Raw genomic sequence first — 57,671 nt, 5'->3', positions numbered from 1 at the left:
GGTACAGATATCGTACTCGGCGGTAACTGGAACAGCGAAGTTGAAAAGCTGGATAACCCCACTGACGAGAAAATAGCTGAAATCAAAGCTGCGTGGCAAATTCGTCATGATGCTGTAATTGCAGCGGGTGGCTTGCATATTATTGGTACTGAACGCCATGAGTCGCGACGTATTGATAATCAGTTGCGTGGTCGTTCGGGTCGTCAGGGTGATGCTGGTTCAAGCCGTTTCTACCTTTCGATGGATGATGCGCTAATGCGTATATTTGCTGGTGAACGCATGACTAACATGATGCGTAAACTCGGTATGCAGCGTGGCGAAGCCATTGAACATCCATGGGTAAACCGTGCTATCGAAAACGCCCAGCGTAAAGTAGAAGCGCGTAACTTTGATGTTCGTAAACAATTACTTGAATACGATGATGTAGCAAACGATCAACGTCGTGTTGTATACGCACAGCGTAATGAATTACTTGTTGAAGGCGATATTTCTGAGACAATTACGGTAATTCGTGGCGATGTACTTAACGGTATGATTGACCAGTACATTGCACCGCAAAGCTTGGCTGAAATGTGGGATATCCCGGGCCTTGAAGAACGCTTAAAACAAGACTTCTTATTGGAACTGCCAATTTCGCAATGGTTAGCTGACGACAGCAAGCTATACGAAGAAAAATTACGAGATCGTATTGAAGAAGCGGTTACTAATGCCTATAAGGAAAAAGAGCAGCAAGTTGGTGAGTCTGTTTTACGCCAGTTTGAGAAAGCAATTATGCTACAAAGCTTAGATCAGCATTGGAAAGATCACTTAGCTGCGATGGATCACCTACGCCAAGGTATTCATTTACGTGGTTATGCGCAAAAGAATCCAAAGCAAGAATATAAGCGTGAGTCATTTGAGTTGTTCTCTGAAATGCTTGAAAACCTTAAAGTTGATGTTGTAGGCATTTTAAGTAAGGTTCAAGTGCGTGCAGAAGAAGATGTTGAAAAAGTCGAAGAGCAACATCGCCGGAGTGAAAACGCGCCTCGTCAGTACCAGCATGAAGAAGCTGAGCACGTGGGTGGTGAAACACCAGCAGGTGCTACAGTATCAGCCCGTACGGAGCCAAAAGTAGGCCGCAATGAGCCATGCCCATGTGGTTCTGGCCAAAAGTTTAAACAGTGTTGTGGTAAATTAAAGTAACCTCAGTTTAAACCTTGAAAAAGCGACGCATGCGTCGCTTTTTTGTTTTTTATTGAGTTAAAATTCACTTGTAGGCGAGTGGCTTGCCACCGGGAAAGTGTTTTGTAGCAGCGATTTTATATCGCGTTTTTAAGTGACTTGTTTACAAAGAGGTTAAGAGTCGCTGCGCTTGAGAGGTAAAGACAGAGGCTCCAGGGAAGTGACTAGGCACTAGGTGTGTTTAGCTTTTCCTCATTTTGTTCTCATTCATTTCTATTTGTGCAAGTAGCTTGTTAGGCGGTTTTCGCAACGCCAATGGTGTTTTTATAATTAAAGAAAAAGGGTGTCCAATGACCAAAAAAATTGTCCATGTAGCTGTTGGTGTGATCAAGGCAGGTAATACATTATTTATCTGCAAGCGACCTGACGACAAGCACCAAGGGGGTTTGTGGGAATTTCCAGGTGGTAAGGTAGAAAGCGGTGAGAGTGTGTTTGAGGCCCTTAAACGTGAATTACACGAAGAGGTTGCGCTTACTATAAACAGCTCAAGCGAACTAATGGTCATAGAGCATGACTATGGCGATAAATGTGTAAAGTTAGCTGTGCATTTGGTCACAGATTTTAGTGGTGATGCTCATGGCGCTGAAGGCCAAAAAAGTGCGTGGGTTGAAATAGCCAAACTAGATGAATACAACTTTCCAGCCGCTAATGTTGATATAATCAATAAGCTTAAGTCACTTGGCTAAAGCATAGGTTTACAAGGTTAAAGCGAATAAGCCACAAGTTACTTGTGGCTTTAAATTTATTTATAAATATTCAAACACTTTGATAACGCGCTCTACGCCAGATACGTTTCGAGCGATATTCACAGCAGCATTTGCCTCTGTATCACTTACTAAGCCCATCAAAAAAACTTCGCTGTTTTCAGTTACCACTTTAATGTTATTACTACTGATGTTTTCAGCAGTGAGTAACTGAGTTTTAACTTTTGATGTTAACCACGAATCATGTGTTTTCGTGCTAATACTGATATTAGAGCCAATTCTAATTTGGTTGTGAATTTTACGAATGCCTTGAATGTTTTCAACCGCTTGCATGGCTTCGTTTTTCATTTCTTGCGTGGCTACTTGGCCAATCAGCAATACAATCCCGTTAACACTAATGGCGTTGAGGTTTGCGTGATCTTTTAAGCGCTGTACGTCGTTGATGGCAATACCACTTTTAATTTCAATGTTACTGTCGTCAATCTGTGAGCCGATGGTACGGCGATCATTCGCGGCTGTTACGGCGCCTGCGGTACCAACCACAACAGCAGCGGCACAACCTTGCAGCAATAAAACGGTACTAATAATAATAAGAGACTGCTTGAGCATTAACTTTCATCCTGCGGAAATAGGGTTAAATCAATAAGCTCACTTAAACAATGTAAATTTACTAAGTGAGATTCAATAATACGACTTGGACGTTTTGAGGGAACACGTATTTCTACATCATTAGCGCCTAACAACCCCACGAGTTCACCTCCGTCATCGCCTACCATAACTATGACCTTCATATCTTTGGTAAGTGCAGCTTCAACGGCAGAAATTATATTTTTTTCATTCCCATTGCTGGCTAACACCAACAATAAATCACCTTGGTGTGCAAAAGCTCTAATTTGACGCGCGAATGTCTCGTGGTCTTCACTTTGGTTGTTTTGGCCTAAGTTAATGTGCTCCTGCGAGAGCGCAATGGCTGGCAAGCACGGGCGTTCAGTTTCGTAAAAGTTGATAAGTACGCCAGCCATGTGCTGTGCAAGCATGTGACAACTTGCAGTGCCACAACAAATCAACTTATTACCATTAATAAGGCTCTGTGCAATAGTAAATGCAGCGGATTCCAATGCGCTTGGTAGTACTTCACCTGCCGCAATTTGTACTTGAATGCTTTCTTTAAAAATTTCTTTTATAGTGTCTTGCATATTAAAATACGTTTTTTATCCAATTAAGTTGTTGCGATGTGTCGCCAGTTATTGCGACAAAATCGATTCTTAGCGGCTGGTTTGTTAGCTTTTTTGCCGCTAAATAATGATAAATAGTGCGCTTTAGACGCTGTTGCTTTTGTTTTCCTAACGCATGAATAGCACCGCCTTTTACGTTGCTACTGCGAAATTTAACTTCAACAAACACCAGAGTGTCTCCGTCACGCATTATCACATCTAGTTCACCATAGGGGCAGTTATAATTTCGCTCTATGGGAATTAACCCCTGCTGTTGTAAATATTTTTGAGCTTCTAGCTCGTAATATTGACCTTTTTCTCGGCTATTTTGCCACAGCTGCTTAAACCACGACATGACAACATCCTTGTTGGTTTTAGTAAATTATTCACCACTTGCAACTTGCATAAACAAAGGCACGGGGGCTTGTGTTTTAAGTTTTACAGGCTTTATTTGCTTATCTTTATATTGCGCCCAATTTAATTGACGATTAATTTGGCCGTCACTGGTAATACTCAATTGGCCGGTTAAACCTGCATACTGTTTTCCAGGAAACACTCTCAGCTGGTTTAGATCATCAAGTAAGGAGACTGAATCGTACGCCATCGCGAATAAACGCTGGCTAATATCTACTTGCTCAGGCCACAGTGAGTTATATTGTTGACGCAGTGTCTGATTTGCAATTTGACCACTTAGCATCCAAGGTAATTCAGTAAAATATAGACCATCAAGGTCACCTTTGTCAGTTCTATCTATTTGCTTACTATGACTTTTAGAGCTTGCATAAAGAGGAATACGATCGGCAAAGGTACTCACGTTCACATCTAAATAGGGTTTTATTAAGCGTGTTTCAGTCGCATCACCTAAGATATAAATTACATCGATATCTCTGCGCGAACGCGTTTCGCTTTCTACTTCTGTTTTAAATAATGCTTTCACACCTTTTATACGCTCTTTAGACTCAGCGACTTCAAGCAAACCTTTGATTGTATTTGGCATGTCTTTTTTGTCTTTATAAAGACCTACTTGCGGTTGGGTTTCGCTGTAGCGCTGCCATTGAACATTAAAGTAATCAACCAAGCGTTGACCAGCACTGTTATCTGGCGCAAGAAGCATAGGCTTTTGATAGCCCTGCGCCAAAAAGTGTTCTAACGCTTGTTGTACTTCATGCTCTGGGTTTAATGCAAAAAAGTAATGTTGAGCTGAAGTTCGCTCGCCTTCAATCGCGTTTAAATGCAACGTAGGATAGCTTTTCAACGATTGCTCGTTTGTCAGTTTATCTATATTTACTTTAAGTAGCGGGCCAATTACAAAGTTGGGCTGTATTTCATTTAGTTTGGCGTTAATTTCTGATGTGCTTAGCATTTCATCAATAAAAGTGGTTTCATTTATTTCACTATTATCGAGCGCACCTAGTATACCTGCTTTTAATGCATCACCTAATCGTTCATTTGCACCTGACTGGGGGAGTAATACTACTAAACGTTTTATATTTAGCGGCTCAGCTGCTAGCAGTTCGGCGTCTTTCTCTGGTAAAACCGCCGATGCAGGGTGGCCAGGGTAACGTCTTTGCCAGTTGTTGATTGCTTGGTCGAGCTCAACCGGTGCCCCCGAATATACTTGGTGGTATAACGCTAAATTAACCCAGCCTTGTTGAACAACCGAACCACGATTAAAGCGTTCTAAAGCATAAGAAGATAGCTGCTGTAAGTTTTGCCATAGCGCTTGATTTAAACCTGGAATAGTTAAATTACTTTTGCTCGCTGTTTCAGATGCTTTAAAAAAATAGGGCACGGCTTTTTTCGGTAACTCTTGTGATGTATACACACTGCCCGTTAAATATTGGTGCCACGCATAGTGCTCAGCTTGAGTAAGCTGATTATTTAAAGTAGCTAGCATTTCGAGCGCTAAGCTGTTTTTGCCTTGTTGTTTTTGCGCAAATGCGATGTAAAGTTTGTTTTGAATTTGATCAACGCTGGGGGTTTGTTCAAGGTCAGTGCATATTTGCTCTAATAATGGCCAGCGCTGCTCTGTAATGGCAGCATCGCGTGCGCTATAAAGTAGCTGAATTTTATCTGCACCTTGGCGATTTAAGGCAAGTTGGTACATTGAGCGTGCATCAGTTGCTTGAATTTGTGCAGAACTATTCGCTGAACTAAGGTTTTCACTGGTTTTAGTCGGTTTTTCGGTTGTACTACAGGCCGATAACCCTGACAATATGATTAATAGACTAACAAGTTTAAGTCGCACAATGATTTCCCAATACGTTAACGCGATTTGCTTATATTACTGACTGACGCAGGAGACCTCAATGTTAAATGAGGAGAATTCAGATAAAATCGGCACTCTTTACATCGTTGCTACCCCAATTGGCAATTTTGACGACTTAAGCCAGCGCGCAATTGCGACACTATCTCAAGTTGACTTAATCGCTGCTGAAGATACACGCCACACTGGCAAGTTGCTCAGTCACTTTGGTATTAAAGCTAAAACCTTTGCTTTGCACGACCATAATGAAAAACAAAAAGCGCAGCAAATTATTGACCAGCTAAATCAAGGGTTAAATATTGCATTAGTTTCAGACGCAGGTACTCCGTTAATAAGCGACCCAGGCTATGCAGTTGTAAACTTATGCCGTGAACAAGGCGCGCATGTCACACCTGTGCCAGGTGCATGTGCTGCAATTACGGCAGTGTGCTGCTCAGGACTGCCCACTGATCGTTTTCAGTTCATTGGTTTTACTCCAGCTAAAAGTAAAGCGCGCCAAGATTTTTTCATTGAAGCAGTAAATTCAGGCATTACCAGTATTATGTATGAAAGTACGCACCGTATTATGGCCAGCCTCGATGACTTAGAGAGTGCCCTTGGCAGCGAGCAACAGGTGGTATTTGCCAAAGAGCTAACCAAAACCTTTGAAACCTTTTTTAATGGTACGGTAGCTGAGCTCAAGCAATTTTTAACCGACGACCCAACCAAGCAACGTGGTGAGATAGTATTGATGCTGCCAGGCAAACCAAAGCTAGTTGACGACATTCCACCCGAAGCACGTAAAATGCTGGCGCTACTTGAAAGCGAAATGCCAATGAAAAAAGCCTGCGGCATTGTGGCTGATTACTTTGGTATGAAGAAAAACGCTTTATATAAAACAATTATTGACGAAAAAGGTTAATTCTTTACTGCACGTAGCATTAAGCTCAGGTATACTGCGCGCCGAGTCAGCCAAGATAATCGCTGCCTGCAACGAAAATGCGCAGGGGGAGGAAAGTCCGGGCTCCACAGGGCAGAGTGCCAGCTAACGGCTGGGGGGCGTGAGCCCACGACAAGTGCAGCAGAGAGGAGACCGCCAACTTCGGTTGGTAAGGGTGAAAGGGTGCGGTAAGAGCGCACCGGGCCGCTAGTAATAGTCGGTTGCAAGGTAAACTCCACTCGGAGCAAGACCAAATAGGGTTCCTTATGGCGTGGCCCACGTTGGAACCGGGTAGGTTGCTTGAGCCATAGAGCGATTTATGGCCTAGACGAATGATTATCACTTTCTTCGGAAAGAACAGAACCCGGCTTATAGGCTGACTCACTCATTCAATAAAAAAGCCCGCAGTTAACGCTGCGGGCTTTTTTGTGTTTGAAGTTAAATGATATTACTGCCTTGCTCTGGATCGCGAGATTTTTCTGCTTGTTCTCGTATTTCGCCTGTGTCACTGCTGACATCATCAACACTTGATGCAGTAACTTGTGAAGTGTGCGGTTTTTTTGCCGATAAAGGGGTATTTCCTGTTTGACGAGACTCGCTTTTAGCTGGGTAAATATCTTCACCTTGGCTATTGAGTAATACACGTTCGCGGGCGTCATCTGGCATGCTAATGCCGTGTTCAGTAAACTCATTAACTAACTCACGCATTAATTGCGAGGCGACTTTTAATACACTGTGTTCTTCACTGTTGACCCAAAAGTAAATAGTAAAATTGAGCGTTGCCGAGCCTAGATCATTAATTAGCACTTGCGGGGTAGGATCATTTAATACTGCATTCTGATTACCAATGATTGTTAATGCCAACTGCTGGGCACTCTTTGTATCGTTATCGTAGCCAATACCTAACGTAAAGCTACCGCGCATTTTTGGGTTTGCGGTTAGGTTTTTAATCGTGTTTTTGTATACGGTGGCGTTGGGTATTTGAATGTGGTTGCCGTCAAAATCGACCAGCGTTGTGGCGCGTGCGGTGACCTTTTTAACAACACCTAAATGACCATTCACTTCAATGACATCATCTATTCTAAATGGTCGTTGCACACTCAGTAGTAAGCTAGAGATAAAGTTTTCAGCAATGTCTTTAAATGCAAACCCGAGTATTAAACCAACTAGCCCTGTACCACTCATTACAGCGACTGCAAATTCGGTTAACCCCGCCAAGCGAAGAAAAATATATAAGCCAAATAAAATGATAAGGGTACTTATAAAACGCCTTACTACCAAATGAAGTAAGCGACTTTCACTAACATACCCTAAAGGTTTTAGAAGCAGGTAAGACAAAGGGCGGGCAATAAAATAACTGCATGTGACAGCTAAAATACCTAATAAAATAGCGGGTAGCATTTGCCCTGCGGCGTGTAAAAACTGCACGACTTGACTTTGGATGACAGCGACAGTGGATTGCCAAGAATACGCAGCCGATGCTGCAGAGGTATCTTCAGATACGACTGTAACAATTTGATTTAAAATAACATATAAATTATTCACTGACTGTCCTTGTACTTTCTAACGTTTAATCTTAAGCGATATCTTTGCAATTAAAAGGCCAGTGTTACTTGGCAGGTATATTGCTGCGTTTTTAGTAAGTTCATTTGCAATGTATTTAAATGTACAGCAACCCGCTGCTATTGCGAGTGGCATTATGTAGAGAGTAAATTATGGCAAAAAATAAATATGGTTATCGGGCAGATTCACCTAGTAAAATCCCTTTGCGTGGCTGGTGGAGCATTGTAAAGCGCGTGTATGCAAATTCATCAAGAGATAACTTGTCGTTTGTGGCAGCAGGCGTTGCATTCTATGCATTGTTAGCTATTTTTCCCGCCATTGCAGCGTTAGTCTCTGTGTATGCTTATTTTTCATCTCCGGCTGAAATTACAGCTCATGTAAGTCAATTTATTACCTTGATACCGCCCAGCACGCGTGAAATCATCTTGCAGCAAGTAACCGATGTAAGTCAAAAATCACAAGCGACTTTGAGCTTCAGTGCGATCAGCACATTAATTTTGGCGGTGTGGAGTAGTAGCAAGGGCTCTCAAGCACTAATAACTGCGTGCAATATTACTTATCATGAGAAAAATAAACGTCAGTTTTTAATTGCGTTATTTATTAGGTTTGTATTTTCTGTTGGCGCTATTATGGTTGCTGTGATCGCCTTATTGATCATTGGTATTTTACCCGTTGTTTTAAATTTAGTTGGACTTACACAAGGTGTGGATCTTGTAATACAACTAATATCATGGCCATTTTTAGCAGTGATATTTAATGTTGCATTGGCGTGCCTATACCGTTATGCACCGCATCGCCGTGAGGCAAAGTGGCGATGGGTTACACCGGGTTCATTGTTTGCGACTGTATTGTGGATTTTGGCGTCTGTCGGGTTTTCATTTTATGTCGCTCAATTCTCCTCCTATAACGAAACGTATGGTTCACTAGGCGGTGTTGTTATCATGCTGATGTGGCTATATTTAAGTGCGTACATGATTATTTTTGGCGCAGCTTTTAATGCCAGTATTGAGCAGCAAACATTATGTGATAGCACTAAAGGTGATGACAGTGAGTTGGGTGAAAGGGGCGCTTATGTGGCCGACACCCTTACAAAACGTCAAAAAAAAGCAGCACGCCAATAAAACGGATGCAGATGATTAAGACTTTATAATCTAAGCCGCAGCATTTTTGTTACCAACATGGCGGTAGGAAAGGGGCGTAAGCAAGACGCGCAGCTTCGCTCGTTTTGACTTAGCCCACTAGGGTACAAACCTCACGCCGCGATTAAATCGCTCTTAGTATGAACAAATTTTAATCCGCTAGGGGTCAACTGACCCTCGCTATTAATTATGTTGTTTATTCACTAAGGCAATGAATTCTTTCTCAGGCAATGGTTTTGAAAACAAGTAGCCTTGCCCATAGTCACAGCCTAGTTGCAGCAATAAGTGGTGCTGTTCGCGAGTCTCAATTCCTTCTGCAATTACTTTTAAATTAAACTGATGAGCCATATTGATTAAGGCTTTACACAGAGCAAGTTGCTGATTCCCTTCTTTGATATCATCAACGAAGCATTTGTCTATTTTTAAATAATCGGCATCCATTTGCTGCAAATAAGCGAGGGACGAGTAACCCGTACCAAAATCATCGAGCGCCAGCTCCATACCTGAACGCTCTAAAGATTTAAGGCGCTGTTGTGTTAGAGGCTCTTGTGAAATCATCAGGCCTTCAGTGATTTCTGCTACGATAGCATTGAGAGGTAAATTGGCTTCGTGCAGTAGCTGCGGCCATTTATCTATGCCACTGTCTAAGCAACTGAACTGCACAGGGGATACGTTAACACTCAATTGAAAGCTGTTATCGATGCTGCGAAGAGTTTGCAGTGTTTGCAATGCCTTGGTAAATGCGAACTGACCAAGTGGATTGATGTATCTTGACTCCTCAGCGAGTGGAATAAATTGGGCTGGGCTAATAAGTCCTTGAACTGGGTGTTGCCAGCGCATTAATCCTTCAGCTTTGTGGATTTTCTCGGAGCTAAGATCGACAATTGGCTGATAATAAAGTTCGAATTCATGCTGCTCAATCCCGTAGCGCATGCTTTTTAGTAATTCCATTCTATGCTGTGCTTGTTCACGCAGTTTTAAACTAAAGAACTCGTAGCAATTGCGACCATTTTGCTTGGCTTGGAACATGGCCTGATCCGCGGCCTTGAGTAGTTGCTCACATGAGTCGCCATCCGTGGGGGCAATCGCAATACCGATACTCGCTGCAATAAAGATTTCTTCTTCTTCGAGCAGAAATGGTTGCGACATAGCTTGAAGTAGATCTTTAGCTACTTTTTTAATGTGATCTTCACTGATAATTTTTGTGTGCACGATAACAAATTCGTCACCACCAATTCGGGCCATAAAATCAATATCTTGATTTGTTTCATGTAGCCTGTGCGCAATCATTTTAAGTAATTCATCACCATAAAAATGGCCTAATGTATCGTTAATATCTTTAAAGTGATCAAGATCTAGCAACATGATAACCAGCGGCGAATCTTTACTGTAATTTTTACTCAATCGTTGATTTAATCGGTCCTTTAACTCAACTCTGTTTGGCAAATTGGTTAAATGATCAAAGTGTGTTTGATGCCATATTAATTCATCAGCTGCTTTTTTTTCTGTGATATCTGTAAAAATAGCCACGCGACGGTGAGGGTTGCCGTATTCGTCATAAACAGTATCTATCGTTAGCCATTCAGTAAAAAGCTCACCATCTTTTCGTCTATTTTGTATTTCACCTTGCCAACGACCTGACTGCTCAATCATTTGCCACATTTCTTTGTAGAAAGACTTTTTGTGTCTTCCTGAATTTAAAATGGAAATGGGTTTACCCAGTACTTCGTCTTTACGGTATTGAGTGACCTCGCAAAAAGCAGGGTTAACATCTAATATAATGGCGTTCGGATCGGTGATAACCATACCTTCACTGCTATTTGCATAGACTAAAGAGGCAAGGTTAGAGGCTTTTTCAGCATGTTTTCTAGAGGTGATATCTTGGAGTACCAGAGTGTATTCGTTGCTATTAGGTTTAGCGCTAATTCTTACCTCGTAAACGTGCTTTGGGTTCTCATCTGAGTCTTGTAATTCAAATTGCGCTGTCTCTTTGCCTGTCGGTAAGTTTTGTAGTAATTGTTTGCTTTTCTCTTCGTCGAGTAAATCGCGTAAATGCAGTTTGGAATTAGCATAAACAGGTTTATTTAAGCGTGAAACTTGCCCCCCTAAATTAAGCACATCACCATGGATATTAATACGGATATAAATATCAGGTAATGCACTGAGTAAGCTACTTAGCTCGCTATGCTGGCGCTTTACATGTGCTTCAGCGGCTAAGCGTGTTTGCGCCATTTCTTCGAAGTGTTCGTATAGAGAGTTGAGCTCAGGGCTTTTTAGGCTAAATTGTTTTGGTAGATATCCTTTGGCAAGCTCTTGAATGGCGCAAGTTAGTTGTTTTAATGGGGTAAGTATTGCTTTTTTTAATCGCAAGTGAGCAAACACACACATTATCGAAATAATTATAATGAACGTGATTAGGGCATTAATAAAAAGCTGGTTTGCATTTTCAATCTCTTTATCAAAAGGGATAGCAATATAGGCATTGAGCGTGTTATTAACTTCATCTTTGTACATTTGTTGTTTATGGAGTACGTGATTAACGCCGTTAAAATCAACAATGTTGTTAAAGCCTGATGTTGCATCACTGAAACCGTATTCGCTGATGTTTTTGCCAAACCTTTTTGCATCGTAGGGGGAATTAGCCAAAACCCGGTTGTGGCTGTCGGTAATTATCGCAAGCGTGCCTTGAGGAAGGTGAAAGCTTGCCAGTTTTTTACTCCACCAATCCAAAGTAATAACACTCACTACTACGCCGTAGGGGGTCTGATTTTCATCAAGCAGTGGGTAGGCAAAATTAACTGTGAGGGTATCTAAACTTCGATCTTTTTGAAAAAAACCGATCGCAAAATCTTTCGTAGCAAGGGCGTTTTTAAAATATTGACGATCACTAATATTGATGTTCTTGTTCATACCACTTAATAAACAGCGTGGCTCTCCTGTTAAATCAATGATCCCAATATTGGCTATTTCCAGGTTAAGCGCACTTATTTTTTTTAAATAGGCTGGGCATCCCTTTTTTAGTGGGGCTGAAAAATCATCCAATCTTGCAAGTTGAACAGTAAAATTCTTTACTTCATTTAATAAGCCTGCTTGCTGTGTAGTAAGTTGCTGTGCAATAGCAAGTGCTTGCATACGGCTTTCTTTGAGTACATTTTCTTTTGCATACCAAAGGCTAAATAAAATAGCCACAATGCCAGGTAGGCTTAATAAAATGAATAAGCGATAAAGACGAGTTTGTAATGATAAAGATAAGATAACGATACTCTTTATTATTTTCATTTGGTACAAAATTGTATCTAAAAAACTAAAAAATAACCATATAATATATAAGGTTATTTACCATTCTGTTTAAACGAATGATTGATACTATTTTATGCAATGGTTGTTTTTCGTTTATGTGCATATTATTAATCATAGTTAAGCATATGAGAGCAATCATGCAAATATTAAATATCCTATCAAGTTACGCTACCAGTGATGGTGATGGAGTCAACATTAGCCGTATTCCTGGCTTTGATGGCAAGCACCTAAACCCTTTTTTAATGATTGATGAATTAAAGTCGAACGATCAAAATGATTTTATGGGTGGGTTCCCTGCACACCCGCACCGCGGGATTGAAACTTTTACCTATATCATTAAAGGTGGTTTTGAACATCAGGATCAAATGGGGAATAAAAAAGCTATTCGTGCGGGAGATGTACAGTGGATGAGTACAGGCTTTGGGGTTATTCACAGTGAAATGCCACTGGCAGATGCAAAAGAAGGTATGCACGGCTTTCAAATTTGGCTCAATATGCCAAGCGCAGATAAGTTAAGAGCGCCAAAATACCAAGACACAACAACTTCGCCTGCACCCGTGAAGCAAGATGAGCAAGGCGTTAAGTTAACTGCATTAGCAGGCAGTTGGCAGTTTGCTGATGAGCAGCAAATTTCAAGCCTACAAGATTTAGCGGCTAATGGCATGTTGGCTGATGTGACATTACCTGCAAATACTCAGTTTACACATGCGCCTTTAGCTCAATCAAAAGTTATGATTTATGTTCATACAGGCGAGATTGATACGGAGCAAGCGGGAACGGTTAAAGCTGGGAGCTTGCTTATTTTACAGCCAAACAGTGCTATTGCTTTTAGCTCAAGCAAGGGCGCGGGTGTATTGTTGCTTGCGGGTGAGCCGCTTAACCAACCAATTGCACACATGGGACCGTTTGTTATGACTACCCAAGCTGAGTTGCAACAAGCCGTTCGAGATTATCAATCCGGTAAATTTGGTACTTTATAGGAGATTATTATGGGCTTACTTGTCGATGGTCAGTGGCATGATAAATGGTACGACACTGATAATAACCAAGGTGAATTTAAACGTGAAGCAGCTCAACTACGCAATTGGGTGACACCTGATGGCAGTGCTGGAAAAACAGGGGACGCTGGCTTTAAAGCTGAAAAAGGACGCTATCACTTGTATGTGTCACTTGCGTGTCCATGGGCACACCGTACGCTTATATTTCGTCATTTAAAAGGGCTTGAAGATTACATTAGCGTATCTGTTGTAAGCCCTGATATGCTTGAACATGGATGGACATTTGATAAATCTAATCACAGTTCGGGTGATGATTTATTCGATAAAGCTTATATGCATCAAATTTATACAGCGCATAAAGCTGATTATTCAGGCCGCGTGACTGTTCCTGTGTTGTGGGATAAAAAGACCAATCGTATTGTCAGTAATGAGTCTGCCGAGATTATTCGTATGTTTAACTCAGCATTTGACGGATTAAACGGGAATACCTTGGATTTCTATCCGCATGAATTGCGCTCTCAAATAGACGAGGTAAATGACTTTGTTTATCACAACATCAATAATGGGGTATACAGAGCTGGGTTTGCGACGACACAGCAGGCATACACTGACGCTTTTGATGATTTATTTAGCGCGCTTGATAGCATAGAAGCTCGCCTAGAAAAAAACCGTTATTTAGTGGGGGATACGCTCACTGAAGCTGATTGGCGTTTATTCACGACTCTAATCCGATTTGATAGTGTGTATGTTGGTCACTTTAAATGTAATTTACGCACCATTGAAAGCTACCCTGCAATGAGTAATTACTTGCGTGAGCTATATCAAATTGCTTCAGTAAAGGAAACGGTTGATTTTTATCATATTAAACGTCATTACTATTTTAGCCATACAATGATTAACCCAACGCAAGTAGTACCCAATGGTCCTTATATAGATTATCTAGAGCCACATAACCGAGATTAAATAAAAGAGCTACGAGCATTCATTGTTCGTAGCTTTTCATTACCTTGGTGATGGTCTCAATACCAAACATCACTTTTTGTACAAATGATTCAGCGCTTTTAACTAAATTAAAGTTAGGATGTTGAGACCAAATTGCTTGTAACTTGTTGTCGATTAATATGGCTTGTTTGTCAGATTCGTTTCGTACGGGGTTATTGCTATCAATGCTTTGCCCTGATTTAGCTGCTGTTTCAAAAAAAATGACAGCGTCGTATTGTGTAAGTTCTGTTTGCAAATCCGTGTTAAGGCAATCAAAAAAATCGCTAGTTTCATCAGGCCAATAAGCTAAACCATCTAAACTACCACGGTCACACAGCATTAAGCGGTTTGGATGTTCGGTACGTTGAATATGTTCTAGATTTTTTTGTAGATTGAATATGGCTTGCTGATGGGATTTTATAAGGTGTGGTTCGTTGTTTCGTTTGATCCCTCCGCTAAATAACATAGTCGCGGATTCAGGGACTACAACTATTTGTTTAGAAAACTCTCGGCGTAATAAATCAATTGCTGTGGTTTTCCCGCCGCCAGGACCACCTGTTAATACGATGCGCTTTTTCAATTTATTTAACTCATACACAAATGTAATAGCTGTACGGTAATAAAATAAAGTAAAGATGAGAAGCCTAAATAGGCACTTTACTGATACGGATCATATAAAGTAACTGAATACTGGATAATAAACCTATCTCTAGCAATATTTATAATGCTTTTCGTTGCAATGAATTATTAAATTCAATTCGCTAAAGCTAAAACCTCCAACTGAAAGTGATTAACTATGTTTGTCCTCTAATACCATTTTAGTTGGTGCATACTTTAGCTAGGCTCGGGTTAAATAAACCGTAAAAGCCAAGTAAACTTACTGAGCTTACTCAGTTTACTTTGGTTTGAGTCATTGTTTTTCAATGCTTGGTAACCTGCACCAGCTGTAAATGCACTGGCAATACCAACGTTGGTAACTGCAAAGCGCTTAAGCCGGTAGTTTAAGGCTTGGTGATGCTGACGCTTGAGCTCGTCGCGCAAATCCATTTTTTCAGTGAGTTCTTCCACCCTTCGCTGTGGCTTATTAATGAAGTAATCAATGATCATGAGTCATCCTTATTAATGTTTAATAGCTGACGAAGACTGCGGAGCGATTTATCGAACCCGATTTTACCGCTGATATACCCTATGTTTTTCCAAAGCCAAGTAAGACAAAGAAGCTGTAATGAAATCAAAGATCCCGCTGTTAACCATAAAGATTCGCTGAAGGCGAAAATAGCGATGCCTATTGTTGCAAGTAACCCAGCCCAAAGCAGCACCAACCCGCCGGCAAAACATACCAACAAAATAATGGTAAGCGCTAGTGAGCGTGTTGAAAGGTGCCATTCGGCAGCTGCAATGTTTTTACAGGTCTTAGCTTGTGAGTGATAATCACTATAAAGTTGCTTTGAATAATCTGAAATCTTCTCGAGGTGAACTTGCCACTGGTCAGCCGTATTAGGTTGATCAGTGGCATGTTGCTGTTTCTCACTTGCGTGTTGAGAATGAGACATGATTGAGCTTACTTACGGTTAAATAATGCAGTAACTAACATGCCCGCAGCAAATGCGATTCCTGCTGTTGCAAGCGGATTCTCAGAGGCTAGTTGGCGTGTTTTACCACTGTACTGTGTGATTTTTTCGCGGGCAATTTGCTGCTTCTCTGACAATGTTTCAGCAGAGCTAGTAGCACCTTCACGAATACTTTGTTCTGCGGTTGCGGCTCTTGTTGATAATGCGTCAACTGCGCTGTGTGCAGCAGAGGTTGCTTTTTCTGTAAGCGGAGCTTCGCTTGTTGGTAAAGTAGGATCTACTTTACTGTTAGTTGAAACTGACGCTTTTGAGTTAGTAGCTGCTGTAGCCATAATATTCCTTCCTTAAATAATTAAAAACAAGTGTGTCTAATTACCAGCAGTTTCCATACCAATAAACTAAGTTGTTTACATTCAGTTGCTTATGGTTTTTTGTTGTAAGATTGCTAATATTTTAAAACTCTTAACAGTAATAATTACAGGTCGATTAAGTAATCTTTACAACAGATAAAATCGGTACGTTAATGAGGTTGATTATTTGTAATTATTCATCGTTTATTCAGTAACCAGCCTTGGGGCCTTAGTTAGCTTGATCTACAGAAAAAAATATTTTTTTATTGTATTCCACTTTTTCCCACATAATTCAGTAGCTTTGCGCTAGGCCTTATTTTTTCTGGCTTGCACAGTCAACTATAGAGTTTTGCTGACTTGACAAAATGGCTTGTCAAGCCCTAAACTGGAGCACTGTGGTAAAAAGTGGTTTTTAGTGGATCAAATTGGATCAAAACTAATTTTAGCCAGTTAATAACAAAATTTTCTGTAGGCTTTTATGTTTCGCGGTGCGAGTTCGCTCAGTATGGATGACAAAGGACGCTTTGCGGTACCAACCAAGTATCGAAACGATCTGCTGTCTGAAGATATGGGCACTGTGATTTGTACCATCGCGTTGAATGAGCCTTGCTTATGGTTGTACCCACTTGCTCAGTGGCAAGATATAGAAGAGCGGCTTGCGAAAATTTCTAATATGAATCCACGAGCTAGGCGCATGCAACGCATGTTATTAGGAAATGCAACAGAATACCAACTCGACAAAAATGGCCGAATTTTGCTGGCACCGTCACTACGTGCCCATGCTGATTTAGGCAAAAAGATAATGTTAGTTGGGTTGATGAACAAATTTGAGATCTGGGATGAAGAGCGCTGGAATGAACAGATGCGTAAAGACACTGAAATTGAAATGCTCGGTGATTTTGAATCAAGCCCAGATCTAGACAACTTCTCACTTTGAGTAGCTAATAAAAAAGGCAATTTATAACTAATGACAGCGCAATTTGAACACATTTCCGTGCTTATGGACGAAACCATCGATGCTCTCGCGATTCAGCCAGACGGCATTTACATGGATGGTACATTTGGCCGTGGCGGACATTCAGGGCAAATACTTGCGCGATTAAGTGATGCTGGTCGCCTACAGGCTATTGACCAAGATCCCCAAGCTATAAAAGCAGCTGAAAAATTTGCTGACGATAGCCGTTTTGCAATTGCCCATACCCGTTTTTCAAATATATACGACGTTGCACAGCAAAACGATCTATTGGGTAAGGTTGATGGCATTTTATTAGACATTGGCGTGTCTTCACCACAGCTCGATGATGCGGATCGTGGTTTTAGTTTTATGAAAGATGGTCCATTGGATATGCGAATGGATCCAACCAGCGGTCGTAGCGCTGCGCAATGGCTTGCTGAGGCTGAGCTTGAAGATATTACTCACGTTATAAAAACCTATGGTGAAGAAAAATTTGGTCGTCGTATCGCACACAAAGTACTTGAAGTGCGTGAGCACACACCGATCACAACAACTAAGCAACTTGCTGATTTAGTTGATGAAGCTGTACCAGTGAAGGATAAATTTAAGCACCCTGCAACACGTACTTTCCAAGCAATCAGAATTTATATCAACAGTGAATTAGAAGAGATCCAAACAGCATTACAAGCATCTCTTGATGTTTTGAAGCCAGGTGGTCGATTGGTTGTTATTTCGTTTCATTCACTAGAAGACCGTATTGTTAAACAGTTTATTAAAAAACAGAGTAAGGGAGCAGCATTACCCAGAGGTCTGCCTTTAACCAATGAACAAATAAATAAAAATCTGACGTTAAAAGCAGTGGGTAAAGCTATTAAACCAAGCAAAGATGAAATTGAGCGTAATCCACGCTCGCGTAGTTCAGTGCTTAGGGTTGCACAGAGGTTGGGATGAAACCAAAAGCGAATCATCGCCAACCCAACTTATTTTTAGAGATTTTAAAAGGCCTAGGAGCAAATAAGCTAACCTCGGCCTTGTTGGTTGTGATATTCGCATCTAGTTTGAGTGTGGTGCAAATTACCCACCTCGCTCGCCAAGAGTTGATAGAGCAAGATGAATTGTTGCAAGAGCGAGATGAACTTGATCTTGAGTGGCGCTATTTGCTTGTTGAGGAAGAGTTTTATTCGCAGCATGCGCGTATCGAAGAAATTGCGATTATGCAGCTTAAGATGAAACGCCCAACAAGCCAAGATGAACAGGTGATAACACTGCCATGAGAAGCAGAGCGAAAAAACCAGTAAATAGTTTGATCACATGGCGTTTTATGCTGGTGTGCTCTGTTGTGTTGCTTGTTTTTGTAACTTTGATGTCTCGTGCTGCTTATCTTCAGGTTATTGAGCCTGATAAAGCACGATCTGAAAGCAATAAACGCACGGTAAGAGTTGAAAAGCTGCATGTTCAGCGAGGAATGATTTTTGACCGTCATGGTAAAGAGTTAGCAGTCAGTGTACCTGTGGTTAGTGTGTATGCAGATCCAAAAGCCCTTCATAAATCTTTAGTTGCAAAAGTACTTAGGCAGGCACGCAAAAATGGCGAGGATCAAAAGGCGCTAAGCGAAAACAAAGCCCTTCTTAATCAACGTGTCGCGCTATATTATAAAAATGACTTACGCTGGCGAGAACTGGCCGATGTATTGCGCATTGAACCGAAAAAAATAAACAGCCGTTTACGCGATGATGCAACTCGACGTTTTGTATACCTTAAGCGCCAAGTAACGCCTGCTGTTGCAAATTATATTGGTGATTTACGTCTTCCAGGCATTCATTTACTTGATGAGTCTAAGCGCTATTACCCTGCTGGTGAAGTGACCGCCCATGTATTAGGCTTTACAAATATCGATGGTAAAGGCATTGAAGGTATTGAAAAGCTCTATGAGAATGCCCTCACGGGTGAGGAAGGTCGCCGTACAATTCGTAAAGATGGTCGAGGCCGAGAGGTTGAAGTACTGGACGAACGAGAGCGAGTAGAGCCTGAAAATATTCAATTAAGCATTGATCAACGTATTCAAGCAATAGCTTATAAAGCTGTTAAATCAGCTGTTTTGACTTATAAAGCCACATCAGGCTCAGCCATGGTGGTTGATGTGAAAACTGGCGAAGTGTTGGCAATGGTTAATAGCCCCTCTTTTAATCCTAATAATTTAAGCGATGCAGCACCTCATAAGCGTCGTAATCGCGCAATCACAGATTTGTTTGAACCAGGCTCAACCGTTAAGCCTCTGGCCATTTTAGCTGGATTAGACTACGGCACAATCCAACCGGAGGATACCGTTGATACCTACCCAGGCTGGATGCGCTTAGGTGGTAGCTTAGTTCAAGATACACGCAATCATGGTGATATGACGCTAAGGGATATTTTAAAGTATTCAAGCAATATGGGTGTCACGAAAGTGAGCCAAGACGTACCCAAAGATTACTTTGTAGGTTTATATCAAAAAGTAGGCTTTGGTATTGATTCAGGCACCGGAATGGTCGGTGAAAGTAGTGGCTTATTCTACCCGAATCGTCGTTGGTCTGATCATGAAATTGCCGCACTATCATTTGGTTACAATATTGCTGTAAGTACTGCTCAAATGGCTCGTTTTTATGCCATGTTAGGTGCGGGTGGCGTTAATAGACCGCTTACCGTATTAAAGCAAGACTCTATTCCTGAAGGGGAACGCGTATTTCAACAAAAAGATGTTGAAGCCGTTGTGCATATGATGGAAAGCGTGTTCGAAGACGGAGGCACTGCAAGCCGGATCAAAGTAGACGGTTATCGTGCAGCGGGAAAAACGGGTACTTCTAAAAAAGCGGCAGTAGGTGGTTACGGCGACGAATATGTTGGCTATTTTGCTGGCATTGCACCTGCGAGTAATCCACGTTTAGCTGTTGTGGTATTAATCAATGAGCCCGGTGGAGATGTTTATTATGGCGGTGCGACGGCTGGACCTGCATTTGCTGAAATAATTTCTAATTCCTTACGAATTTTAAACGTAGCGCCTGACAAAGGTTCTGTGGCCTACGTGAAAGGCAAAGATGATGGTGCGTGATTTACACACAATATTAAAACACATTGAAATTGACGCAACGAGCTTAATGGTTAATGAGCTGCGTTTAGACAGCCGCGACGTAAAACCGGGCGATGTGTTTGTTGCAGTAAAGGGTCACCAACTTGATGGTGGGCAGTTTATTGAGCAAGCAATTAAAAAAGGCGCTGTAGCGGTCGTTGCAGATCGTTTATGTGAATTTGACTGTGATTTTGAGCAGTTATACTTAACATCAGATTTGGATAAAAAACTCCCTGTACTGGCAAGTCGCTTTTATAATTCGCCTAGTGAGATGCTTGATTTAATTGGTGTTACCGGCACAAACGGCAAGTCAACAACCACTGCGATGATTGCCCATTTAGCAAATCATTGTGCAAAGGCTGCTGCAATTATTGGTACATTAGGGTATGGAGAGCCAAACTCGTTAACACCTTTGATAAACACCACGCCTTCATGTGTAGATCTACAGCGTATTTTATCTGAACTTGTGACACAGAAAAAGCAGCTAGTGGCGATGGAAGTTTCATCACATGGTTTAGTGCAACATCGTGTATTGGGCAGCCGATTTAAAGCGACTGTATTTACTAACCTTTCGCGTGATCACCTCGATTACCATGGTGATATGGCCAGTTACGCACAAGCAAAATTAATGCTATTTCGCGACTTTGATTCTCAATTGGTTGTTTTAAATCAAGATGATAACCAAGCACAACAGTGGTTAGAGCAATATGATTTTACAAACTTAATCTGTTATGGCCGTAAAAACTTAGTACCAACGGGTGCACAGTTTGTATATTTTACCGATGTGAGTTACCACAAGTCGGGTATTTCGGCACAGTTAACTACAAGTTGGGGTGATATCGCGATACAATGCCCACTGTTTGGCGAATTTAACTTGTACAATTTAGCAGCTGCCATTGCGACCTTGTTAGGTTTAGGTTACCCGCTTGAAGCGTTGGCCGCAGGTTGTGCTAGCTTACAACCCGTTTCAGGGCGTATGCAGGCTTTCAGTGAGCTAGGCCAACCAACATGTATTGTTGATTATGCGCATACACCTGATGCACTCGCATTGGCACTGCAAGCACTGCAGCAACATGTTCCTGGTGGTGTGAGTTGTGTGTTTGGTTGTGGTGGCGATCGTGATAAAGGTAAGCGCCCGATAATGGCACGCGCTGCTGAACAAAATGCAGATAAAGTGATTATCACCAGTGACAACCCTCGCAGTGAAGACCCTATGCAAGTAATCACAGAAGTTGCAGCGGGCTTGGAAAATCCGCATCACGCACATTTAGAAGCGGATCGCGGTGCTGCAATTGAGTTTGCTATTAATAACGCAAAAGAAAATGAAGTTGTTTTAATTGCCGGTAAAGGCCATGAAGATTATCAAATTATCGGTTCTCAGCGCATAGATTTCTGCGATCGTAAATTTGTACAACACACCTTAAAAAAACAAAAAAGAGGATCGCAGTTATGATCCCTATGGATTTTGATTGGCTTGCTAACGTGTTAGCAACGCAAAGCCCAAGTGATAATAAAACGATAAAGAACATTAATACCGATACCCGTACTTTGTGCGATGGTGAGGTGTTTTTAGCGCTACAAGGGCCTAACTTTGATGGTCACAAATTTGTAGAGCAAGCAAAAAGTAAAGGCGCTATTGGCGCTATTGTTCACCGCAAAGTAGATGTAGATATTCCTCAGTTTTTAGTTGCTGATACCCGTTTAGCGCTAGGTCAAATTGGTGCTGCAGTGATGGCTAGTGTTGCACCTAAGACTATTGCAATTACAGGAAGCGTCGGTAAAACCACAGTTAAAGAAATGTGTGCGGCAATTCTTGGCGGCCACGGTGAGGTGCTAGCAACAAAAGGCAACTTCAATAATGATATTGGTGTGCCATTAACCCTATTAAGATTAGAGCCGCAACATCAATATGCAGTTATTGAGCTGGGCGCTAATCACATTGGTGAAATTGCTTATACCGCAGCAATGACTAAACCGGATGTGGCAGTAGTGTGCAATGTGGCGGCTGCTCATATTGAAGGGTTTGGTTCACTTGAAGGCGTTGCTACAGCAAAGGGCGAGATTTACGACGGCTTAAAATCTGGCGGAATTGCGATTGTTAATTGCGACAGTGAATTTAGTCAATCTTGGCTAGATAAACTCCCTAAAGAAAAAATCAAACGCCTTTCAAGCACACAAAAGCTTGATGTATGGGCAGAGGAAGTGCTACTTGATGAACAGGCCCACGCATCATTTTATATTTGCACTGCTGCTGAGCGCGTAAAAGTAAAACTAGCATTACCTGGCCGACATAATGTAATGAACGCACTCATTGCAACAGCACTGACATCTGAGTTTGGTGTTAGCGTGAAAAGTGCAGCTGATGCACTTGCTAATATGGGTGAAGTTAAAGGGCGGGTAAATATGATTAAAGTAAGCGATATGCTAACTGTAATCGATGATACTTATAACGCGAACGTTCAGTCTGTAAAAGCCGCAATTGACTTACTAAGTGATATTGAAGGTCAACGAATTTTAGCTTTTGGTGACATGGGGGAGCTTGGTGAAGAGGCTCGCATGTATCATCAACAAGTGGGTGAATACGCAAAACAAAAAGGTATTGATGAGCTCTACACATTAGGTGTATTGAGTAAGTACGCCAGTGATGAATTTGAAAAGCCTAATCGTCACTTCTCCAGCCGAGAACAGTTGTTACAGCAGTTGCAGGCTCGTTTAACTGAGAAATCACAAAAAACCACTATCGTCGTGAAAGGATCGCGCAGCTCTCGAATGGAATTACTTGTACAAGATTTAGTTAACAGCCAGCAAAATGGCAGTAATGGAGCACCAACATGTTAGTTTGGTTGGCAGAGTATTTAACCCAATATTACAGTGCATTTAATGTCTTTTCTTACCTTACAGTGCGAGCTGTATTAGGTATTTTAACCGCCTTATTAATATCGTTGTATTTTGGTCCTAAACTGATACGTAGTTTACAAAAAATGCAAATTGGTCAGGTCGTGCGTGATGATGGGCCTGAATCTCACTTATCTAAAAAAGGCACGCCTACCATGGGCGGCTTGTTAATTTTAGCGTCTATTTTTACCAGTACATTACTATGGGCTGATTTAGCTAATAAGTATGTGTGGGCAACGCTGTTTGTTATTGGCTCACTGGGTATTGTTGGTTTTGTGGATGATTACCGAAAGGTTATTCGTAAAGACCCCAAAGGGTTAATTGCTAAATGGAAGTACTTTTGGCAATCAGTTATCGCGCTGGTTGTTGCTTGTGCGTTGTTTTTTACAGCAAATCACGCTAATGAAACCTCGCTTGTTGTACCATTTTTTAAAGATGTATTACCGCAATTAGGCCTGTTCTATATTGTGATGACCTACTTTGTGGTTGTGGGCACTTCGAACGCGGTGAATTTAACTGATGGTTTAGATGGCCTCGCAATTGTGCCGACTATTTTAGTGGCAGCAGCTTTGGCAATTATTGCCTATCTAACAGGCAATGTTAATTTTTCTGCTTATTTGCATATTCCGCATTTACCTTTAGCAAGTGAATTGGTTGTTGTTTGTACAGCCATTGTGGGTGCAGGACTTGGGTTTTTATGGTTCAACACGTACCCAGCGCAAGTCTTTATGGGCGATGTAGGCTCACTAGCGCTAGGTGGCGCACTGGGAATTATTGCTGTACTTGTACGCCAAGAATTGGTGTTAGTGATTATGGGGGGGGTATTCGTTATGGAAGCCTTGTCCGTTATTTTGCAAGTGGGCTCGTATAAGTTAAGGGGCCAGCGAATCTTTAGAATGGCGCCAATTCATCATCATTATGAATTAAAAGGCTGGCCAGAACCTCGCGTTATTGTTCGCTTTTGGATTATATCGATTGTGCTTGTGTTAGCAGGCCTTGTGACATTAAAGATCAGGTAGATGACGTATTTAAACGAGATACAAACAAAGCGTATAACAGTGCTCGGGCTCGGTGTAACCGGTCTGGGCATTGTGCGTTTTTTATTGTCTCATAATATTGCACCAACAGTGGTAGATAGCCGCGAGTTACCCCCTGGTAAAGATTGGTTGCACAGCAATGCGCCTGAACTTAATACTCATTTTGGTGACTTAAGTTGTGCTAATTTATCGACAGCCGATATTATAATTATTAGCCCTGGCCTTAGCTTAACAATACCTGCAGTGGCAGACGCTATTGCAGCGGGTGTTGAAGTGATTGGTGATATAGAGTTGTTTGCGCGTTTAAATGACAAGCCAGTAGTTGCGGTGACCGGTTCTAATGGTAAATCAACGGTTGTTACTCTTGCCTATGATGTTCTAAAAGCGGCAGGGTTTAATGTTGGCTTAGGCGGTAATATTGGCACTGCTGTACTTGATTTGTTAGCGGGTGATTTTGATGTGTATGTGCTAGAGCTTTCAAGCTTTCAGCTCGATACTTCGACCAGCTTAGAACCGATCAGCGCTACAGTGCTAAATGTATCAGAAGACCACCTTGACCGCTATGCTAGCTATCAAGCATATATAAGCTCCAAACAAACAATTTATACTAATACAGCACTGGCTGTAGTTAACAAAAATGATTCAGCTACTCACACCGATGTTAACCCGCAAGTGAGCTTTGCTCTATCTGACGCGGATTATTGTGTATCAACAATAAACGGTGAGCCTTACTTTACTGCTCACGGTAAAGCTATTTTACCGGTTAGTGACCTGAGCGTTGTGGGTAATCATAATCACCTTAATGCGCTATCAGTAATGGCATTATTACAGCCTTTCGATATATCTGCTGAGCAATTTGCTAAAGCGTTTACTGTATTCAAAGGACTAGCTCATCGTTGTCAGTTTGTTGCTGAGTACAGTGGGGTCAAATATTTTAATGACTCAAAAGCAACAAATGTAGGTGCCACCATTGCGGCTATTGATAGTTTGTCAGAGCAGGCGAGGCAGTTGATTGTGATTGCTGGTGGCGATGCCAAAGGCGCTGATTTAGATGCACTTAAACCGTACTTACAAGATAAAGTAAAAGCACTGATCTGTTTTGGTAAAGATGCTAAGGCACTTTCAGTGCTGACTAACAAGTCGCATTTGACAGAAAATATGGCCCAAGCTGTAAAGCTTGCTAAGGCTCAGGCTGAAGCTGGCGATTATGTGTTGCTAGCACCAGCGTGTGCGAGCATCGATATGTATAATAACTACATGCAACGAGGCGAGCATTTTTGTGAGTGTGTAAAGGCGGGTGAACAATGATTGCACTGGCTGATATTCGCGAGGCTTTAACGCCAAAACAATCAGCACAATTGTACGATGTGCCTCTATTGTACTGCGTGATCATGCTTATTGGAGTTGGGTTTGTCATGGTGACGAGCGCATCTATGGCAACGGCTGATCGATTGTTCGACAACCCCTATCATATATCTATTCGTCACAGCATGTTTTTAGCCATGAGCTTTGTGCTTTTTTGGATTGCATGTAGTGTGCCTATGGATTGGTGGAAACGCTCTAACCCTTACTTGTTAATATTGGGCATGGTTTTATTGGTCATTGTGTTAATAGTCGGTCGTGAAGTAAACGGAGCTAAAAGATGGATACCGGTAGGCCCAATTGGCTTTCAAGTTGCTGAGGCTGCAAAGCTCTACTTTTTTAGTTACATCGCGGGTTACCTTGTTCGTAAACGTGCAGAGGTGCAAGAAAATATAAAAGGCTTTGCAAAGCCTATTGCAGTATTTGCCGTTTATGCTTTATTGATTTTGTTACAACCTGACTTAGGGACGGTTGTGGTTATGTTTGTTACCACTGTGGGTTTGTTGTTTTTAGCTGGCGCTAAATTATGGCAGTTCTTTGCGTTAATCTTAACGGGAATTGGCTTAGTGGTTTTACTGATAATAGTAGAACCTTACCGTATGGCTCGTGTAGTTGGCTTTTTAGAGCCATGGGATGATCCATTTGGCAAAGGTTATCAGCTAGTGCAATCGTTAATGGCCTATGGTCAAGGTGGTTGGTTTGGCCAAGGGCTTGGCAATAGCGTACAAAAATTACAATATTTACCCGAAGCGCATAATGATTTTATTTTTGCTGTGATAGGCGAAGAGCTTGGTTTTGTTGGCGTGTTAAGTATTTTAACCGTGTTTTGTGTTTTAGTTTTTCGTGCTCTTTTAATTGGGCAACAAGCACTTAAATGTGGCAAAGAATATGAAGGTTATTTTTCATTGGCCATAGGAATTTGGTTTGCTTTTCAAACCATGGTGAATGTGGGAGCCAGTGCCGGTATTTTACCGACTAAAGGGCTAACGTTACCTTTTGTATCTTATGGTGGTTCTAGCTTATTGATAATGACCATTGCCGCAGGGATTTTATTCCGTGTTGATTTTGAAACTAAAATGGCAACTAAACAAGCAACATCCCGAGGAGGTAAGCGATGAGTAAAAAGCTAATCGTTGTTGCCGGCGGTACGGGCGGACATATTTTTCCTGGTATTGCTGTTGCCCAGCACCTGAAACAGCAGGGGTGGCAGGTAAGTTGGATTGGTACAGCTGATAGAATGGAAGCGCAGGTCGTGCCTAAACATGATATTGCGATTGATTTTATTAATGTTAAAGGCGTACGTGGCAACGGCTTAAAACGTTTAATTAAAGCGCCTTTTATGGTTATCAATGCCATTATGCAAGCACGCAAAGTATTAAAAAAGCAGCGTCCAGATGTGGTTTTAGCCATGGGAGGTTATGTGACTGGCCCAACGGGTATTGCAGCACGAAGCTTAGGAATTCCATTAGTGATCCATGAGCAAAATGCAGTAGCCGGAATGAGTAATAAGTGGCTGGCAAAGTGTGCAAATAAAGTGCTCGCTGCATTTCCTAGTGCATTTGAAAATGGCAAAAGTGAAGTTGTTGGCAATCCTGTTCGTCAAAGTGTGGCAAAGGTCGCAGCACGACATGCATCAAGTCCAATTAACGTATTAGTTGTGGGTGGTTCATTGGGTGCTCAGGTGCTTAATAGCACACTGCCTTCGACTTTTAAGGAATTATCTCAAATAACCGACGTAAACGTGTGGCACCAAACAGGTAAAGGTCATCTCGATGGAGTTACTCAAGCCTATAAAGCCCACGCATTTAGCTCAGACCTAGTAAAGGCCGCTGAGTTTATTGATGATATGGATGCCGCGTATAGCTGGGCTGATATTGTTATTTGCCGTGCAGGCGCGCTCACAGTAAGTGAGATAGCCGCAGCAGGGAAAATGGCATTGTTTGTGCCATTCCCGCATGCAGTTGACGATCATCAAACCGCAAATGCGCAATTTTTAGTTGCTGCTGAGGCTGCATTATTAATGCCGCAAGGTGAATTTAACCAAGCTAATATTGTCGATACCTTGAGACCTTATTTAGAACAGCCAAAATTAATAGATCAGATGGCGCAGCGCGCAAAAGCGTTAGCCACCATTGATGCCACAGCGCATGTTGCACAGCACTGTGAGCAAGTAATAGATAAAAAGAGAATTGTGTGAACGAATTAAATAAACAAAGTGTGGGTGTAAATAACTCATCACGACCAGCAATGCGACGAATCGACACTATCCACTTTATTGGTATTGGTGGCGCAGGGATGGGCGGTATTGCAGAAGTATTGGCTTTTGAAGGCTACCGTATCACAGGCTCAGATATAGCTCATAGCGCTATGACAGAGCGTTTAATTAAAGCGGGTGCTGAAGTGTTTATTGGCCACCATGCAAATAATGTGAAAGATGCAAACGTGGTTGTTGTTTCAAGCGCTATTGATGAAACCAACCCTGAAATTATAGCTGCAAAAGCGGCGCGTATTCCAGTTGTACGTCGTGCTGAAATGCTGGCTGAGCTAATGCGTTTTCGTCACGGTATTGCGATTGCAGGCACACACGGTAAAACCACAACAACGAGCTTAATAGCCAGTATTTATGCTCAAGCAGGGCTCGATCCGACATTTATTATTGGCGGTTTACTTAATAGTGCTGGCAGTAACGCAAAAGTAGGTAAAAGTGACTTTTTAATTGCAGAAGCTGATGAAAGCGATGCATCATTTTTGCATTTACAACCCATGGTTTCAGTGATCACAAACATTGAAGAAGATCACATGGATACCTACGGTGGTAGCTTGGAAAAAATGAAAGACACGTATGTTGAGTTTATCCATAATCTGCCATTTTATGGCTTAGCTGTGGTGTGTATTGATTCAAACGTTGCGGCAGAGCTAATTCCACGATTTGCTCGACCCGTGATCACCTATGGCGAATCAGCAGAGGCTGATTACCGCATGCTTAACTTTAGCCAACAAGGCAATACCTGTTCTTTTACAGTGCGTACCAAACAAGGTAATGACTTAACGATTCAGCTGAATATGCCAGGTAAACATAATGCTCTAAATGCGACCGCTGCTATTGCTGTTGCAAAAGATCAAAATATTTCGGATCAAGCAATTTTACAAGCCTTAGATAAGTTTGAAGGCATAGGCCGTCGTTTCCAACACTACGGTACGTTTGAAAATGAGTGCGGTAATGTCATGCTCGTTGACGATTATGGTCATCACCCATCTGAGGTTGCAGCGACTATTGCAGCAGTACGTGAAGGGTGGCCAGATAAGCGTTTAGTGATGATTTACCAGCCACATAGATTTAGTCGTACTCGTGATTTGTACGAGGACTTTATTAAAGTACTTGCTGATGTTGACCAGCTATTACTACTCGATGTTTACAGTGCTGGTGAGGAGCCTATTATCGGTGCTGATAGCAAGAGTTTATGTCGAAGCTTACGTCAGCGTGGCAAAGAGCCATTACACATAGCCAGTAATTCAGAGCTTGCAGGCGTATTAGCGAATATATTACAAGACAATGACTTAGTTTTAACGCAAGGGGCTGGTAATATAGGTCAATTAGTTAAACAGTTAGCGGCAACAGAGTTGTCGGTTAAACAGCTAAAGCAGGTAGAAGTATGACACAACTCAATACACAATTTGGCAAGGTTGCAGTGCTATTGGGTGGCGACTCAGCAGAGCGTGAAGTGTCGATTAGATCGGGTCAAGCCGTATTAAGTGCTTTACAAGGTGCAGGTGTTGATGCGATTGCTTTTGATCCAAAAGAACAGCCATTGTGGCAATTAAAAGAGCTTGGCGTTGATCGGGTCTTTATTGCTTTGCATGGCCGTGGTGGAGAAGATGGCACTATTCAAGGCGCGCTTGAGTTTATGGGCTTGCCTTATACCGGAAGCAATGTTTTGGGTTCGGCATTAGCGATGGATAAAATTCGCTGTAAACACTTGTTTAAATCAGCAGGGCTCAGTACTGCGCCATATGCAGTTGTTGATAGCAAACGAGGTTTTGATACTGCAGCAATAATGAGCGACCTTAAAAAGGTGATGGTGAAGCCATCTCATGAGGGCTCGAGTATCGGTATGGCGCAAGCTAATACAGCTGAAGAATTGGAATTAGCCCTAACAGAAGCGTTCAAGTTTGATAACCAAGTGTTAGTGGAACAATGGATAACAGGTCGTGAATTTACAGTAACAGTGCTTGGTAATGACGTTCAACCTGTGATTGAAATGACGACACCGAATGGTTTCTATGATTACCAAGCTAAGTATCAATCAACAACGACTCAATACCATTGCCCTGCAGATTTATCAGTAGCGCAAACCAAATTATTGCAAGACATAGCGCTGCAAGCGTTTGACTTGGTGGGCGCAAGTGGCTGGGGTAGGGTTGATGCTATGCAGGATGAGCAAGGGAATTTTTACCTGCTAGAGGTTAATACTGTGCCTGGCATGACAGAAAAATCATTAGTGCCGATGGCAGCAAAAGCAAACGGGGCAACTTTTGAGCAATTAGTTGTTCGCATTTTGGAGCAAACACTTTAAAATGCATCCCCTTTTAGAAAAAGCAAAGCAGTTAAAACAGCAACTTAATTGGTCGCTGGTTTTTGGTATTAGTTTTTTTCTTGTTGTGGTGGTTAGCTTAGTGCAGATCACCAGTGGGGTTCAGCAGTGGTTGGTGGACAATAAAGATGCGCAAATAAAGCATTTAGCGGTCATGGGTAAGCCCAAGTATACGGATGAAAAAGCCATTATAATGGCAATAAAAAAGGCCGATTTATCCAGCTTTTTTGACTTGAACGTGACCCATGTTCAGCATCTAGTGCAAGAGTTACCTTGGGTTGCCACTGCTTCTGTTAGAAAGCAGTGGCCTGATACATTGCAGGTGTATGTTGTTGAACATCAAGCGGTTGCTGTATGGAATAGTGATTTACTGCTTAATAAGCAAGGTGAAGTGTTCCAAGCAAACAGTGAGCAACTTGATGAAGAGTTACCGCAGTTATATGGCCCAGAAGGCAGTGAGCACGAAGCGTGGACAGCCTATCAGCAATTTGATGATATGCTGAGCTTAAACCAATTAAAGTTAACTAGTTTAGCCTTGTCTGAACGGTTCTCATGGCAGCTTTGGCTTGATAATGGTATTCGCCTTAATTTAGGCCGAAAAGAAAAAGCAAAACGGGTACAGCGATTTATAGATGTCTACCCACGTATGGAAAAGCGTGCAGATGCACAAGTAGATGTAGTGGATTTACGGTATGATACCGGCCTTGCAGTGAGCTGGAAGCTCCTGGAAGAAGCACAATTACAAAATAAGAGTAAGGCATGACTAAGTCAGCAGAAAGAAACCTAGTGATTGGATTAGACGTTGGCACCTCAAAAGTGGTGGCCACGGTTGGTGAAATCACCGCAGATAATAAGCTCAGTATTGTTGGAATTGGTAGCCAAGTATCCCACGGTATGGATAAAGGCGGCGTGAATGACCTTAATTTAGTGTCTGAATCGATTCGTCGTGCAATTGATGAAGCCGAGTTAATGGCAGATTGCCGTATTAGCTCTGTATATTTGGGTATTTCAGGGAAACATATCCAATGCCAAAATGAAAATGGCGTTGTTGCTATCAATAATACCGAAGTCACAGAAGAAGACGTTGAAAACGTAATTCATATTGCCCGCTCAGTGCCTATTTCAGCGGAACGTAAGATGCTGCATGCGCTACCGCAAGAGTACAGCATTGATATGCAAGAGGGCATTAAAAACCCGCTGGGCATGAGTGGTGTGCGAATGGAAGCCAGAGCTCACATTATTACGTGCTCAAATGACATGGCTAAAAATATTGAGAAATGTGTTGAACGCTGTGGCTTAGAGGTAGATCAGTTAATATTTACAGCGCTGGCGTCATGTTACTCAGTTCTCACAGATGACGAAAAAGAGCTGGGTGTAGCGGTACTTGATATTGGTGGTGGTACAATGGATATCACTATTTATATTAATGGTGCTTTACGCCATTCTGCCGTGATTCCGGTAGCGGGCAATCAAGTAACTGGAGATATTGCGAAAATATTCCGCACGCCGATATCACATGCTGAGTCTCTCAAGGTACAATATGCGTGTGCAAGCAGTCAAATGGCCAGCAGTGAAGATACAATTGAAGTACCAAGTGTGGGTGGACGTCCAGCGAGACTGATGTCGCGCCATACGTTATCTGAGGTTGTAGAGCCACGTTTTAGAGAATTATTTGAACTGGCGATGGAAGAAATCCGTCGTTCAGGATTAGAAGACCAAATTGCAGCTGGACTTGTTATTACAGGTGGTAGTGCAAAAATGGCAGGCGCCATGGAAGTAGCTGAAGATATCTTCCAAATGCCAGTAAGAGTAGGCAAACCAATCGGGATGGTTGGTTTAACAGATTATGTTGATGATCCTTCATATGCAACGGCGGTGGGCTTATTGCAATACGGCCGTACAATGCAATCGATGAATGCACAAAAGTCGAAACCTGAAGGTGATAACAATTGGTGGAACCGTATTACAAAGTGGTTTCAAGGCGAGTTTTAGTACTCAAGTCGGAGAGTAAACATGTTTGATATTATGGAACAACACAGCGAAGAAGCTGTAATAAAAGTAATTGGCGTGGGCGGTGGCGGCGGTAACGCTGTTGAGCACATGGTAAAACAACAAATTGAAGGCGTACGTTTTATTGCTGCGAATACAGATGCGCAAGCATTACGTAATTCATCAGCAGACATTACAGTTCAACTTGGTACGCAAATTACATCAGGTTTGGGTGCAGGCGCAAATCCAGAAGTGGGTCGCAGCTCTGCAGAAGAAGATGCAGACACAATTCGCAACAGCCTTGAAGGTGCTGACATGGTATTCATCGCAGCCGGAATGGGCGGTGGTACAGGCACAGGTGCTGCACCTGTCGTTGCTAAAATAGCGAAAGATTTAGGTATTTTAACGGTTGCTGTAGTTACACGCCCGTTTGACTTCGAAGGTAAAAAGCGTGCAGCAGCTGCTGAACAAGGTATTAATGAGTTGTCAGAAATTGTAGATTCACTTATTACAATTCCTAACAATAAATTGCTTAAAGTTTTAGGTAAAGGGACTACACTATTAGATGCCTTCGCTAAAGCAAACGACGTGTTATTTGGTGCTGTGCAAGGTATTGCCGAATTAATTACCCGTTCTGGTTTGATCAATGTGGATTTCGCCGACGTACGTACTGTTATGTCAGCAATGGGCACTGCAATGATGGGAACTGCTTCAGCATCAGGTCCTGATCGTGCGCAAGAAGCCGCAGAAGCTGCTATCTCTAGCCCGCTATTAGAAGATGTTGACTTAACAGGTGCTAAAGGCATTTTAGTTAACATTACTGCGGGTATGGATATCGCGATTGAAGAATTTGAAATCGTCGGTAATCACGTAAAAGCATTAGCATCTGAAAATGCAACGGTTGTTGTGGGTGCTGTTATTGACCCAGAAATGACTGATGAACTACGAGTAACAGTTGTTGCAACAGGTCTAGGTGGCGATCGTCGTCCACAATTTGGTATTGTTGATAATGGCTTTAAAAAAGCATCAGGCTCTGATGTAGCAAGCTCAACAAGCCAGACAAGCAGCAGTATGTATGTACCAAGCTTTGCAAGCCAAGGTAGCAGCAGCCATGAAGTCGATAATGCCTCAACGACAGAAAAACAAGAATCGGGCATGACGGCTCAAAGTGGTAGCGCAAAAACCACGGAAAGTGGTAAAACATCTGATAAGTCTGAAGGTGGTGATTACTTCGACATCCCTGCATTTTTAAGAAAGCAGGCTGATTAAGCAAAATTATTTTTTTTGCATGAAAAGTAAACAAATTTGGCAGCTGGTCGTATCTGTGATATTATCCGCCGTCTAACTGTAACTATAAGTGAGCGAACCTATGATTAAACAGCGTACGATTGCAGAAGTAGTCAAAGCCATAGGAATTGGACTTCATAAAGGTGAGAAGGTCACAATAACTCTCCGACCTGCGAGCGCAAATACTGGGATTGTATTTCGTCGTGTCGACCTTGATCCGGTTGTTGATTTTGAAACAACACCTGAAGCCGTTGGTGATACGCAGTTGTGTACCTGTTTAACAAATAAAGATGGTGTTCGCTTATCTACGACTGAGCACCTTATTGCAGCGGTAGCAGCAATGGGGATTGATAATCTAATTGTAGAATTAGACAGCTCAGAAGTGCCTATTATGGATGGTAGTGCATTACCATTTATATACTTGTTACAAAAAGGCGGGATTGAAGAGCAAAAAGTTGCTAAACGCTTTATTCGTATCAAAGAAAAAGTACGTATTGAAGAAGGTGATAAATGGGCCGAGATTGAACCGTATGATGGTTTTCATATCGACTTTGAAATTGCCTTTGATCACCCTGCAATCAATGAAAGCCGCCAACGTATTGGTTTAGATATTACGGCACAAAGCTTTACTGAAGAGATCAGTCGTGCACGTACATTTGGTTTTATGAAAGATATTGAGTACATGCATGCTAATAACCTAGCTCTGGGTGGCAGCATGGATAACGCAGTTGTATTGGATGAGTTTAAAGTACTTAACCCAAATGGCCTGCGTTACAGCGATGAATTTGTTAAGCATAAAATATTAGACTGTGTTGGTGATATGTTTATGACTGGCCACAACATGTTAGGTAAAATTACTGCCTATAAATCGGGTCACGACTTAAACAATAAACTACTTCGCAAAATCATGGCAACTGAGTCAGCATGGGAGTGGGCAACATTTGAAACGCCTGTAACTATGCCAGCACCAGGCTTAGAAGTAGCCACAGCTTAATTGCTTGTACTATACAGTTATAAAAAATGACGCTTAATAGCGTCATTTTTTTTGCTTAACTTTTAACAACTCGCAGCTCTTACAGTTCCAATAAGCGCTGTAATTGCACCAACTCAGTAATTTTATACGTAGGCGTAATTGCTGGCGGTAATTCAAACCCTGGGTGTTGCAACCAACAGGTATCAATACCAGCATTCATACCGCCTAGGATATCGCTGCTTGCAGTATCGCCAACCATTAAAATATTTTCTTTATTAGGGTTACCCATTAATTTAAAGGTGTGATCAAAGATTTCAACCGCGGGTTTTGCAATTCCTACTTGCTCAGATATGACTAGCCAGTCGAACATATCCTTTAAGCCAGTGTGTTCCAAACGACGCGCTTGTAGTTGAGTAAAGCCATTGGTAATAATACCTAACTTAGCGTGCGGTTTTAGCTTTTTAAGCAGCGTTTTAGCGCCTGGCAAAGGCTCACAAATTTCAGCCATCGCAGTTAAAAAATCATTATTAAGCTGTTGCGCAGGCACGTTAAGCTTATCGGCCCACTCACTAAATCGGGTGATTTGTAAATGCGTTGCAGAAATTTTATTATTTTGATAATCAAGCCATAAAGACTTATTCGTTAGTTGGTAGTGGGCATAATCTGCCTGAGTAAAATCTACATCGCGGGTTGCGAACATACGTCTGAGGCCTTCGAATGCATTGAAACTAAATAACGTTTCGTCGGCATCAAATAAAACATGGGTGTATTTCATTACACCTCCTTTTTGTAAAGTTCAGGATGTAGAAAGGGCGCCATAGCCAGTGTAAGCGCTTGAGTATAGGTGCTTTGGCGTGTTGCATGATTATTTGTTAATAAGCCAATTGCGCCACCTTGTTGCTTGATGTTTGTAGTATTGAACGCATCATCCATTACATCGCCAAGCTCTTGGCCCTCTAACAATGCATTATAATGCACTTGGGGCAGGGGTAAATTGCAGCTGCGCCCAATACTTTGGGTTGCTGAATCGGCGATAACCACAAAGGCAAAGGTTGCAGGTCCGTAACTAAATTTGGCAGCGCCTCCTTCCATAGCGACATAAAAATCAGCTTGATGATGTTGTTGTGCATACGCTACGCGATTTTGCGCTCCAATACGAGTTTCGTCTTCGCCTATGGGTTGATCTGGTACTTGAGAAGGGGCGTGTATGCCGATGCACTTGATTTCGTGCTCAGGGAAAAATGCAGTGAAAATGTGTTTGGCTGCATTGATTTTAACTGGGTTTTTTGAGCCAACAATAATGTTTAGTATTTGGGTATGAGAGTTCATACACTACTCCTTTACGTTGCAAAGCAGTAGTGTACTTTAATTGTATTAAAAGTATATTTTAAATCGGTATATCAATGGGTGATAAGTCTGCAAGGGCGCGTTTCTTTAAAATGATATCTTTAATAAGTGGGGTTAATACTAATTCCATTGCTAATCCCATTTTTCCACCCGGTACCACCAAGGTGTTTATTCGCGACATAAAACTACCTTCAATCATTTGTAGATAATACGGAAAGTCTACATCATCAATTCCCCGAAAACGAATCACTACAAAGCTTTCATCCAGCGAAGGAATATCTTTGGCGCTAAAAGGGTTAGACGTATCAACTGTCGGAACGCGTTGAAAGTTTATATGAGTGCGAGAAAATTGTGGTGTAATGTGATTAATATAGTCATCCATACTGCGCACAATAGAACCCATCACCGCTTCTCGAGAATGGCCACGCTCAGATGTGTCTCTGATTAGTTTTTGGATCCACTCAAGATTAATAATAGGGACCATGCCAATAAGTAAATCAACATGTTTGGCTACATCGTGATCTTGATCTACAACTCCCCCGTGTAATCCTTCATAGAATAAAATGTCAGTATTGCTTTCAAGCTCTTGCCATGGTGTAAAGGTACCGGGTAACTGATTGTATGGCACGGCTTCGTCAAAGGTATGCAAGTATCGGCGTAACTTACCTGCTCCTGTTTCACCGTAGTTACTAAACAGATCTTCTAGTGCGCCAAAGTCATTTGCTTCACGGCCGAAGTAACTAATATGTTTACCTTCTTGCTGTGCTTCGCGTACTTTTTTATCCATTTCTGGACGTGTATAGCGATGAAAACTATCGCCTTCTATAAAAGCAGCGGCAATATTTAAGCTGCGAAAAATATGCTTCACGGCATTTGTTGTGGTGGTGGTTCCCGCACCAGATGAACCTGTGATTGCAATGATAGGGTGTTTAGCTGACATAGTTATTCTCGTTTTAAGTAGCCCCCTAGTTATAAAGTGTAGCAAGGGGGTAGGTCAAGTAGCATATAACTAAGTGAATTTATTATGTACACCAGCACAGCTCAACCCACTGACTATACAGTGTTTATTAAAATAAAGCCTTGAACTTAAAAATAACGATGAATAACCCCGCGCTATTATAAAAGCAGAGGAGAAGAAACTTGAATAGGGTTATGAACAACAGATTTGGGAATTGTCCCAAAATAGCGCTATGATAGAACCCATAATAATAACCAAAGAGGCAATAAAATTGACTTTAGTACGACAAGGACTTGCCTTTACGGCACTGTTATTACCATTAGTCGCAAACAGCGCGATGCCGAAAAGTGAAATATTACTCGCAACCTTAAATACTGAATACGGTTTACAGGTAAGCCGTGTTACATCAGCAGACCGTTACAATAACCAACCCCTGTTGACTGAAAAAGGCATTTATTTTACCCAAGAAGTTAAAGATCAAGGGGAGAGTCAAACTGATTTAGTATTTTACAGTTTTGCGGATCAGCAAAGTTATAACCTCACGAATAGTCCAGTTAGCGAATATTCGCCGACTTTAACCCCGTCGGGTGATGCATTGTCCTCGATTGTCGTAGAGTCGAGTGGTCAGCAAAAGTTATGGCAATATCCGCTAGAGTCAAACGAACAGCCAAGCCGCATTTTTGAATGGATAGAGCCCGTTGGTTACCATGCATGGGGACGCGATAATGATGTGGTGATGTTTATTTTAGGCGAACCACATACACTACAATACACCAAAGTGGCAGCTGCTAAAGGTAACGTAGTTGCAAAAGATATAGGTCGAACACTTACGTTTAACGCAACATTGTCTGCATTTACTTTTAGCTACAATAAAGAAGGTAAGAACTGGCTAGCCAGCTACGACCCGAGTACTCAAGCTGTCAGTGATATATTTCGTTTACCTGATAATGTACAAGATTATGCATTTACCAATGATGATACCGTTATTTACTCACTCCATAATCGTATTTATAAACGAAGCGTCAGTGAGCCTGACAGTGTATCTTTGTGGCTTGATTTGACACCTTATTGCAGCACGCAGATAACCCGTTTAAGTTATAATAATGAACAGCTTGCGTTTGTGTGCAGTAAATAGCTTAGGGGCTAGTTGTAAAAAACAGATAACTAACAATCTACTGAGAATAAAGGATATCCATGACAGTTACACCTGAGCAAATTAACGAACAACTTGTTGCATTGGCATGCCGTAGTAACTTTAAGATAAAAAATATCTCTGAATACATGCTACCTAATTCAAAAGAGGCGATTTATTTACATGTTGAAGGTGGGCAGACAAAATTAGTGCTGCGTCCTGCACTTGAAGTGTTTAGCGATGATTTTAATGCAATAGATGGAGTAAGCCGAATTGCAGGTTTTTTTCACAGCAGTGAGATGACCCGCTTTCCGACGCGTATCTTTAAAAGTGCAAACCCTATTCATTACGGTATTGGCTTTAAAATGACAAGCGTTGAAGGTGCTAAAACATTTATAACTCAATTAGTAAAAATTATAAACGGCTAGCTTGAGCTTATTGATAGTAAGTAATAGATATAAAAAAACGGCAAGTAAATCACTTGCCGTTTTTTGTTGTTGGTATAAATTAACGTTTTAAAAAGCTGTTTACTGAAGCCAGCTCTCGCTCTTTAAGCGCTATGCAATTGTCTACACTTTCTGATAGTTTACTTAACGTTCGCGCATAACCTGGGACATCAGCGATTTTGTCACTAAAGAATGAGTTGGTTTTCTTTAAGCTACTTGCATCACATCCTGACGTTGTAAAATACGGGAGGTTAGGCACAAAGAACGGCGGTAAATTAGCAACCACTTTGTCGTAGTTTGCATATATCCATTCAATAAAGAGTGCGTCGCGGGCGCTAGTGTACTTTTGACCAGACATAATTGTACGCATGTCAGATGCAGTTACATCATCCGTTAAACTGTAATTAAGCACCCTAGTTTGTAATTCAGGGTTGCCAAAATAGCTCATCGCAGCAAGCATTTTAGTTCGCACTTGTGGGTCTTTGGTGGTTTTAAAGGTCTTGATGTAGTCGTCTAAAAGGTTTTTATCACCATGAAATGCCGCTAAACTTAAATAGGTAGAGGCTAAGTAAGGGTCTACTTTTTCAGGATTATTTAGATAAACCTGTGCCTGCGCTTTTGCAGTATTTATTACACTTTGATCTTCGCCATCAAAACCAAGACGCGAAACAACTTGAGAGCGTAGTTGAGCAATGGCAGCATCCTCATTTACTTTAGCTGTTAAGCTATATTGTTTAGCCGCAGGTGAAATGCTTTTACGAATAAAGGTAGGCCACAACTCTTTATTACTTTCATCTTCAAATGTGCGTTTCTGTGATGCTAGGTATCCCAATGCAGTACTGGCAACACGTGGATGTTTGTCGCTAACAAAGGTTTCAAGTGTTTGCATTAGATGTGCAGCAGAAATTACACCCGCATCTAAAAGTGCATCCGCAGCTGATAATAAAGCAAGACGTTCGCGTACAGTTAATTGCTCGGCTGCATTATCAATCAAAGCAGCAAATTGATTATCGTCTAGCACCCAGCGGTAATAACCCAAAGCGCCTTGATCTGGGTAGATCCACTCAGGAGTAAAGTCTAGTTCGATTTTTTGTGTTTCTTGGTTAAGCAGTACATTGGCTGTTCTTACTTTATCACCCGCACCATACTTAATTGCAACGGGTACATTCCATAATTGTTTAGGCGCATCAACACCCGCATTAGTGAATCTACTTTGGTTTATCGTAATTATTTTACCTTGCTGACTTACTTTAATAAGCGGGAACGATGATTGCTCAATAAATGATTTTAATACACCTGCCACATCTTTATTTGAGGCATCACCTAAGGCTTGCCATAAGTCAGCTGCTTCTGCATTTTTGTAAGAAAATTTCTTCAAATAGGTTTGAATACCTTTTTGAAATGCATCCTCACCAATCCAGTTCTCAACCATTGAAAGCACAGCGCTGCCTTTACTATAAGCAAGGCCTAGGCCGTCCATAATGTCAGCTTCTGTTTTAATTGGTTTGCGAATGGGTTTTGTGCTTAAACGAGCGTCTAGCGCCATTACTCGATTTTGTGGTAAATCTAAGTGTGATTCAAATTCAGGGTTTAACTGTGCGGTGATTTTAGCGGCCATCCAACTTGCAAATGCTTCATTCAACCATAAGTCATTCCACCATTTCATAGTAACCAAGTTACCATACCATTGGTGTGCAAGTTCGTGGGCTATTATAGACACGTTGCGTTGCTTTTTACTGCGTGTTGCAGTTGCAAGGTCGACCAATAAAATGTCTTCACGGTAGGTAACAAGGCCTGAGTTTTCCATTGCGCCAAACGGGAATTCAGGTACTGCAACAGAATCCAGCTTTTTATAAACGTAGGGGCTACCAAAATACTCTTCAAGTGCTGCTAATACGCGAGGCATATTTTGTTCAGCATATTCGGCTAAATGTATTTTTCCCTGAGGTGTAATTATACGCCCAGGGATAGGCATGCCTTTGACTTCACGTTCTTCAAATGGCCCGACAGCCATCGCAACAAGGTATGATGGAATTGGTGGTGTTTTATCAAAATAGTGCGTCGTCATATCGCCATTTATAGTGGTTTTTAGTTCTGGCGTATTGGCATAAACTTTTTGTGAACTCGGGGCTGTGATGGTCAACTGAAACGGAATTTTATAACTTGGCTCATCAAATACTGGAAATGCACGACGAGCGTCACTCATTTCAAATTGTGTAAACAAATAAGGTGTGCCTTGATCAATTGTTTTATATAACCCTACACTTTTTCGGTTATAAGGGGCTGTAAAATCAATTTTTAAGATGTATTTACCAGGTTGAATTTGATGCTCACAAGCAAGTTTTACTTTACCAGTTTTTAGCATTTGAGCATTTAGGTCACAGTTTTCTTTACCCAGTAATTGCACCATCTGGGTTGCGTAGTCAACACCATTGAGCTCAATATACTTAGTCGGCTTAAGCACTTCTAGCGCTATTTCGGTTTGACCACTAAAGGTATCTTGAGCTGGATCTAAGGTCAGTGAAACCTGTTGAGAACTTGGCTTGGCGAGTTTTTCGATAACGTATTCATTAGCATGAGCTGCATTTACTGCAATAGCCACACTAAGCGTGAGTAAGCTTTTTATAAACATAAGAGTCCCTGAACTGTTCTTGTTAGAATTTTTCGATTATACCCAAGCCACCTCAAGATGCAGAATTCAGCGTTTCACAGGGGCTTAATATCAAGGCGTTATTTTGCAACAATGGCAGCCCCTTTTAAAAAGTAACAACGATGAGAGTAAGTTCCTGTGAAACGCCCAGCGGGTTGGTTTAAAAGTGATTTATACTGCGTTATTGATTTTAACAAGGGAACAACCATTATTTGCAATCAATGCCTTGCCTAAACCACTTTTAACTCCAACTGAAACTCACATCTTGAGGTGGCTTGGGTATACATCCTAGCAGTTTTAACGGACAGAGTAATGGACTAGATAGTAACAAAGTTTGTCAGGCGCTTAAGCGGGCAGTAAAGCGTTCCCAATGAACATGAGGGTTAATATTCCGTACTTGTTGCAACACAGTGTCTAACAACTGAATGTTAGCAAAGGAGTCTTCTGGATAGTCAATAAAGCCCATCAAGTAATTAAAAGCATCTTTGGAGTTTGCTTGCATGGCAAAAATACGAATCTGTTGCTCAAAGTTGAGCCGTAGACTGCTCATCGCGGTTTTCATTCCAAGCTGATCAACGGTAGGGATATCACATTTTTGTAGGTAGCCAGCACGTTCGCCTTCACCAGAGAACCAAATACGTACTTTTTCACTATACCGTCCTGACTTTGAAGGTAAGTCAAACAGCAGTCGTGTTTCATTACGTTGTTTTAATAATGTAATGTAATCTGCTAAGCCAGCTTCCAATAAAGCTTTGTGAACAGGTACTATACGATGCTTTATTTTTCCATGGGTATGAAAATCAAAGCATAAATGGCCATCATGCTTGACTATATCTGTTAATTGTAAGTGGCCTATTTCGTCGCTATATGCACCTGTATAGTAGGCCAGTAAAGGCAGCCAAAAATGCCAATGTTTTGGCTGTTCTCGGGGGAGACGATGATCACCATAAATATACCCATGAGAGAGGGTATGTAATTCCATTGCAGAAAATGGACGCCGACCTAGATGGGATTTCAACGTAATACCCTGAAAGTAAATATTTGCGCTAGTTTATAGCAAATTTTACTAAGCAAATAAACTAGCGTGAAGATTTTACTAAAGTTATTCGCTTAACGCTCGAGCAAGTCCTACGGGCTCAATTTCAACACAAACTTGGTCATCATTCCAATTTAGGCCAATCAATGCATCGTCTTCTTTTAGGTCTTCAACCCAATCATCTAAGAATTCGTCAAGGTTAATTTCGACAGGGCTGTAATCAGTCCACTCTTCTTTGCATTGCGCTTTTGCTGCTGCTTCACTCTCCCACAGGAGCAACACATCGGTGTTCTCAAACTGGTTAGATTCACAAACAACAAAGCCGCCATCTTCTGCGCCTAGCGCCCAAACCTGTTCAGTTTGACGTGCTTTTTCTACAAAACTAACTAGTTCTGATTCAATTTCGATATCGCTCATGTGTTTATCCTTTATGTTAAATTCTAGGATCGGTTTGCTTTACGCACTCTTGTTGAGCAAAATTTTGATAAAAATCAACTAAGGCCGTAAAAGGCGTAAGCTCTGTTAGTTCGCGAAAGACTATCCAATCAAGCAAACAGTATAAACTGATGGCAAGGCAATCACAGCTAATAAATTGCTCATCAGTTAAATGACTATTTAAATAGCTTAATGTTTCAACAATGCGTTCGTTTTGGAGATTAAAAAATAATTTATCTTCACTGGTATCAAACCCAGAGCGCTGACAAAGTAAAAGCTCGACTAACGAATCGTTGCAGGCGTTGATAATAGTGAGTAGACCCTCTTGTTGCCAATTCAGTGGTGCACATTGATGTTTGACGAGTAAATAACGCATGATAGAGTTTGAGTCGGTGATGGTTTGTTCATTATCAATTAGTATCGGTACTTTACGAGCAGGGTTATTATTGATGAGTACTTGGCGATCTTCCTCTGAGAAAATATTTAAATTAGTAAACTCCAAAGGCTGGTCATGAAGTAAAGCCCATATTCGTATACGACGAACGTAAGGCGAAGTAGTTGAACCTATTAGCTGCATTTTCAATCCTTAAAAATAAAGCCGCATGAGCGGCTTTATATGTTTTAATTTGTACAGACTCTTTTATTCTGTGCGGCTTGTTACTTCAAGTAGGTGAAAACCAAACTGAGTTTGAACAGGCCCTTGAACTTGATTGATTGGCGCTGAAAATACGACTTTGTCGAACTCAGGTACCATCATACCAGGACCAAACTCACCCAGTGCACCACCATCTTGACCAGAAGGACAGTTTGAATGTGCTTTTGCTAACTCGGCAAAATCTTCGCCTTGTTCAATCTTTTCTTTTAAATCTAAACACTGCGCTTCGCTATCAACTAATATGTGTCTTGCACTTGCTACTGTCATAAAATCTCCCGGTAAAATTGTATTGTTTTTCAAACAAAATTGTATGCTTTCTAGTCTAGTCTATATTCAACCATTAGTACTAGTATAAATTTATTGAATCTTGGTAATAGCAAGTTCAATTGCTTGAGTTAACTCTTCTGAATTTGGCTTTGTTTTACTGTTGAAGCGCTCAACTTTAGTACGATCTGCCGATACAACGTATTTATAAAAGTTCCAGTTAGGTGAGCTGGTTTGCTCATTCAAGTGCTTAAAAATAGGATTGGCATCACTACCACGTACCTCACTTGTGGCAAACATTGGAAAGGTTACACCATAATTAATATAACAGACCTTTGCGACATCTTTCTCATCGTCTTCTTCTTGAAAAAAATCATCAGATGGAAAACCTAGCACTACTAAACCTTGATCTTGATACTTCTGATAAACCTCTTCTAATCCTTTGAATTGAGAGGTAAACCCGCAATTACTTGCCGTATTTACAATCAATAATGGTTTGCCTTTAAATTGGCATAAATCTAATGTTTGCTTTGAGCGTAATTTACGCATGCTGACATTGGTGAAGTCATTGCAGCCTTGCTCAACGTTTTGCGAATTAGTGGCTTGTATCGATTCTGCGTTAGCCAGTAGGCTAAAACTAATTATTGCGGTACTCAGTAGTATGTTTTTTATCATTTTTAGATTCCTTTAAGGTACGTATAATGCGAGTAATTAAGCCATCGCTTTGCGCTAGAGTCACTGCAAATGTTACGTTACTATGCAATAAACAGATCAACAATAAGTAAACCTTATGATAACTCGAATTGCTAATAAAAATGACTTACCGGCGATTGTAGCGATTTATAATGAAACAATAGCAAGTCGGATGGTAACAGCAGATACGCAGCCGGTGAGTGTATCAGAGAAACAAGCATGGTTTGAAGGCCATACCAATAAACGACCAATATACGTGTACGAGCAAGACAACACTGTTGTTGCATGGCTTAGTTATAAGTCTTTTTATGGCCGTCCTGCTTATGATGGCACCGTCGAAATAAGTATCTATATCACCTCATCAGTCCAAGGGCAGGGGTTAGGTAAGAAGTTGCTAACTTTTGCAGAGCACAAAGCAAAAGAACTAGATATAAAAGTCCTACTAGCTTTCATATTCAGTCATAATTTACCCAGTATTTATTTGTTCCAAAAGTTTGCTTATGAGCAATGGGGCTTGTTGCCAAACGTAGCAATCATGGACGGAAATACTTACAGCCTTTCTATATTAGGTAAGCGATTAGATTAAAAAGTACACATTTATGTTAAATCTATATTTTTAAGCTACGCTTTTACATATAGTTTATTCATAAGAAGGATCGAGTGTGCGTAAAATTTTAATTGTCGATAGTAGCAGTGTTATAGCAATGCGGTTAAAGGTTTTACTAGAGCTGATCCAGTGCGACGTTGATCTTGTGCATTACTCAATGCTAAGCGAAGACATTGTTTATGATTATTATGATTTAACGGTTATCGCTCACGGGGTTCCGCTTAATGTAGTTAATTCGTTTCTTCATAAAGTAACTAATAAAAACTATTTACTTTTGGCGCCAAAGGCTGAAAACGGTGATCAATTAAATGCATTTAGCGAGTTAAATCAGCTCATTCCCAATGCTGTCGTTATTTACCCTTTCTTTGCGAATAAAGAGATTAGTTCATTACTTGAAAGTATATTAGATCTCGGCCCTGATTATATTCTACAGCTGCCGGTAGTGTTGCTAGTTGATCACCTACCTGAACGGCTTGAAAAAGTGAAAAGTAGCCTTATTGGGGCACATATACAAACAATATCAGCCAATACCTACAAAGAAGCAATCGCATCAGCACAAAAGCATAAATTTGACCTTTTGCTAAGCGACTTTAGCCTACCAGATGGCTCTGGCCTCGAAATATTTGCGAAAATGAAGCAAATTCAGCCGCAATGCCGTTGTTTACTATTTACCTCGAAGCCTAATCAAGTATCGATGATTGAAGCAATACGCCAAGGGGTTGAAGATGTTTTAGTTAAGCCCATTGATGAGAATGCGTTATTGCAGTCAGTTCATAAACTCTGGCAAACAGAGTTATTAAAGCGGCACAATACTGAGCTGGTTGAGCGGCTTCAAGACACGGTTGATGCATTAATCGAAAAAGACAGCCTACTGAGGGTCATTTATAAGCACACACCTGATGCGATCATGCTCTTCGAACGTGATGGCAAGATTATAGAGGCCAATGATGCATGCTGCTCGTTATTTAGCATAGCGAGTAACGATTTTCAGGGGCTCAATGTGTTTAATTTATTGGATAAGCCTTCTGCTGACGAAATTAGCAAAAAGGTTTCTACGCTTAATGTTAACCGCCAATTTAGTTGCGATTTGTATTTGCCCAGAGAGGAGGGAATTGGCATTCCATTAGTTGGCTCATTTAACGAAATTGATCACCATGGTGAAATTGCATTAGCTGTTATTTTTAAAAACGTAACGCACCTAAAACAAAAAGAAGATTTGTTACTCGAAGCCAAAGATATGCTTGAGGAAGAGGTTAGGGCGCGAACATCACAGTTGGAGCACGCTAAAAACTTGGCAGAAGCGGCAAACCACAGTAAGTCAGAGTTTTTAGCAAACATGTCTCATGAGCTGCGAACACCTATGCACTCAATACTCAGTTTTGCACGCTTTGGCTTGGATAAGCTTAAAAAAGGCGAGCTAGCGGTCGATAAATTACTTAAGTATTTTACTCGAATTGAGTCCAGTGGGGAGCGCTTACTTTCATTATTAAATAACCTACTTGATTTATCTAAGTTAGATGTAGGTAAATTTCCATTTAATCCTAAAGAACATGAACTCAGCTATATTATTAAAACAGCGATTGATGATGTGTCAGGTACAGCAATGGAAAAGGGTATCGACATCAGATACGAGCCCCCTGTAACGCAAGTTTCGGCGCAATGTGATGAAGAGCAAATAAACCAACTACTGCGAAACATATTAGGCAATGCATTAAAGTTTAGTAATTCGCACAGTGTTATCACTATAACGCTTAATCTTGTGCAGGATATGGCCGTGATAGAAGTGATAGACAGTGGTGTAGGAATACCTGAAGAAGAGTTAGAACATGTTTTTTCTAAATTTGTACAAAGCAGTAAAACCGATAATGGGTCGGGTGGTACCGGGCTTGGGCTTGCACTGTGCCGAGAGTTTATTTCCCTTCATAAAGGGACTATCTCGGCACATAACAATGAGTTAGGGGGCACGACAATTCGCATTATGTTGCCTTTAAAAATTGTGAATATAGATTAAACAATAAACAAATATAATAGTCTTGTTGTAAGAATGAGTATAGGTACTAAACTATTAACATGTAATGAAAATGGATGATAAATTATTATGTCTGTAACGAGAGTCTTAGCTGTAGATGATGAGCCTTATAATCTTGAAATTATTGAAGAGATATTAGAAGACTTACAGTTTGAATTAAAATTAGCAAGCAGTGGACCTGAGTGTTTAGCTGTTGTGGAAGATTTTGCACCGCAGGTTATCTTACTGGATGTAAGCATGCCTAAAATGAATGGTTATGAGGTTTGTAAAGCCTTAAAAGATAACCCTAATACAGCTCATATTATAGTTATGTTTGTTTCAGCCAGAGGTACTGTTGAAGAGCGTATGGAAGGGTACTCTGTAGGGGCTGAAGATTACATTGTTAAGCCATTTGGGCAGAATGAGCTCAAAGCAAAGCTTAAGCACTTAAACCAAGTGATTTTGGAAAAGGAAAACTTAGAACAACAGGTTGAAGATGCAACGTCTACCGCTTTTAATGCGATGGCCAATAGCAGTGAAATGGGGCAAATCGTTAATTATATAGAGAGTATTGCGTTAATTGATAATGTGCCAGAGCTTGGGCGTGCATTGGTAAGTTGCCTCAAGAGTTTTGATTTACAAAGTAATCTAGAGTTTAGATTTGATGATGCGCCGCCAGAGCACTTTGCATCATATGGTAATTGTTCTCCGATTGTGATTGAGCTATTTGATATGCTTAAAAATAAAGGGCGGTTGCATGAGTTTTCTCACCGCATTTTAGTTAATTACGAATTGATCAGTATGCTCATTTTAAATATGCCGGATCATGATCCTGACAAACATGGCCGTATTCGTGACCATGTTTGCTTTTTAGTCAGTGTGACTGAACAGCAATTCCGCGCAATATTAACTCGGCAGAAATTAGAGTCTCAACAAGCTAAATTTAATGATGTTGCTGAAATGCTTCATAGAAAATTTCATGATCTGATCGATTTACTTAATACTAACCGTGTAAGCAATGAAGCTGTTTTTAAACAGTTGCAAGAGGAGTTAGAAGAGCGTATTCCAAGCATGGGGTTAGATGAGGATCAAGAGGTCTTTATTTATCAAAAAGTAGATCAGACAATTCAGAACTCAGTTGCTCGAGCAGAAGCAGTACAGGATGTTAAAAAAGCATTCAACGAGATTGAACAAGATCTTGCATTATTGACCAGTAAGGATTAAATGTTTTACGCGTCTCGCGGAAGCCCTTTTTCAACAATGCGAATTAAACGAGCTGTTTTGCGAAGTTGTTTTTGTTTTTTTAACTGTTGTGCCAGTGCCCAGTCGATATGCTCTTGAACTAACTCAGTTGCATCTTGGCGGGCGTCATTAAGCGCATCAATGATACGCTGATCAAAGTTTGCATTGCCTAACCCTACAGCTAGATTTCGTTGCCAACGTTGATGGCCTATACGACGTATTGGACTTCCTTCTGTGTTATTTAAGAACGTTGTTTCATCCCATGCAAATAGCTCAAGTAACTCTTTGTCTTTTAGTTGTTTTCGTGGGTGGAAGTCAGCTTCATCGGTAATCTGGCCGTAGCGGTTCCATGGGCACACTAATTGGCAGTCATCACAGCCATAAACACGATTACCCAATAACGCACGGTATTGTTCAGGGATTGGTCCTTGCAATTCAATGGTTAGATATGAAATACATTTACGTGCGTCAACTAAATAGGGTTCAACAATGGCTCCTGTTGGGCAAAGGGTTATACATGCAACACATTTACCACAGCCTTCAAAGTCATTAGGCTTGTCAATTGGCAATGGAATATCAACAAACAGCTCACCTAAGAAAAACCATGAGCCAGCCTCTTTATTGATGAGTAAGCTGTGTTTTCCTTGCCAACCAAGCCCCGCTTTTTCAGCTAATTGGCGCTCCAACACAGGTGCAGAGTCTACAAAGGGGCGAAAGCCTAATTGGTCAACGTGGAGTTCTATTTTTTGGCCTAGCTTTTTAAGCCTATTACGCATCAATTTATGGTAATCACGACCTAGCGCATAACGACTAATATAGGCTTTATTGTTTTCTTTTAGGTTTTTAGCAAAGCGGGCGTCGGGGGGAAGGTAGTTCATTTTGACCGAAATAACCCGTTGCGTGCCGGGAACAAGCTCTGCAGGGCGAGCGCGTTTCGTACCATGCGCTGCCATATATTCCATATCGCCGTGATAACCTAAATCAAGCCAACGCTGAAGTTGCGCTTCATGCTTAGTTAAATCAATATCGGTAATGCCTACTTCGCTAAAGCCAAGCTCTTCACCCCATCGTTTAATATCTAAGGCAAGTTGTTTGTAATCAGAAATTTGGCTAGTCACACGGGCACATCACTGTTTTTAATGGCTGCGTAACTTAACACAATGACTTGTAAATATCACCAGATCCTACACAAAACGCTTGAGTTGATGCTGGGTCTGTTCACTGAGTTGTTGTGACTGCTGACAGTCTGCCAGAGCAATGTCGATTTGCGCTTTAGCTTGCGATCCTAATTCAACTATTTGTTCAACTGACTGATGTGTCTGGTTTTGTGTTTCTTCGAGCAAGTGTACAGCACTCACAATTTGTTGAAGTTGTTGCTGATTTTGTTCAAATTCAACCAGTCGTTGAGTAAAGCCGTGGGATGTTTTACTTATTGTATCTTCTGCGTGATTAGAGTAACCCATCAGTTGTTCAGACTCTTTATTTGTTTGCCCAACTAATGAATCCATTTGGTTAATAAAGTCACTGATTTGACGTGTGGCATCACTTACTTTGACTGATAATGTTCTTACTTCATCTGCGACTACAGCAAATCCTCGGCCGGCTTCACCTGCACGCGCAGCTTCAATTGCAGCGTTCAGAGCTAGTAGATTGGTTTGATCTGAAAACTCTTCAACCATTTTTAAAATACTACGAATATTTTCACTATTTTGTTTTAGGCCGGCTATAGTTTCTGAAAACTTACCAAGTACCTGACCAATGGCTTTTACTTGGGTAACAAGCTCTGTTAATTCGTTTGCTGAGTGATTAACAAAGCCTAGGTGCTCTGAGTTGATTTCGTGCACACTGTCAGTGTTACCGACGATTGCTTGCAAGCTATCAGTGATTTGGTTACTCGCTGATGTAATGGTTTGGCTAAAATCAATTTGCTGTTCACTTAAAGAGGCTGTTTGCTGCATCGAGTGGGTGACGTCGCTATTGCTTTGTGCGCTAGCTTGGGCACTTTGGTAAGTCGTCGCAAGTAGTTCACTCAAGTGGGTTGTAAACACATTATATTGTTCACTAATTTCGCGAAATTCATCGTAAGTAAACTGTGGTAACTTAGCTGCTAGATTCGCATCTTGATGATTAATTTGCGTTAATGTGTCACGCATAGCTTTGACGGGGCGTACGATTAAAAAACGCATATAGAAAACAGTAAAGATAAAGCCGATAATAATGACTGCCGCTAGCAGCCAAAATAACCCCGTATCAGAGGATTGAGCTGTTAGGCTTTGGTATAACCATATAAGTGTAATAGCTTGAAAAGCAAATACAAAACTAAGGTTACCAATGATCTTTCGGGTTAATGTAAAAAAAAAGCTTTGTTCTATAAAGTTATAAATACGCATATACCCACTCATTAACGTTCCACTTGGCTGTTGCATAGTGTTTTACTCAGTATCGTTCAATTATATTTTAATTCAAGCATATACCCAAGCCACCTCAAGATGCGAGCGTCGTTGCAGTTAAAAGCGATTTAGGCTTGTAACAATTATAGTGAGTTTAAAATCATTTTGGTATTGCATGGGTAATTAGTAAAAATGCCATCGACACCATATCTAAGCATTTGCTCTATGTCTTCTTGTTTGTCTACCGTGTAAGCATAAACTTGTAAATCGCGTTTTTTAGCATCAGCAACAAACTCATGGTTAATAAAATTTTTATCAATATGAATACTGTAAGCATGAAGTCGTTGAGCAAATTCTGCATAGTTAATGGGAATTGAAGCCGTTAAAGCTCCAATCTTCACCCATGGTAACTGTTGTTTAAGCCACATGAGTTGATGGTGATCAAAAGAAGACACTAAAAGGTTATCGCGAGAAAGTTTATTCGCTGCCACACTGGCTTCAATCAAGGTAACAAATTTATCAAGAGAGAAGGTATGTTTGAGCTCTAGGTTGATCAGTGTACTGTTGTTTACCCAATCAAGTAATTGAGACAATGTTGGTACGTATTCACCATTACCTGCGTCAAACTGTTGAATCTGTTCACGCGTTAAGTTATTTACCTTGCCACGACCGCTGGTGGTTCGGTCGAGCCAGGTATCATGAATTATCATGTAATCATCTAAGCAGCTTTGAACGTCTACTTCAATCCCATCAACGAGTATGTCAACAGCCGCTTTTATTGCACTTTGTGTATTCTCAGGGTATGAACCGCTTGCACCGCGGTGAGCGAATATTTTCATCATCTGTGTTTCCGTGTCACTGACCAGGTTTCGTAAAACGCTGCGCTGATCACTAAAGTTCCACCGACTAAAGTCAGTAATGAAGGTTGTTCATGTAATAATAAAAAGGCTAAAAATGTACCATATAATGGTTGTAAACAAGATATAAGCCCTGCCGTTGCCGCCGATAAATACTGTAAACTTGCCGCAAACAAGGAGTGCGGTGTGGCTGTAAATATTACACCTGCAACGATTAACAGCCCTAAATCGTAATGCGACACTTGCATCACAGGTACTTCAATAAAAGCACATAACAATAGGCTTGCCACTACCGTTTGATAAAACATGGTTTGTGGTCCGCCGTATTGACTAAAATAACGCTTATGAATGATGTTTCGAAAAGCGAAAAAAAACGCCGATATTACGCCAGTTAATACACCGAGGGTAACATCGTTGCCAACATCAGCACTGGGGATCAGTAAATATATCCCTAGCAAAACCACTGTTGCGCTTATTAAGTCTGATAGTTTCGGTTTATTGCCATGAAAAAAAGGCTCTATAAACACGGTGATTACAGGGTAAGTAAAAAATGCAATCATACCCACAGCGATCCCCGCCATTTGCATGCCAGCAAAATAAGTAACCCAATGTATACCGACTGTGACACCTAAAAATAGCGCAATGAGGTAATCTTTTCTTGTGTGAAGCTTTATGTTTTTCTTTTGGATAAGGAGCAACAGTAAGAGGGTAAGGGCTGCAATTGCAGCGCGATAAACGGTGATATCTAACGCATTTAAGTTAATCAATTTAGCAAACAGTGCTGTACCGCCGAATAACAAGACAGCAATGTGCAAGTAGAGTAAGCTTTGTTGTTGTGGCTGCATTCAACCCCTTATTTTTCTTTATTATCCAGAGTTCAAGTTTATTAATACTTATTCAAGCGTGTCGCTAAATACTGCCATTGCAGCATGCTTATATGACATTTGTCAGCTCAACTAGTGACAATTTACACTACTCGAGGTGTAGATTAAAAGCGATAGTTTATCTATCAAATAACCGTATTAATATGAGTAATGTATGAATGATGCCATTTTATTTAGTTTGCAGATTGCACAGCATTATGAAATTTTTTGGATGCATATCACACAGGGTATTGCGATGATATCACTTGCTTTTTGGATGTAGCGTAGGTTTTTATGAGTTTGAATAAATTGTTAGATAAATATATTAAAACTAAATCTTTTTGGAACTGGGGACCTTTGCTCTTTACTGGTTTTTATTTGCTACCCACAATTTTTAATTTTTCACAATTAAGTACGCTAAATATCACTGTGACCTTACTTTTCTATATCGCTTTTATAGTGCTGTATATTTTTGCTGTGAATAAGAAACTGGGTAATGTAACCCCACTATTTTCTGGCATGGTTTTAGTCTGTGTTTCTGCCAGCTTTTTTACACCAGGGACGTCTACTTTATTTGGTTTTACAGCTTATATCGCTGGCTTTAGTTTTACTAAATTTGCTAAGTGGATTGCGATTGGCTGTGTTTTTTTATGCGTTTTGTTAAGTGCTTATTTAGCCGATGTAAACAACCCAGAATACTTCTTAGCCGGTTCACTCATTTTAAGTATTGCGCTGTTTAGTTTTGGTGCTGCAGCGCGTAAAGAGCATATTCATAAAATGCGTGAACACGAAAGTGCACAGCAATTAGAACAATTAGCAGCGATTGCTGAGCGAGAGCGTATAGCCCGTGATTTGCATGATATATTAGGTCATTCGTTATCGTCTATTGCGCTAAAATCAGAGCTGGCAAGTAAACTTAATCATGCAGAGCGTTACGCGCAAGCAAATACTGAAATTGACCAGGTTGCAGAGTTGGCTAGGCAGTTACTCAGCGATGTTAGAAATGCGGTAAGCGATTTGAAGCAGCTGAACATTCATAGCCAGCTTAATGCGCTTCATCAACGTTTACTTGAGCATGGTTTTGACGTCATATTCAAAGTGGATGTCGATAAGCTACCCGCCTCTGTTGAGGGCGTTGCTAATTTAATTATTAAAGAAGCGGTCACAAATTTAATGCGCCATTGCGTTAGTAAACAATGTGAAATTGATGTAGAGCAAACTTCTGAGCAGCTTAATATTTTAATAACTAATCCAGATGCGTGCGACAAAATAGCCATGGGTAATGGCTTAAATGGCATTAAGGAGCGAGCTGAGCAGCTAGGTGGTTCTGCGCATATTCAAATAGGGCAAAGTTTTAAGTTAAATGTGAGTTTGCCTTTATACCCAAACCACCTCAAGATGTAGAATTCAGCGTTTCACAGGGGCTTAATATCAAGGCGTTACTTTGCAAGAATGGGCATCCCTTTTAAGAAGTAACAACGATGAGAGTAAGTTCATGTGAAACGCCCAGCGGGTTGGTTTAAAAGCGATTTATACTGCGTTATTGATTTTAACAATAGAACCACTATTGTTTGCAATCAATGCCTTGCCTAAATCACTTTTAATTCCAACTGAAACTCGCATCTTGAGGTGGTTTGGGTATATTCAACCAATAGAGGGCTGATATGATCAAGGTTTATTTAGTCGAAGACCAAGGCTTAGTCCGCGGTGCAGTGGCTGCTTTGTTAAGTTTGGATATAAGTATAGAGGTAATAGGGCAAGCAACAAATGGCCAAACAGCGTTGCAAGAAATAGCCGATTTAAAGCCTGATATTGTATTAACGGATATTGAAATGCCCATCATGACTGGTATTGAGCTCGCCCAAAAATTACATGCAGACTTTCCTGATATTAAAGTAGTGATCATGACTACATTTTCACGTTCAGGGTATATTCGACGTTCAATGGCGGCTGGAGTAAAAGGATTTGTCCTTAAAGAGGCACCCAGTGACAGTTTAATCGCAACGCTAAAAAAAGTGATGGCAGGGCAAAAAGTGATTGATTCTGAGCTTGCCTTAAACGCGCTTGAAGATAACGATCCACTTTCAGATAAAGAACGAAAAGCATTGCAGTTAGCCAGTGAAGGGTTGAAAACAGCAGAGATAGCCGCAAAGTTATTCTTAAGCGAGGGCACTGTGCGTAACTATTTATCAGACGCCATAGCCAAATTAAATGCCAGTAACCGAGTCGATGCGGCACGAATAGCCAAGCAAAAAGGCTGGTTGTAGCCTTTTTTAGCTATTTTAATGTAACTAACACAGGCTTTCTTAAAAGTTTCATAGCTTTTGCCTGTCTCATTGTTCGGTTATGGGTTAAAATAACAACATAACCAATTAACAAGATAGTGAATGTCAAACCAAGATCCTAATCTCAGTCGAGAACAAGAAAAGTACGAAAACCCTGTCCCAAGCCGTGAGTTTATACTTACTCATATAAAAGACCGTGCAAAACCTGCCAATTTTCAACAGCTATGTGAAGAACTAGCTGTAAACGATGATGAGCGCCAGATTGCGTTTAAGCGTCGATTACGTGCAATGGAGCGCGATGGTCAGCTATATTTTAATAAGTTTAAATGCTATGCCTTAATTGACGAAGCAGGCCTGACCAAAGGTAAAGTCATAGGCCATAGAGACGGGTTTGGCTTTTTAGAAGTCGAAGGCGAAGGTAAAGATTGGTTTATCGCCAAGCACCAAATGAACATGGTTTTGCATGGTGATATTGTACTAGCTAAAGGCACTAAACGTGGCTCTGGCGGTAAGTGTGATGCGCGCATTATTAAAGTGCTGACCAATGAAAGAGCGCCAATTGTTGGTCGCTATTTTGTTGAACACGGTATTGCAGTCGTTGTGGCCGAAGATCCCCGTATTACGCAAGATATTATTATTTTACCTGGTACAGAAAAAGGCGCACGCCATAACCAAATGGTGCAAGTGCAAATAACCCAAAACCCAAGCCGTAATATGAATGCGGTAGGCAAGGTTGTTGATGTGCTTGGTGAGCACTTAGCGCCGGGTATGGAAATTGAAGTGGCACTTCGTAATCATGATATTCCACATGTTTGGCCTGAAGCGGTTGAAAAACAAGTTGCTCATTTAGGTGAATTTGTAGAAGAAGCCGATAAGCAAAACCGAGTAGATTTACGTGATTTACCATTAGTAACGATTGACGGTGAAGATGCCCGCGATTTTGATGATGCAGTATATTGTGAGCGCAAAAAGTCGGGTGGTTGGCGTTTGTGGGTCGCTATTGCTGACGTATCGCATTATGTTGGTATGAACACCCCGCTTAACAAAGAAGCCATTGAACGTGGTAACTCAGTGTACTTCCCTGAGCAGGTTATTCCTATGCTGCCAAAAGTGCTTTCTAATGGGTTATGTTCACTAAACCCTGAAGTTGACCGTTTATGCATGGTTGCTGAGATGATGGTATCAGAGGCGGGCAAGCTATCTGGTTATCGTTTTTACGAAGCCGTAATGAACTCGCATGCGCGTTTAACTTACACCAAAACCAATGCCATTTTGCAAGGTGATGAAAAGCTACGCGAAGAATATGCAGCCGTAGTGCCGCATTTAACTGATTTACAGCAAATGTACATGGCACTTAAATCGGCGCGCCAACAGCGTGGTGCGATAGAATTTGAAACATTAGAAACCCGCTTTGTATTTAACGCCCAACGTAAAATTGAATCAATCGTGCCAGTGGTACGTAACGATGCACATAAGTTAATTGAAGAATGTATGATTTTAGCCAACGTATCTGCGGCTAAAATGCTTGAAAAACATGAAGCCAGCGCCCTTTATCGAGTGCATGATGAGCCCGATGGCGAAAAGCTCGGTAACTTTAGGCAGTTCTTGTCAGAGCTTGGTATTGAATCAACGCTTAGTGATGAACCAACGCCAAAAGAAATCACCCATGTACTCGCTAAGTTAGGGGATCGCCCTGAGGCAGAGCTTATTCAAACCATGTTGCTACGCTCGATGAAGCAGGCTGTTTATCAAGCTGATAATATCGGCCACTTTGGTTTAGCATTGGGTGAATATGCACACTTTACTTCACCAATTCGCCGTTACCCTGATTTAGTGGTGCACCGTGCGATTAAAGGTATTTTAAAAGCGCAGGGCATGCAAACTTCCGGTGACTATGTATATAGTGATGACGAAGTTGATCAATTAGGCGAACAATGTTCGACCACTGAGCGCCGTGCAGACGATGCCACACGTGAAGTCGCTGATTGGCTAAAATGCGAATACATGCAAGATCATGTGGGTGATGAGTTTGAAGGCGTAATTTCATCGGTAACCAACTTTGGTTTGTTTATCCGTTTAGACGATTTACAAATTGATGGTTTAATCCATGTCACCAACTTAGGCAGTGAGTATTTCCAACATGATGCTGCTAAGCATTGCTTGATTGGTGAGCAAACCCATAAGGTTTATCGTTTAGGCGATAAAGTAACTGTGCAGGTTGCATCTGTGAGTTTGGATGAGCGCCGTATTAACTTAACTTTAAGTGGTGATGTGGCACAAGACCGTTATTCGCGTCGCCGTGGCGCTAAAGGTAGCCACGCACCAGCGAGTGTTCGTTCGCAGTTAAAAGCGGGAAAAATTCCTGGTAAAAAAGGCGATGAAAAAGAATCGCGTCAAGGTAAGTCATCAACCAGCACCAAGGGTAAAGCAGATTCACAGCCTTCTAAAAAAGGTAAAAAGAAACCTGCAAGCCGCAGCAAAGCAAAAACGACGACTGATGGCGTAACCAAAAAGAAAACTAAGAAAAAGGCTGTTAAAAAGCCGAAAAGACCCGGCAAAAATGCCCGTAAACGTACCAGCCCAGGAGCAAGTAATACGTGAGTAATGAATTAATTTTTGGCTTTCACTCTGTTGAAGCAATTTTAACAAAAGAGCCTGAGCGGTTTTTAGAAATTTATGCCCTTAAGGGACGTGATGACAAGCGCTTAACTCCGATAATTAATGAAGCACGTAAATTTGGTATTTCAGTACAGTTTATGCAGCGTAAAGCGCTTGATAACAAAGCAAAAGATGAGCAGCACCAAGGTATTATCGCCAATGTAAAAGCGGCGCCGACATACAATGAAAAAGATCTTGATGTGATCATTGCCCGTGAAGACACCCCGTTTTTATTGGTGCTTGATGGCATTACGGATCCGCATAACTTAGGTGCTTGCCTACGTAGTGCAGATGCTGCAGGTGTTCACGCGATTATCGTTCCAAAAGATAAGTCAGCAAAACTCAATGGTACAGCACGAAAAGTAGCGTGTGGCGCTGCCGAAACCGTTCCGCTTATTCAAGTGACTAACCTTGCTCGTACTTTGCGCGAAATAAAAGATGCTGGCGTGTGGGTTGTGGGTACGGCAGGCGAAACTGACACTCATGTGTTTGATGCAAACTTAACAGGCCCAATGGCGATTGTAATGGGCGCTGAAGGCGAAGGCATGCGCCGTTTAACCCGCGAACACTGCGATGTACTGGTTAAAATACCAATGGCAGGCAGTGTTTCAAGTCTTAATGTATCTGTTGCCACGGGCATTTGTTTGTTTGAAGTACTGCGCCAGAGAAATGCGACACAAGCTTAAAAAGCTATAAGCTTGTAGCCGTCAGCCGTCAGTTTAA

General features: G+C 41.2%; 54 protein-coding genes and 1 other RNA gene (1 of these 55 running past the window's edge). 32 read left to right on the top strand and 23 right to left on the bottom strand.

Features of this window, described 5'->3' with window-relative positions; genetic code table 11:
- Together secA and mutT are read left to right on the top strand one after the other, a co-directional pair.
- Positions 1-1,182, top strand: the 3' end of a protein-coding gene (gene secA / locus C7Y70_RS03490) for a preprotein translocase subunit SecA (protein ID WP_135473376.1). Its footprint begins 1,527 nt before the window's first position; only the last 1,182 of its 2,709 coding nucleotides appear in the window; its start codon lies off the left edge, out of view; it ends in the stop codon at positions 1,180-1,182.
- A gap of 329 nt (positions 1,183-1,511) precedes the next feature.
- Positions 1,512-1,907, top strand: coding sequence for an 8-oxo-dGTP diphosphatase MutT (gene mutT / locus C7Y70_RS03485; RefSeq protein ID WP_135473375.1), 396 nt, complete (start codon positions 1,512-1,514; stop codon positions 1,905-1,907).
- Positions 1,908-1,967: 60 nt separating this feature from the next.
- On the opposite strand, the gene dolP is transcribed toward mutT, so the two are convergent.
- From dolP to C7Y70_RS03465, 4 genes are read right to left on the bottom strand one after another with little or no spacing between them, the layout of a single operon-like run.
- Positions 1,968-2,534 (bottom strand): division/outer membrane stress-associated lipid-binding lipoprotein, encoded by a 567-nt coding sequence (dolP, locus tag C7Y70_RS03480; RefSeq protein ID WP_135473374.1) that lies wholly within the window; start codon positions 2,532-2,534, stop codon positions 1,968-1,970.
- Entirely contained in the window at positions 2,534-3,121 is a 588-nt protein-coding gene (locus tag C7Y70_RS03475) for an SIS domain-containing protein (protein WP_099296148.1), read from the bottom strand. Before C7Y70_RS03475 ends, dolP begins: the two co-directional genes overlap by 1 nt.
- Before the next feature lies 1 nt (position 3,122).
- Positions 3,123-3,494 carry a YraN family protein gene (locus C7Y70_RS03470; RefSeq protein WP_135473373.1) on the bottom strand — a complete coding sequence of 124 codons (372 nt, stop codon included), beginning with the start codon at positions 3,492-3,494 and terminating at the stop codon, positions 3,123-3,125.
- A gap of 27 nt (positions 3,495-3,521) precedes the next feature.
- A complete protein-coding gene (locus tag C7Y70_RS03465) occupies positions 3,522-5,387 on the bottom strand; it encodes a penicillin-binding protein activator (RefSeq protein ID WP_135473372.1) in 1,866 nt (621 codons plus the stop codon).
- Positions 5,388-5,448: 61 nt separating this feature from the next.
- Between C7Y70_RS03465 and rsmI the strand changes: the two genes are divergently transcribed.
- Together rsmI and rnpB are read left to right on the top strand one after the other, a co-directional pair.
- On the top strand, positions 5,449-6,306 hold the full coding sequence (rsmI, locus tag C7Y70_RS03460) for a 16S rRNA (cytidine(1402)-2'-O)-methyltransferase (protein WP_099296151.1): 858 nt from the start codon (positions 5,449-5,451) through the stop codon (positions 6,304-6,306).
- A gap of 42 nt (positions 6,307-6,348) precedes the next feature.
- Positions 6,349-6,712: RNase P RNA component class A (gene rnpB / locus C7Y70_RS03455), an RNA gene on the top strand.
- A 50-nt stretch (positions 6,713-6,762) separates the two neighbouring features.
- On the opposite strand, the gene C7Y70_RS03450 is transcribed toward rnpB, so the two are convergent.
- On the bottom strand, positions 6,763-7,869 hold the full coding sequence (locus C7Y70_RS03450) for a mechanosensitive ion channel family protein (RefSeq protein ID WP_245321344.1): 1,107 nt from the start codon (positions 7,867-7,869) through the stop codon (positions 6,763-6,765).
- A gap of 170 nt (positions 7,870-8,039) precedes the next feature.
- Here C7Y70_RS03450 and C7Y70_RS03445 point away from each other — a divergent pair, with 170 nt between their 5' ends.
- Complete coding sequence (locus tag C7Y70_RS03445) at positions 8,040-9,008, top strand: YihY/virulence factor BrkB family protein (RefSeq protein ID WP_135473371.1); 969 nt, start codon at positions 8,040-8,042, stop codon at positions 9,006-9,008.
- A 201-nt stretch (positions 9,009-9,209) separates the two neighbouring features.
- On the opposite strand, the gene C7Y70_RS03440 is transcribed toward C7Y70_RS03445, so the two are convergent.
- Positions 9,210-12,305 (bottom strand): EAL domain-containing protein, encoded by a 3,096-nt coding sequence (locus tag C7Y70_RS03440; protein WP_210114654.1) that lies wholly within the window; start codon positions 12,303-12,305, stop codon positions 9,210-9,212.
- A gap of 158 nt (positions 12,306-12,463) precedes the next feature.
- On the opposite strand from C7Y70_RS03440, the gene C7Y70_RS03435 reads away from it, so the two are divergent.
- The gene (locus C7Y70_RS03435; protein WP_135473370.1) at positions 12,464-13,306 is read left to right on the top strand and encodes a pirin family protein; all 843 of its coding nucleotides are present in this window, start codon (positions 12,464-12,466) and stop codon (positions 13,304-13,306) included.
- Between the two features lie 9 nt (positions 13,307-13,315).
- On the top strand, positions 13,316-14,287 hold the full coding sequence (locus C7Y70_RS03430; RefSeq protein WP_135473369.1) for a glutathione S-transferase family protein: 972 nt from the start codon (positions 13,316-13,318) through the stop codon (positions 14,285-14,287).
- A 19-nt stretch (positions 14,288-14,306) separates the two neighbouring features.
- On the opposite strand, the gene C7Y70_RS03425 is transcribed toward C7Y70_RS03430, so the two are convergent.
- The 4 genes from C7Y70_RS03425 to C7Y70_RS03410 form a co-directional block, all read right to left on the bottom strand.
- Complete coding sequence (locus C7Y70_RS03425) at positions 14,307-14,885, bottom strand: AAA family ATPase (protein WP_245321342.1); 579 nt, start codon at positions 14,883-14,885, stop codon at positions 14,307-14,309.
- A gap of 269 nt (positions 14,886-15,154) precedes the next feature.
- Positions 15,155-15,412 carry a hypothetical protein gene (locus C7Y70_RS03420; RefSeq protein WP_135473367.1) on the bottom strand — a complete coding sequence of 86 codons (258 nt, stop codon included), beginning with the start codon at positions 15,410-15,412 and terminating at the stop codon, positions 15,155-15,157.
- Positions 15,409-15,858, bottom strand: coding sequence for a hypothetical protein (locus tag C7Y70_RS03415; RefSeq protein WP_135473366.1), 450 nt, complete (start codon positions 15,856-15,858; stop codon positions 15,409-15,411). The genes C7Y70_RS03420 and C7Y70_RS03415 overlap by 4 nt, the downstream gene beginning before the upstream one ends.
- Before the next feature lie 8 nt (positions 15,859-15,866).
- Positions 15,867-16,208 (bottom strand): DUF883 domain-containing protein, encoded by a 342-nt coding sequence (locus C7Y70_RS03410; protein ID WP_099296157.1) that lies wholly within the window; start codon positions 16,206-16,208, stop codon positions 15,867-15,869.
- Positions 16,209-16,704: 496 nt separating this feature from the next.
- On the opposite strand from C7Y70_RS03410, the gene mraZ reads away from it, so the two are divergent.
- The 16 genes from mraZ (at position 16,705) to lpxC (ending at position 34,443) form a co-directional block, all read left to right on the top strand.
- Positions 16,705-17,163, top strand: coding sequence for a division/cell wall cluster transcriptional repressor MraZ (mraZ, locus tag C7Y70_RS03405; RefSeq protein ID WP_135473365.1), 459 nt, complete (start codon positions 16,705-16,707; stop codon positions 17,161-17,163).
- 30 nt (positions 17,164-17,193) lie between these two features.
- The gene (gene rsmH / locus C7Y70_RS03400) at positions 17,194-18,132 is read left to right on the top strand and encodes a 16S rRNA (cytosine(1402)-N(4))-methyltransferase RsmH (protein WP_135473364.1); all 939 of its coding nucleotides are present in this window, start codon (positions 17,194-17,196) and stop codon (positions 18,130-18,132) included.
- Entirely contained in the window at positions 18,129-18,455 is a 327-nt protein-coding gene (gene ftsL / locus C7Y70_RS03395) for a cell division protein FtsL (RefSeq protein WP_099296160.1), read from the top strand. The genes rsmH and ftsL overlap by 4 nt, the downstream gene beginning before the upstream one ends.
- On the top strand, positions 18,452-20,269 hold the full coding sequence (locus C7Y70_RS03390) for a penicillin-binding transpeptidase domain-containing protein (RefSeq protein ID WP_099296161.1): 1,818 nt from the start codon (positions 18,452-18,454) through the stop codon (positions 20,267-20,269). Before ftsL ends, C7Y70_RS03390 begins: the two co-directional genes overlap by 4 nt.
- Entirely contained in the window at positions 20,262-21,740 is a 1,479-nt protein-coding gene (gene murE, locus C7Y70_RS03385; protein ID WP_167850785.1) for a UDP-N-acetylmuramoyl-L-alanyl-D-glutamate--2,6-diaminopimelate ligase, read from the top strand. Before C7Y70_RS03390 ends, murE begins: the two co-directional genes overlap by 8 nt.
- Complete coding sequence (gene murF / locus C7Y70_RS03380; RefSeq protein ID WP_135473363.1) at positions 21,737-23,125, top strand: UDP-N-acetylmuramoyl-tripeptide--D-alanyl-D-alanine ligase; 1,389 nt, start codon at positions 21,737-21,739, stop codon at positions 23,123-23,125. The genes murE and murF overlap by 4 nt, the downstream gene beginning before the upstream one ends.
- Positions 23,119-24,201 (top strand): phospho-N-acetylmuramoyl-pentapeptide-transferase, encoded by a 1,083-nt coding sequence (gene mraY, locus C7Y70_RS03375; protein WP_099296164.1) that lies wholly within the window; start codon positions 23,119-23,121, stop codon positions 24,199-24,201. Before murF ends, mraY begins: the two co-directional genes overlap by 7 nt.
- Positions 24,202-25,527 (top strand): UDP-N-acetylmuramoyl-L-alanine--D-glutamate ligase, encoded by a 1,326-nt coding sequence (gene murD, locus C7Y70_RS03370; RefSeq protein ID WP_135473362.1) that lies wholly within the window; start codon positions 24,202-24,204, stop codon positions 25,525-25,527.
- Positions 25,524-26,699, top strand: coding sequence for a cell division protein FtsW (gene ftsW / locus C7Y70_RS03365; protein ID WP_099296166.1), 1,176 nt, complete (start codon positions 25,524-25,526; stop codon positions 26,697-26,699). The genes murD and ftsW overlap by 4 nt, the downstream gene beginning before the upstream one ends.
- Positions 26,696-27,778, top strand: coding sequence for an undecaprenyldiphospho-muramoylpentapeptide beta-N-acetylglucosaminyltransferase (gene murG, locus C7Y70_RS03360; protein WP_135473361.1), 1,083 nt, complete (start codon positions 26,696-26,698; stop codon positions 27,776-27,778). Before ftsW ends, murG begins: the two co-directional genes overlap by 4 nt.
- Positions 27,779-27,828: 50 nt before the next feature.
- The gene (gene murC, locus C7Y70_RS03355; RefSeq protein ID WP_245321348.1) at positions 27,829-29,238 is read left to right on the top strand and encodes a UDP-N-acetylmuramate--L-alanine ligase; all 1,410 of its coding nucleotides are present in this window, start codon (positions 27,829-27,831) and stop codon (positions 29,236-29,238) included.
- Complete coding sequence (locus tag C7Y70_RS03350; protein ID WP_099296169.1) at positions 29,235-30,155, top strand: D-alanine--D-alanine ligase; 921 nt, start codon at positions 29,235-29,237, stop codon at positions 30,153-30,155. Before murC ends, C7Y70_RS03350 begins: the two co-directional genes overlap by 4 nt.
- A gap of 1 nt (position 30,156) precedes the next feature.
- Positions 30,157-30,936 carry a cell division protein FtsQ/DivIB gene (locus tag C7Y70_RS03345; protein WP_135473359.1) on the top strand — a complete coding sequence of 260 codons (780 nt, stop codon included), beginning with the start codon at positions 30,157-30,159 and terminating at the stop codon, positions 30,934-30,936.
- Positions 30,933-32,165: a cell division protein FtsA gene (gene ftsA / locus C7Y70_RS03340; RefSeq protein ID WP_099296171.1), complete on the top strand. Its 1,233-nt coding sequence runs from the start codon at positions 30,933-30,935 to the stop codon at positions 32,163-32,165. Before C7Y70_RS03345 ends, ftsA begins: the two co-directional genes overlap by 4 nt.
- 21 nt (positions 32,166-32,186) lie before the next feature.
- A complete protein-coding gene (gene ftsZ / locus C7Y70_RS03335; protein WP_135473358.1) occupies positions 32,187-33,431 on the top strand; it encodes a cell division protein FtsZ in 1,245 nt (414 codons plus the stop codon).
- 100 nt (positions 33,432-33,531) lie between these two features.
- The gene (gene lpxC / locus C7Y70_RS03330; RefSeq protein ID WP_099296173.1) at positions 33,532-34,443 is read left to right on the top strand and encodes a UDP-3-O-acyl-N-acetylglucosamine deacetylase; all 912 of its coding nucleotides are present in this window, start codon (positions 33,532-33,534) and stop codon (positions 34,441-34,443) included.
- Between the two features lie 79 nt (positions 34,444-34,522).
- Here the strand turns inward: lpxC and yjjG are convergent, their stop codons facing one another.
- From yjjG to C7Y70_RS03315, 3 genes are read right to left on the bottom strand one after another with little or no spacing between them, the layout of a single operon-like run.
- Positions 34,523-35,197: a pyrimidine 5'-nucleotidase gene (gene yjjG / locus C7Y70_RS03325; RefSeq protein WP_135473357.1), complete on the bottom strand. Its 675-nt coding sequence runs from the start codon at positions 35,195-35,197 to the stop codon at positions 34,523-34,525.
- A complete protein-coding gene (gene yjjX / locus C7Y70_RS03320; protein ID WP_099296175.1) occupies positions 35,197-35,751 on the bottom strand; it encodes an inosine/xanthosine triphosphatase in 555 nt (184 codons plus the stop codon). Before yjjX ends, yjjG begins: the two co-directional genes overlap by 1 nt.
- A 58-nt stretch (positions 35,752-35,809) precedes the next feature.
- Positions 35,810-36,709: a phosphoribulokinase gene (locus C7Y70_RS03315; protein WP_099296176.1), complete on the bottom strand. Its 900-nt coding sequence runs from the start codon at positions 36,707-36,709 to the stop codon at positions 35,810-35,812.
- Between the two features lie 289 nt (positions 36,710-36,998).
- Between C7Y70_RS03315 and C7Y70_RS03310 the strand changes: the two genes are divergently transcribed.
- Together C7Y70_RS03310 and C7Y70_RS03305 are read left to right on the top strand one after the other, a co-directional pair.
- Positions 36,999-37,862, top strand: coding sequence for a hypothetical protein (locus C7Y70_RS03310; RefSeq protein WP_135473356.1), 864 nt, complete (start codon positions 36,999-37,001; stop codon positions 37,860-37,862).
- 59 nt (positions 37,863-37,921) lie between these two features.
- Positions 37,922-38,287, top strand: coding sequence for a hypothetical protein (locus C7Y70_RS03305; protein WP_099296178.1), 366 nt, complete (start codon positions 37,922-37,924; stop codon positions 38,285-38,287).
- Between the two features lie 79 nt (positions 38,288-38,366).
- On the opposite strand, the gene C7Y70_RS03300 is transcribed toward C7Y70_RS03305, so the two are convergent.
- The 6 genes from C7Y70_RS03300 to C7Y70_RS03275 form a co-directional block, all read right to left on the bottom strand.
- Positions 38,367-40,937, bottom strand: a complete 2,571-nt coding sequence (locus tag C7Y70_RS03300) for a M1 family metallopeptidase (RefSeq protein WP_135473355.1) — start codon at positions 40,935-40,937, stop codon at positions 38,367-38,369.
- 355 nt (positions 40,938-41,292) lie between these two features.
- Complete coding sequence (locus C7Y70_RS03295; protein ID WP_135473354.1) at positions 41,293-41,973, bottom strand: hypothetical protein; 681 nt, start codon at positions 41,971-41,973, stop codon at positions 41,293-41,295.
- A gap of 84 nt (positions 41,974-42,057) precedes the next feature.
- Entirely contained in the window at positions 42,058-42,408 is a 351-nt protein-coding gene (locus tag C7Y70_RS03290; RefSeq protein ID WP_099296181.1) for a DUF2750 domain-containing protein, read from the bottom strand.
- 16 nt (positions 42,409-42,424) lie between these two features.
- The gene (locus C7Y70_RS03285) at positions 42,425-43,003 is read right to left on the bottom strand and encodes a glutathione S-transferase family protein (protein WP_099296182.1); all 579 of its coding nucleotides are present in this window, start codon (positions 43,001-43,003) and stop codon (positions 42,425-42,427) included.
- Between the two features lie 63 nt (positions 43,004-43,066).
- Complete coding sequence (locus tag C7Y70_RS03280) at positions 43,067-43,348, bottom strand: peptidylprolyl isomerase (protein ID WP_099296183.1); 282 nt, start codon at positions 43,346-43,348, stop codon at positions 43,067-43,069.
- Between the two features lie 90 nt (positions 43,349-43,438).
- Positions 43,439-44,020, bottom strand: coding sequence for a glutathione peroxidase (locus C7Y70_RS03275; protein WP_135473353.1), 582 nt, complete (start codon positions 44,018-44,020; stop codon positions 43,439-43,441).
- Positions 44,021-44,135: 115 nt separating this feature from the next.
- Between C7Y70_RS03275 and C7Y70_RS03270 the strand changes: the two genes are divergently transcribed.
- The 3 genes from C7Y70_RS03270 to C7Y70_RS03260 all read left to right on the top strand — a co-directional run bounded on the left by C7Y70_RS03270 (position 44,136) and on the right by C7Y70_RS03260 (position 47,877).
- Positions 44,136-44,624: a GNAT family N-acetyltransferase gene (locus C7Y70_RS03270; RefSeq protein ID WP_099296185.1), complete on the top strand. Its 489-nt coding sequence runs from the start codon at positions 44,136-44,138 to the stop codon at positions 44,622-44,624.
- A 118-nt stretch (positions 44,625-44,742) separates the two neighbouring features.
- Positions 44,743-46,656 carry an ATP-binding protein gene (locus C7Y70_RS03265; protein WP_135473391.1) on the top strand — a complete coding sequence of 638 codons (1,914 nt, stop codon included), beginning with the start codon at positions 44,743-44,745 and terminating at the stop codon, positions 46,654-46,656.
- Positions 46,657-46,743: 87 nt separating this feature from the next.
- Positions 46,744-47,877 carry a response regulator gene (locus C7Y70_RS03260; protein WP_135473352.1) on the top strand — a complete coding sequence of 378 codons (1,134 nt, stop codon included), beginning with the start codon at positions 46,744-46,746 and terminating at the stop codon, positions 47,875-47,877.
- Between the two features lie 5 nt (positions 47,878-47,882).
- Here the strand turns inward: C7Y70_RS03260 and queG are convergent, their stop codons facing one another.
- The 4 genes from queG to C7Y70_RS03240 form a co-directional block, all read right to left on the bottom strand.
- Positions 47,883-49,013, bottom strand: a complete 1,131-nt coding sequence (gene queG / locus C7Y70_RS03255) for a tRNA epoxyqueuosine(34) reductase QueG (protein WP_135473351.1) — start codon at positions 49,011-49,013, stop codon at positions 47,883-47,885.
- Between the two features lie 66 nt (positions 49,014-49,079).
- The gene (locus C7Y70_RS03250; protein WP_135473390.1) at positions 49,080-50,297 is read right to left on the bottom strand and encodes a methyl-accepting chemotaxis protein; all 1,218 of its coding nucleotides are present in this window, start codon (positions 50,295-50,297) and stop codon (positions 49,080-49,082) included.
- A gap of 131 nt (positions 50,298-50,428) precedes the next feature.
- Entirely contained in the window at positions 50,429-51,124 is a 696-nt protein-coding gene (locus tag C7Y70_RS03245) for a glycerophosphodiester phosphodiesterase family protein (protein WP_135473389.1), read from the bottom strand.
- The gene (locus tag C7Y70_RS03240) at positions 51,124-51,987 is read right to left on the bottom strand and encodes a DMT family transporter (RefSeq protein WP_135473350.1); all 864 of its coding nucleotides are present in this window, start codon (positions 51,985-51,987) and stop codon (positions 51,124-51,126) included. Before C7Y70_RS03240 ends, C7Y70_RS03245 begins: the two co-directional genes overlap by 1 nt.
- Before the next feature lie 312 nt (positions 51,988-52,299).
- On the opposite strand from C7Y70_RS03240, the gene C7Y70_RS03235 reads away from it, so the two are divergent.
- The 4 genes from C7Y70_RS03235 to rlmB all read left to right on the top strand — a co-directional run bounded on the left by C7Y70_RS03235 (position 52,300) and on the right by rlmB (position 57,634).
- The gene (locus C7Y70_RS03235) at positions 52,300-53,409 is read left to right on the top strand and encodes a sensor histidine kinase (RefSeq protein ID WP_135473349.1); all 1,110 of its coding nucleotides are present in this window, start codon (positions 52,300-52,302) and stop codon (positions 53,407-53,409) included.
- Between the two features lie 260 nt (positions 53,410-53,669).
- On the top strand, positions 53,670-54,272 hold the full coding sequence (locus C7Y70_RS03230) for a response regulator transcription factor (protein WP_099296191.1): 603 nt from the start codon (positions 53,670-53,672) through the stop codon (positions 54,270-54,272).
- Positions 54,273-54,392: 120 nt separating this feature from the next.
- Positions 54,393-56,891: a ribonuclease R gene (gene rnr / locus C7Y70_RS03225; protein WP_135473348.1), complete on the top strand. Its 2,499-nt coding sequence runs from the start codon at positions 54,393-54,395 to the stop codon at positions 56,889-56,891.
- Positions 56,888-57,634: a 23S rRNA (guanosine(2251)-2'-O)-methyltransferase RlmB gene (gene rlmB / locus C7Y70_RS03220; RefSeq protein WP_099296193.1), complete on the top strand. Its 747-nt coding sequence runs from the start codon at positions 56,888-56,890 to the stop codon at positions 57,632-57,634. Before rnr ends, rlmB begins: the two co-directional genes overlap by 4 nt.
- Positions 57,635-57,671 lie beyond the last annotated feature (37 nt).

It is taken from the genome of Pseudoalteromonas sp. KS88 (assembly GCF_004766475.1).
Lineage (GTDB): Bacteria > Pseudomonadota > Gammaproteobacteria > Enterobacterales > Alteromonadaceae > Pseudoalteromonas.
Note: the sequence above shows the minus strand (reverse complement) of the source record. Positions and strands in the feature narration are given on the sequence as shown.

What these genes read in the sequence shown, in the direction of transcription:
- mutT (WP_135473375.1), top strand. Translation starts at nt 1,512, where the DNA reads ATGACCAAAAAAATTGTCCATGTAGCTGTTGGTGTGATCAAGGCAGGT.
- dolP (WP_135473374.1), bottom strand. Translation starts at nt 2,534, where the DNA reads ATGCTCAAGCAGTCTCTTATTATTATTAGTACCGTTTTATTGCTGCAA.
- C7Y70_RS03475 (WP_099296148.1), bottom strand. Translation starts at nt 3,121, where the DNA reads ATGCAAGACACTATAAAAGAAATTTTTAAAGAAAGCATTCAAGTACAA.
- C7Y70_RS03470 (WP_135473373.1), bottom strand. Translation starts at nt 3,494, where the DNA reads ATGTCGTGGTTTAAGCAGCTGTGGCAAAATAGCCGAGAAAAAGGTCAA.
- rsmI (WP_099296151.1), top strand. Translation starts at nt 5,449, where the DNA reads ATGTTAAATGAGGAGAATTCAGATAAAATCGGCACTCTTTACATCGTT.
- C7Y70_RS03445 (WP_135473371.1), top strand. Translation starts at nt 8,040, where the DNA reads ATGGCAAAAAATAAATATGGTTATCGGGCAGATTCACCTAGTAAAATC.
- C7Y70_RS03440 (WP_210114654.1), bottom strand. Translation starts at nt 12,305, where the DNA reads ATGAAAATAATAAAGAGTATCGTTATCTTATCTTTATCATTACAAACT.
- C7Y70_RS03435 (WP_135473370.1), top strand. Translation starts at nt 12,464, where the DNA reads ATGCAAATATTAAATATCCTATCAAGTTACGCTACCAGTGATGGTGAT.
- C7Y70_RS03430 (WP_135473369.1), top strand. Translation starts at nt 13,316, where the DNA reads ATGGGCTTACTTGTCGATGGTCAGTGGCATGATAAATGGTACGACACT.
- C7Y70_RS03420 (WP_135473367.1), bottom strand. Translation starts at nt 15,412, where the DNA reads ATGATCATTGATTACTTCATTAATAAGCCACAGCGAAGGGTGGAAGAA.
- C7Y70_RS03415 (WP_135473366.1), bottom strand. Translation starts at nt 15,858, where the DNA reads ATGTCTCATTCTCAACACGCAAGTGAGAAACAGCAACATGCCACTGAT.
- C7Y70_RS03410 (WP_099296157.1), bottom strand. Translation starts at nt 16,208, where the DNA reads ATGGCTACAGCAGCTACTAACTCAAAAGCGTCAGTTTCAACTAACAGT.
- mraZ (WP_135473365.1), top strand. Translation starts at nt 16,705, where the DNA reads ATGTTTCGCGGTGCGAGTTCGCTCAGTATGGATGACAAAGGACGCTTT.
- rsmH (WP_135473364.1), top strand. Translation starts at nt 17,194, where the DNA reads ATGACAGCGCAATTTGAACACATTTCCGTGCTTATGGACGAAACCATC.
- ftsL (WP_099296160.1), top strand. Translation starts at nt 18,129, where the DNA reads ATGAAACCAAAAGCGAATCATCGCCAACCCAACTTATTTTTAGAGATT.
- C7Y70_RS03390 (WP_099296161.1), top strand. Translation starts at nt 18,452, where the DNA reads ATGAGAAGCAGAGCGAAAAAACCAGTAAATAGTTTGATCACATGGCGT.
- murF (WP_135473363.1), top strand. Translation starts at nt 21,737, where the DNA reads ATGATCCCTATGGATTTTGATTGGCTTGCTAACGTGTTAGCAACGCAA.
- mraY (WP_099296164.1), top strand. Translation starts at nt 23,119, where the DNA reads ATGTTAGTTTGGTTGGCAGAGTATTTAACCCAATATTACAGTGCATTT.
- murD (WP_135473362.1), top strand. Translation starts at nt 24,202, where the DNA reads ATGACGTATTTAAACGAGATACAAACAAAGCGTATAACAGTGCTCGGG.
- ftsW (WP_099296166.1), top strand. Translation starts at nt 25,524, where the DNA reads ATGATTGCACTGGCTGATATTCGCGAGGCTTTAACGCCAAAACAATCA.
- murG (WP_135473361.1), top strand. Translation starts at nt 26,696, where the DNA reads ATGAGTAAAAAGCTAATCGTTGTTGCCGGCGGTACGGGCGGACATATT.
- murC (WP_245321348.1), top strand. Translation starts at nt 27,829, where the DNA reads ATGCGACGAATCGACACTATCCACTTTATTGGTATTGGTGGCGCAGGG.
- C7Y70_RS03350 (WP_099296169.1), top strand. Translation starts at nt 29,235, where the DNA reads ATGACACAACTCAATACACAATTTGGCAAGGTTGCAGTGCTATTGGGT.
- C7Y70_RS03345 (WP_135473359.1), top strand. Translation starts at nt 30,157, where the DNA reads ATGCATCCCCTTTTAGAAAAAGCAAAGCAGTTAAAACAGCAACTTAAT.
- ftsA (WP_099296171.1), top strand. Translation starts at nt 30,933, where the DNA reads ATGACTAAGTCAGCAGAAAGAAACCTAGTGATTGGATTAGACGTTGGC.
- ftsZ (WP_135473358.1), top strand. Translation starts at nt 32,187, where the DNA reads ATGTTTGATATTATGGAACAACACAGCGAAGAAGCTGTAATAAAAGTA.
- lpxC (WP_099296173.1), top strand. Translation starts at nt 33,532, where the DNA reads ATGATTAAACAGCGTACGATTGCAGAAGTAGTCAAAGCCATAGGAATT.
- yjjG (WP_135473357.1), bottom strand. Translation starts at nt 35,197, where the DNA reads ATGAAATACACCCATGTTTTATTTGATGCCGACGAAACGTTATTTAGT.
- yjjX (WP_099296175.1), bottom strand. Translation starts at nt 35,751, where the DNA reads ATGAACTCTCATACCCAAATACTAAACATTATTGTTGGCTCAAAAAAC.
- C7Y70_RS03315 (WP_099296176.1), bottom strand. Translation starts at nt 36,709, where the DNA reads ATGTCAGCTAAACACCCTATCATTGCAATCACAGGTTCATCTGGTGCG.
- C7Y70_RS03305 (WP_099296178.1), top strand. Translation starts at nt 37,922, where the DNA reads ATGACAGTTACACCTGAGCAAATTAACGAACAACTTGTTGCATTGGCA.
- C7Y70_RS03300 (WP_135473355.1), bottom strand. Translation starts at nt 40,937, where the DNA reads ATGTTTATAAAAAGCTTACTCACGCTTAGTGTGGCTATTGCAGTAAAT.
- C7Y70_RS03290 (WP_099296181.1), bottom strand. Translation starts at nt 42,408, where the DNA reads ATGAGCGATATCGAAATTGAATCAGAACTAGTTAGTTTTGTAGAAAAA.
- C7Y70_RS03285 (WP_099296182.1), bottom strand. Translation starts at nt 43,003, where the DNA reads ATGCAGCTAATAGGTTCAACTACTTCGCCTTACGTTCGTCGTATACGA.
- C7Y70_RS03280 (WP_099296183.1), bottom strand. Translation starts at nt 43,348, where the DNA reads ATGACAGTAGCAAGTGCAAGACACATATTAGTTGATAGCGAAGCGCAG.
- C7Y70_RS03275 (WP_135473353.1), bottom strand. Translation starts at nt 44,020, where the DNA reads ATGATAAAAAACATACTACTGAGTACCGCAATAATTAGTTTTAGCCTA.
- C7Y70_RS03270 (WP_099296185.1), top strand. Translation starts at nt 44,136, where the DNA reads ATGATAACTCGAATTGCTAATAAAAATGACTTACCGGCGATTGTAGCG.
- C7Y70_RS03265 (WP_135473391.1), top strand. Translation starts at nt 44,743, where the DNA reads ATGCGGTTAAAGGTTTTACTAGAGCTGATCCAGTGCGACGTTGATCTT.
- C7Y70_RS03260 (WP_135473352.1), top strand. Translation starts at nt 46,744, where the DNA reads ATGTCTGTAACGAGAGTCTTAGCTGTAGATGATGAGCCTTATAATCTT.
- C7Y70_RS03250 (WP_135473390.1), bottom strand. Translation starts at nt 50,297, where the DNA reads ATGAGTGGGTATATGCGTATTTATAACTTTATAGAACAAAGCTTTTTT.
- C7Y70_RS03245 (WP_135473389.1), bottom strand. Translation starts at nt 51,124, where the DNA reads ATGAAAATATTCGCTCACCGCGGTGCAAGCGGTTCATACCCTGAGAAT.
- C7Y70_RS03240 (WP_135473350.1), bottom strand. Translation starts at nt 51,987, where the DNA reads ATGCAGCCACAACAACAAAGCTTACTCTACTTGCACATTGCTGTCTTG.
- C7Y70_RS03235 (WP_135473349.1), top strand. Translation starts at nt 52,300, where the DNA reads ATGAGTTTGAATAAATTGTTAGATAAATATATTAAAACTAAATCTTTT.
- C7Y70_RS03230 (WP_099296191.1), top strand. Translation starts at nt 53,670, where the DNA reads ATGATCAAGGTTTATTTAGTCGAAGACCAAGGCTTAGTCCGCGGTGCA.
- rnr (WP_135473348.1), top strand. Translation starts at nt 54,393, where the DNA reads ATGTCAAACCAAGATCCTAATCTCAGTCGAGAACAAGAAAAGTACGAA.